60 protein-coding genes and 6 pseudogenes (1 of these 66 only partly in view) are annotated in these 54,313 nt (G+C 71.0%); 26 read left to right on the forward strand and 40 right to left on the reverse strand.

Going from position 1 to position 54,313, the window contains the following annotated elements; genetic code table 11:
- Positions 1 to 336: 336 nt before the first annotated feature.
- A pseudogene (locus IE257_RS14455) lies at positions 337 to 659 on the forward strand (NF041680 family putative transposase); the annotation flags it as partial.
- Between the two features lie 189 nt (positions 660 to 848).
- On the opposite strand, the gene IE257_RS14460 reads toward IE257_RS14455, so the two are convergent.
- Complete coding sequence (locus IE257_RS14460; RefSeq protein ID WP_189968568.1) at positions 849 to 1,265, reverse strand: hypothetical protein; 417 nt, start codon at positions 1,263 to 1,265, stop codon at positions 849 to 851.
- Positions 1,266 to 1,531: 266 nt separating this feature from the next.
- Here IE257_RS14460 and IE257_RS14465 point away from each other — a divergent pair, with 266 nt between their 5' ends.
- Entirely contained in the window at positions 1,532 to 1,807 is a 276-nt protein-coding gene (locus IE257_RS14465; protein ID WP_189968570.1) for an isoamylase early set domain-containing protein, read from the forward strand.
- Between the two features lie 150 nt (positions 1,808 to 1,957).
- On the opposite strand, the gene IE257_RS14470 is transcribed toward IE257_RS14465, so the two are convergent.
- The 6 genes and pseudogenes from IE257_RS14470 to IE257_RS38235 all read right to left on the reverse strand — a co-directional run.
- Positions 1,958 to 2,095: a hypothetical protein gene (locus tag IE257_RS14470; protein ID WP_189968571.1), complete on the reverse strand. Its 138-nt coding sequence runs from the start codon at positions 2,093 to 2,095 to the stop codon at positions 1,958 to 1,960.
- Between the two features lie 191 nt (positions 2,096 to 2,286).
- The gene (locus IE257_RS14475; RefSeq protein WP_189968574.1) at positions 2,287 to 2,466 is read right to left on the reverse strand and encodes a hypothetical protein; all 180 of its coding nucleotides are present in this window, start codon (positions 2,464 to 2,466) and stop codon (positions 2,287 to 2,289) included.
- A gap of 103 nt (positions 2,467 to 2,569) precedes the next feature.
- Positions 2,570 to 2,865, reverse strand: a pseudogene (locus tag IE257_RS14480) (DUF6098 family protein).
- A gap of 1,028 nt (positions 2,866 to 3,893) precedes the next feature.
- Positions 3,894 to 4,266 (reverse strand): annotated as a pseudogene (locus tag IE257_RS39400) (N-acetylglutaminylglutamine amidotransferase); the annotation flags it as partial.
- A gap of 203 nt (positions 4,267 to 4,469) precedes the next feature.
- Entirely contained in the window at positions 4,470 to 4,925 is a 456-nt protein-coding gene (locus IE257_RS39140; RefSeq protein ID WP_308433283.1) for a Rieske (2Fe-2S) protein, read from the reverse strand.
- An 18-nt stretch (positions 4,926 to 4,943) separates the two neighbouring features.
- Positions 4,944 to 5,105 (reverse strand): annotated as a pseudogene (locus IE257_RS38235) (FAD-dependent oxidoreductase); the annotation flags it as partial.
- Here IE257_RS38235 and IE257_RS38240 point away from each other — a divergent pair.
- Both IE257_RS38240 and IE257_RS14490 read left to right on the forward strand, forming a co-directional pair.
- The gene (locus IE257_RS38240) at positions 5,058 to 5,258 is read left to right on the forward strand and encodes a hypothetical protein (RefSeq protein WP_229920412.1); all 201 of its coding nucleotides are present in this window, start codon (positions 5,058 to 5,060) and stop codon (positions 5,256 to 5,258) included. The pseudogene IE257_RS38235 and the gene IE257_RS38240 overlap by 48 nt on opposite strands.
- A gap of 216 nt (positions 5,259 to 5,474) precedes the next feature.
- Entirely contained in the window at positions 5,475 to 6,866 is a 1,392-nt protein-coding gene (locus tag IE257_RS14490; RefSeq protein ID WP_209468342.1) for a M20/M25/M40 family metallo-hydrolase, read from the forward strand.
- 347 nt (positions 6,867 to 7,213) lie between these two features.
- Here IE257_RS14490 and IE257_RS14495 read toward each other — a convergent pair whose 3' ends face one another.
- From IE257_RS14495 to IE257_RS14525, 7 genes are all read right to left on the reverse strand, one after another.
- The gene (locus IE257_RS14495) at positions 7,214 to 7,705 is read right to left on the reverse strand and encodes a hypothetical protein (protein WP_189968578.1); all 492 of its coding nucleotides are present in this window, start codon (positions 7,703 to 7,705) and stop codon (positions 7,214 to 7,216) included.
- A complete protein-coding gene (locus IE257_RS14500) occupies positions 7,702 to 10,191 on the reverse strand; it encodes a molybdopterin oxidoreductase family protein (protein WP_189968580.1) in 2,490 nt (829 codons plus the stop codon). The genes IE257_RS14495 and IE257_RS14500 overlap by 4 nt, the downstream gene beginning before the upstream one ends.
- A 187-nt stretch (positions 10,192 to 10,378) precedes the next feature.
- Positions 10,379 to 11,083, reverse strand: coding sequence for a DUF6766 family protein (locus tag IE257_RS14505; protein WP_189968582.1), 705 nt, complete (start codon positions 11,081 to 11,083; stop codon positions 10,379 to 10,381).
- 82 nt (positions 11,084 to 11,165) lie between these two features.
- A complete protein-coding gene (locus tag IE257_RS14510) occupies positions 11,166 to 11,537 on the reverse strand; it encodes a thiamine pyrophosphate-dependent enzyme (protein WP_229920363.1) in 372 nt (123 codons plus the stop codon).
- 62 nt (positions 11,538 to 11,599) lie between these two features.
- Positions 11,600 to 12,076, reverse strand: a complete 477-nt coding sequence (locus tag IE257_RS14515; protein WP_189968584.1) for a hemerythrin domain-containing protein — start codon at positions 12,074 to 12,076, stop codon at positions 11,600 to 11,602.
- Positions 12,077 to 12,969: 893 nt separating this feature from the next.
- Positions 12,970 to 13,386, reverse strand: a complete 417-nt coding sequence (locus tag IE257_RS14520; RefSeq protein WP_189968586.1) for a CBS domain-containing protein — start codon at positions 13,384 to 13,386, stop codon at positions 12,970 to 12,972.
- Between the two features lie 99 nt (positions 13,387 to 13,485).
- The gene (locus IE257_RS14525; RefSeq protein ID WP_189968588.1) at positions 13,486 to 13,761 is read right to left on the reverse strand and encodes an isoamylase early set domain-containing protein; all 276 of its coding nucleotides are present in this window, start codon (positions 13,759 to 13,761) and stop codon (positions 13,486 to 13,488) included.
- 665 nt (positions 13,762 to 14,426) lie between these two features.
- Here IE257_RS14525 and IE257_RS14530 point away from each other — a divergent pair.
- Positions 14,427 to 15,581: an FUSC family protein gene (locus IE257_RS14530; protein WP_189968590.1), complete on the forward strand. Its 1,155-nt coding sequence runs from the start codon at positions 14,427 to 14,429 to the stop codon at positions 15,579 to 15,581.
- A 79-nt stretch (positions 15,582 to 15,660) separates the two neighbouring features.
- Here IE257_RS14530 and IE257_RS14535 read toward each other — a convergent pair whose 3' ends face one another.
- The 5 genes from IE257_RS14535 to IE257_RS14555 all read right to left on the reverse strand — a co-directional run bounded on the left by IE257_RS14535 (position 15,661) and on the right by IE257_RS14555 (position 18,303).
- Entirely contained in the window at positions 15,661 to 16,020 is a 360-nt protein-coding gene (locus IE257_RS14535; protein ID WP_189968592.1) for a hypothetical protein, read from the reverse strand.
- 589 nt (positions 16,021 to 16,609) lie between these two features.
- Complete coding sequence (locus tag IE257_RS14540; protein WP_189968593.1) at positions 16,610 to 17,023, reverse strand: hypothetical protein; 414 nt, start codon at positions 17,021 to 17,023, stop codon at positions 16,610 to 16,612.
- The gene (locus IE257_RS14545; RefSeq protein WP_189968595.1) at positions 17,023 to 17,571 is read right to left on the reverse strand and encodes a transposase; all 549 of its coding nucleotides are present in this window, start codon (positions 17,569 to 17,571) and stop codon (positions 17,023 to 17,025) included. Before IE257_RS14545 ends, IE257_RS14540 begins: the two co-directional genes overlap by 1 nt.
- Before the next feature lie 9 nt (positions 17,572 to 17,580).
- A complete protein-coding gene (locus tag IE257_RS14550; RefSeq protein WP_189968597.1) occupies positions 17,581 to 17,736 on the reverse strand; it encodes a hypothetical protein in 156 nt (51 codons plus the stop codon).
- A 216-nt stretch (positions 17,737 to 17,952) separates the two neighbouring features.
- Complete coding sequence (locus tag IE257_RS14555) at positions 17,953 to 18,303, reverse strand: hypothetical protein (protein WP_189968599.1); 351 nt, start codon at positions 18,301 to 18,303, stop codon at positions 17,953 to 17,955.
- A 415-nt stretch (positions 18,304 to 18,718) separates the two neighbouring features.
- Here IE257_RS14555 and IE257_RS14560 point away from each other — a divergent pair, with 415 nt between their 5' ends.
- From IE257_RS14560 to IE257_RS14590, 7 genes and pseudogenes are all read left to right on the forward strand, one after another.
- Positions 18,719 to 19,093 carry a hypothetical protein gene (locus tag IE257_RS14560; protein ID WP_189968601.1) on the forward strand — a complete coding sequence of 125 codons (375 nt, stop codon included), beginning with the start codon at positions 18,719 to 18,721 and terminating at the stop codon, positions 19,091 to 19,093.
- Positions 19,094 to 19,282: 189 nt separating this feature from the next.
- On the forward strand, positions 19,283 to 19,642 hold the full coding sequence (locus tag IE257_RS14565; RefSeq protein WP_189968603.1) for an ArsR/SmtB family transcription factor: 360 nt from the start codon (positions 19,283 to 19,285) through the stop codon (positions 19,640 to 19,642).
- Positions 19,643 to 20,938: 1,296 nt separating this feature from the next.
- Complete coding sequence (locus IE257_RS14570; protein ID WP_189968605.1) at positions 20,939 to 21,115, forward strand: hypothetical protein; 177 nt, start codon at positions 20,939 to 20,941, stop codon at positions 21,113 to 21,115.
- Between the two features lie 19 nt (positions 21,116 to 21,134).
- On the forward strand, positions 21,135 to 21,599 hold the full coding sequence (locus IE257_RS14575; RefSeq protein WP_189968607.1) for an ATP-binding protein: 465 nt from the start codon (positions 21,135 to 21,137) through the stop codon (positions 21,597 to 21,599).
- On the forward strand, positions 21,596 to 21,799 hold the full coding sequence (locus IE257_RS14580) for a hypothetical protein (RefSeq protein ID WP_189968610.1): 204 nt from the start codon (positions 21,596 to 21,598) through the stop codon (positions 21,797 to 21,799). The genes IE257_RS14575 and IE257_RS14580 overlap by 4 nt, the downstream gene beginning before the upstream one ends.
- Positions 21,789 to 21,944, forward strand: a complete 156-nt coding sequence (locus IE257_RS14585; RefSeq protein ID WP_189968612.1) for a DUF6126 family protein — start codon at positions 21,789 to 21,791, stop codon at positions 21,942 to 21,944. Before IE257_RS14580 ends, IE257_RS14585 begins: the two co-directional genes overlap by 11 nt.
- 46 nt (positions 21,945 to 21,990) lie before the next feature.
- Positions 21,991 to 22,230, forward strand: a pseudogene (locus IE257_RS14590) (SPFH domain-containing protein); the annotation flags it as partial.
- Positions 22,231 to 22,328: 98 nt separating this feature from the next.
- On the opposite strand, the gene IE257_RS14595 reads toward IE257_RS14590, so the two are convergent.
- From IE257_RS14595 to IE257_RS14650, 12 genes are all read right to left on the reverse strand, one after another.
- A complete protein-coding gene (locus IE257_RS14595; RefSeq protein ID WP_189968614.1) occupies positions 22,329 to 22,664 on the reverse strand; it encodes an ArsR/SmtB family transcription factor in 336 nt (111 codons plus the stop codon).
- A 178-nt stretch (positions 22,665 to 22,842) separates the two neighbouring features.
- On the reverse strand, positions 22,843 to 23,064 hold the full coding sequence (locus IE257_RS14600) for an alkylphosphonate utilization protein (protein ID WP_189968616.1): 222 nt from the start codon (positions 23,062 to 23,064) through the stop codon (positions 22,843 to 22,845).
- A gap of 44 nt (positions 23,065 to 23,108) precedes the next feature.
- The gene (locus IE257_RS14605) at positions 23,109 to 23,519 is read right to left on the reverse strand and encodes an STAS domain-containing protein (protein ID WP_229920365.1); all 411 of its coding nucleotides are present in this window, start codon (positions 23,517 to 23,519) and stop codon (positions 23,109 to 23,111) included.
- 16 nt (positions 23,520 to 23,535) lie between these two features.
- Entirely contained in the window at positions 23,536 to 23,940 is a 405-nt protein-coding gene (locus IE257_RS14610) for an ATP-binding protein (RefSeq protein ID WP_189968618.1), read from the reverse strand.
- 17 nt (positions 23,941 to 23,957) lie between these two features.
- Positions 23,958 to 24,380 carry a pyridoxamine 5'-phosphate oxidase family protein gene (locus IE257_RS14615; RefSeq protein ID WP_189968620.1) on the reverse strand — a complete coding sequence of 141 codons (423 nt, stop codon included), beginning with the start codon at positions 24,378 to 24,380 and terminating at the stop codon, positions 23,958 to 23,960.
- The gene (locus tag IE257_RS14620) at positions 24,377 to 26,029 is read right to left on the reverse strand and encodes a SulP family inorganic anion transporter (protein ID WP_189968622.1); all 1,653 of its coding nucleotides are present in this window, start codon (positions 26,027 to 26,029) and stop codon (positions 24,377 to 24,379) included. Before IE257_RS14620 ends, IE257_RS14615 begins: the two co-directional genes overlap by 4 nt.
- 74 nt (positions 26,030 to 26,103) lie before the next feature.
- A complete protein-coding gene (locus IE257_RS14625) occupies positions 26,104 to 26,445 on the reverse strand; it encodes an ArsR/SmtB family transcription factor (protein ID WP_189968623.1) in 342 nt (113 codons plus the stop codon).
- Between the two features lie 88 nt (positions 26,446 to 26,533).
- Entirely contained in the window at positions 26,534 to 26,908 is a 375-nt protein-coding gene (locus IE257_RS14630; protein WP_189968625.1) for a hypothetical protein, read from the reverse strand.
- Positions 26,909 to 27,251: 343 nt separating this feature from the next.
- Positions 27,252 to 28,127, reverse strand: coding sequence for a glycosyltransferase family 2 protein (locus tag IE257_RS14635; RefSeq protein ID WP_189968627.1), 876 nt, complete (start codon positions 28,125 to 28,127; stop codon positions 27,252 to 27,254).
- Between the two features lie 145 nt (positions 28,128 to 28,272).
- A complete protein-coding gene (locus IE257_RS14640) occupies positions 28,273 to 28,749 on the reverse strand; it encodes a DUF5709 domain-containing protein (RefSeq protein ID WP_189968629.1) in 477 nt (158 codons plus the stop codon).
- Between the two features lie 318 nt (positions 28,750 to 29,067).
- The gene (locus tag IE257_RS14645; RefSeq protein WP_189968631.1) at positions 29,068 to 29,319 is read right to left on the reverse strand and encodes a hypothetical protein; all 252 of its coding nucleotides are present in this window, start codon (positions 29,317 to 29,319) and stop codon (positions 29,068 to 29,070) included.
- Positions 29,320 to 29,457: 138 nt separating this feature from the next.
- The gene (locus IE257_RS14650; protein WP_189968634.1) at positions 29,458 to 30,024 is read right to left on the reverse strand and encodes a hemerythrin domain-containing protein; all 567 of its coding nucleotides are present in this window, start codon (positions 30,022 to 30,024) and stop codon (positions 29,458 to 29,460) included.
- Between the two features lie 1,233 nt (positions 30,025 to 31,257).
- On the opposite strand from IE257_RS14650, the gene panD reads away from it, so the two are divergent.
- Genes panD through IE257_RS14665 form a run of 3 tightly spaced genes read left to right on the forward strand, consistent with a single transcriptional unit; the run spans position 31,258 to position 32,666 of the window.
- Positions 31,258 to 31,677, forward strand: a complete 420-nt coding sequence (gene panD / locus IE257_RS14655) for an aspartate 1-decarboxylase (RefSeq protein WP_189968636.1) — start codon at positions 31,258 to 31,260, stop codon at positions 31,675 to 31,677.
- 15 nt (positions 31,678 to 31,692) lie between these two features.
- Positions 31,693 to 32,034 carry a GNAT family N-acetyltransferase gene (locus IE257_RS14660; RefSeq protein ID WP_189968638.1) on the forward strand — a complete coding sequence of 114 codons (342 nt, stop codon included), beginning with the start codon at positions 31,693 to 31,695 and terminating at the stop codon, positions 32,032 to 32,034.
- Entirely contained in the window at positions 32,031 to 32,666 is a 636-nt protein-coding gene (locus tag IE257_RS14665; protein WP_189968640.1) for an aspartate/glutamate racemase family protein, read from the forward strand. Before IE257_RS14660 ends, IE257_RS14665 begins: the two co-directional genes overlap by 4 nt.
- Before the next feature lie 244 nt (positions 32,667 to 32,910).
- Here the strand turns inward: IE257_RS14665 and gnd are convergent, their stop codons facing one another.
- Complete coding sequence (gene gnd, locus IE257_RS14670) at positions 32,911 to 34,353, reverse strand: NADP-dependent phosphogluconate dehydrogenase (RefSeq protein WP_189968642.1); 1,443 nt, start codon at positions 34,351 to 34,353, stop codon at positions 32,911 to 32,913.
- A 196-nt stretch (positions 34,354 to 34,549) separates the two neighbouring features.
- Here gnd and IE257_RS14675 point away from each other — a divergent pair, with 196 nt between their 5' ends.
- The gene (locus tag IE257_RS14675; RefSeq protein WP_189968644.1) at positions 34,550 to 35,845 is read left to right on the forward strand and encodes a transglycosylase family protein; all 1,296 of its coding nucleotides are present in this window, start codon (positions 34,550 to 34,552) and stop codon (positions 35,843 to 35,845) included.
- 24 nt (positions 35,846 to 35,869) lie between these two features.
- Here the strand turns inward: IE257_RS14675 and IE257_RS14680 are convergent.
- A pseudogene (locus tag IE257_RS14680) lies at positions 35,870 to 36,682 on the reverse strand (DMT family transporter); the annotation flags it as partial.
- Between the two features lie 290 nt (positions 36,683 to 36,972).
- Between IE257_RS14680 and IE257_RS14685 the strand changes: the two are divergent.
- The gene (locus tag IE257_RS14685) at positions 36,973 to 38,460 is read left to right on the forward strand and encodes an SDR family NAD(P)-dependent oxidoreductase (protein WP_189968645.1); all 1,488 of its coding nucleotides are present in this window, start codon (positions 36,973 to 36,975) and stop codon (positions 38,458 to 38,460) included.
- 19 nt (positions 38,461 to 38,479) lie between these two features.
- On the opposite strand, the gene IE257_RS14690 is transcribed toward IE257_RS14685, so the two are convergent.
- Entirely contained in the window at positions 38,480 to 39,034 is a 555-nt protein-coding gene (locus tag IE257_RS14690) for a metal-dependent phosphohydrolase (RefSeq protein ID WP_189968647.1), read from the reverse strand.
- 310 nt (positions 39,035 to 39,344) lie between these two features.
- Between IE257_RS14690 and IE257_RS14695 the strand changes: the two genes are divergently transcribed.
- A complete protein-coding gene (locus IE257_RS14695) occupies positions 39,345 to 39,518 on the forward strand; it encodes a hypothetical protein (protein ID WP_189969287.1) in 174 nt (57 codons plus the stop codon).
- Between the two features lie 180 nt (positions 39,519 to 39,698).
- Complete coding sequence (locus IE257_RS14700) at positions 39,699 to 40,682, forward strand: Rossmann-fold NAD(P)-binding domain-containing protein (protein WP_189969206.1); 984 nt, start codon at positions 39,699 to 39,701, stop codon at positions 40,680 to 40,682.
- On the opposite strand, the gene IE257_RS14705 is transcribed toward IE257_RS14700, so the two are convergent.
- From IE257_RS14705 to IE257_RS14715, 3 genes are read right to left on the reverse strand one after another with little or no spacing between them, the layout of a single operon-like run.
- A complete protein-coding gene (locus IE257_RS14705; protein ID WP_189968649.1) occupies positions 40,668 to 42,107 on the reverse strand; it encodes a lipase maturation factor family protein in 1,440 nt (479 codons plus the stop codon). The two genes, IE257_RS14700 and IE257_RS14705, sit on opposite strands and share 15 nt — an antisense overlap.
- Positions 42,108 to 42,127: 20 nt before the next feature.
- Positions 42,128 to 42,661 carry a DUF1990 domain-containing protein gene (locus IE257_RS14710; RefSeq protein ID WP_189968651.1) on the reverse strand — a complete coding sequence of 178 codons (534 nt, stop codon included), beginning with the start codon at positions 42,659 to 42,661 and terminating at the stop codon, positions 42,128 to 42,130.
- Entirely contained in the window at positions 42,658 to 43,587 is a 930-nt protein-coding gene (locus IE257_RS14715; protein WP_189968653.1) for a YndJ family protein, read from the reverse strand. The genes IE257_RS14710 and IE257_RS14715 overlap by 4 nt, the downstream gene beginning before the upstream one ends.
- 163 nt (positions 43,588 to 43,750) lie before the next feature.
- Here IE257_RS14715 and IE257_RS14720 point away from each other — a divergent pair, with 163 nt between their 5' ends.
- The 6 genes from IE257_RS14720 to IE257_RS14745 all read left to right on the forward strand — a co-directional run bounded on the left by IE257_RS14720 (position 43,751) and on the right by IE257_RS14745 (position 50,883).
- Complete coding sequence (locus IE257_RS14720; RefSeq protein ID WP_189968655.1) at positions 43,751 to 45,016, forward strand: DUF6777 domain-containing protein; 1,266 nt, start codon at positions 43,751 to 43,753, stop codon at positions 45,014 to 45,016.
- A 7-nt stretch (positions 45,017 to 45,023) separates the two neighbouring features.
- A complete protein-coding gene (locus IE257_RS14725; protein WP_229920366.1) occupies positions 45,024 to 47,087 on the forward strand; it encodes a SpoIIE family protein phosphatase in 2,064 nt (687 codons plus the stop codon).
- Between the two features lie 492 nt (positions 47,088 to 47,579).
- Positions 47,580 to 48,263, forward strand: a complete 684-nt coding sequence (locus IE257_RS14730) for a hypothetical protein (RefSeq protein WP_189968657.1) — start codon at positions 47,580 to 47,582, stop codon at positions 48,261 to 48,263.
- Between the two features lie 72 nt (positions 48,264 to 48,335).
- Positions 48,336 to 49,589 (forward strand): hypothetical protein, encoded by a 1,254-nt coding sequence (locus IE257_RS14735; RefSeq protein ID WP_189968659.1) that lies wholly within the window; start codon positions 48,336 to 48,338, stop codon positions 49,587 to 49,589.
- Between the two features lie 20 nt (positions 49,590 to 49,609).
- Positions 49,610 to 50,470, forward strand: coding sequence for an Fpg/Nei family DNA glycosylase (locus IE257_RS14740; protein WP_189968661.1), 861 nt, complete (start codon positions 49,610 to 49,612; stop codon positions 50,468 to 50,470).
- Positions 50,471 to 50,496: 26 nt separating this feature from the next.
- Positions 50,497 to 50,883 carry a hypothetical protein gene (locus tag IE257_RS14745; RefSeq protein WP_189968663.1) on the forward strand — a complete coding sequence of 129 codons (387 nt, stop codon included), beginning with the start codon at positions 50,497 to 50,499 and terminating at the stop codon, positions 50,881 to 50,883.
- Positions 50,884 to 50,922: 39 nt separating this feature from the next.
- On the opposite strand, the gene IE257_RS14750 is transcribed toward IE257_RS14745, so the two are convergent.
- The 3 genes from IE257_RS14750 to IE257_RS14760 form a co-directional block, all read right to left on the reverse strand.
- A complete protein-coding gene (locus IE257_RS14750; protein WP_189968664.1) occupies positions 50,923 to 51,576 on the reverse strand; it encodes a GNAT family N-acetyltransferase in 654 nt (217 codons plus the stop codon).
- A gap of 133 nt (positions 51,577 to 51,709) precedes the next feature.
- Complete coding sequence (locus IE257_RS14755) at positions 51,710 to 52,174, reverse strand: hypothetical protein (RefSeq protein ID WP_189969210.1); 465 nt, start codon at positions 52,172 to 52,174, stop codon at positions 51,710 to 51,712.
- Between the two features lie 229 nt (positions 52,175 to 52,403).
- A complete protein-coding gene (locus IE257_RS14760) occupies positions 52,404 to 52,943 on the reverse strand; it encodes a sigma-70 family RNA polymerase sigma factor (protein ID WP_030389009.1) in 540 nt (179 codons plus the stop codon).
- A 363-nt stretch (positions 52,944 to 53,306) separates the two neighbouring features.
- Between IE257_RS14760 and IE257_RS14765 the strand changes: the two genes are divergently transcribed.
- Positions 53,307 to 54,313, forward strand: partial view of a CapA family protein gene (locus tag IE257_RS14765; RefSeq protein ID WP_189968667.1) — the 5' portion only. The gene runs 193 nt beyond the window's last position; only the first 1,007 of its 1,200 coding nucleotides appear in the window; it begins with the start codon at positions 53,307 to 53,309; its stop codon lies beyond the right edge, outside the window.

A 54,313-nucleotide genomic window follows, 5' to 3' on the forward strand; every position in this document is an offset into this window, starting at 1 on the left:
CCGCCCGGAAGGCACCTTCCCGGGGGCCGCGCTGCGTCACGTTCGGCTCGGAGCGGTGAACGCTCTGGTCGCCCGCTCCGGTACCCGACCCGTCCCCGCAAGGGGCGTCAAGTGAACGTTGGCCCGCTCGGCAGCAGGGCGGTTTGAGTGGGCGATGCCATCCGCTGTCGTGCGGCGTAACCCGGCCCCTCGGCCGCGGGTGACCGGCCGAAAGGTGAACAAGCGCCAGGTGAACGGTTGATTCGATCGAATTCACCAGGAGGAGCCTTGAGCGACTTCCAGAATCCGGGCCGTCGCGACGAAAGCAGGACGGCGGCAGCGGTACACACCGTTCAGCCCGCGATCACCACGGTCACCGCAGCTACCAATTACGGCAAGGCCGAGACGCAGGCATGGGACCGGGTCCACCCAAGGTTCACCCACCGCTCCTCATGGCTCGACCGTGATGGTGAACTTCCCTTGGTGGAGGGTACGTTGTCGGGTTGAAGGTCGAGCGTCTGTCGAAGGACCGTGATGCCCCGCCGGTGTGGTTATGGTCTTCCAAGACCGGCGTCACTCCGGACGACGTGGACCGTTTCTGGCAGGCATTTCTCCGCCGCTTCGACCTGGAGCACACCTTCCGCTTCGCGCAACAGACCCTCGGCCGGACCACTCCGAAACATGGGCACGTGCCGAGTAGGCCCCTCCCCTCCCCTCTCCGGCTTCGGCGTGTACCGACGAGGCCCTGAGCGGGAAGCGGCAGGTGCCAACCCGGGACTGCGGGCGTGGCGCTCTCGCGCCTGCCCGGGGTCACCCAGCGCGCGTACCCGCCCGCGCAGCGAGCCGCCCCGGCGACCGGTAGCCGTATATCAGGGCCCGAGCAGAGCAGCCGTTCCCCACAGGCCGGCTCCCTGACGCAGTAGGAGGAGAACCTGCTGCTCATCAGGCCGGTGCGGCCCGGGAAGCCAGACCAGGACGACGCGGCCGGTCGCGTGCGCCATCGTGGTCCACGAGTCCGGCACGAGACCGGGAGGGGATCGGTAGAATTCGGCTCCGCGGTAGATGACGACCACAACGCTGTTCTCCACGTCCGCCGACCAGGACGGGACCGGCCGTAGAAGGTCCTCGACGACGCCGGTGAAGGGCGCGAGTCCCATTTTGGTGAGCTGCTCGTGGACCGACCGGTCGTCGCGGCCCTCACGTGTGAACACCAGGAGCGGTATGTCCCCCGCCGGTGTTCCGCGGAATCCGATCGCCTTGCACGCCCACGACGGTTCCTGGTTCATGCGTTGCCCTCATTCGACGGTAGGCCTCGCCGAAGCCCTGCTCAACTCACTGACGAGCCGTGCAACCGGGATCTGGGTCACGGCTTCGGCCGTCTCCGCGACGGAGCCTCCTCGCTCTTTTCATGGTGCGCCCGGGCCAGAGGCGGCGGCACGTGGGAGCGGGACGATGCACGGGTGGGTACGTGCGGGTGCGCGCTGGCGCCCGGGTGCGGAAGATGGGCACACACTGCCGTTTCCGTCCCCAGCACTGTCAGGAGCCGAGCGCCATGCTGGAGCACACACCTCACGAGGACCGTGCCGAGGTCACCTTCGTCCTTCCCGCGGACACGCCCCCGGGGCCGGTCAGCGTGGTGGGTGACTTCAACGACTGGCAGCCCGGCATCCACACCCTGCAGCCGCGTGAGGACGGAAAGCGGGCCGTGACGGTCACCCTGCCCAGGGAAGGGGCTCACACCTTCCGCTATCTGGCCGCCGGCGACTACTGGTTCAACGACGAAGCCGCCGACGATCAGGACGGCCCCAACAGCCGCCTGCGCACCTGAACGGAGCAGCGCCGCGTCACCTGTGGTCGCCGCGGAAGCGGCACGGTGCGAGCGTTACGGAGCCCGGGACGGTACTCATGCGACGGCCGGCCCTGCCGCCTCCGTGAGCGGCGGGGCCGACCGGCAGGCACCTGCGGCGCGGGCCGGTGCTCAGAGCCGGTTGCGTTCGTAGTACCGGCCGAGCCGCTCGCGGTAGGCGGCGTCCCCGCGATGTTCGCGCTTGTCGTATTCGGGGGCGTCCTTGACCCGGTCCCGGTCCAAACCGAGCAGGATCCTCTCCTGCTCCATGTCGACGCGCGCGACGGCCCGGCGGGCAGCAGGACCCCCCCTGTCGCTGGCCTCGACTTCGAATCCGACCAGGCGGAAGCCGGGCCTGTAATGCGACTCGTGGCTGTGCTCCCGCCTTGGCCTGCCCAGTGGTCTCCGGCTGCTCCGACGGCTGCCGCCGGAGCAGCCGGCCCCCTTGGGGCTGCCTGCCGTCACGGGTGGTCGGGCCGCTGCTCGCGGGGGGTGGGGCCACCCGTCTGGGACCGGCTTTCCTGATCCCCGCCCGCCTTCTTCGGGCTCTTCGGCTGAGCCGCCTTGAGGTGCCTGCTTTCCTGCGGGGTCGCGGCGCCCTTGCCGCTGCGCCGTGCCTCCGGCTGTTGTGCATCGCCCATGATCCCGGTCCTTTCGGAGTGCCCAGCGGGGCTCTCACCTACGGTTGAGTGGCCCCCATGCGCCCTGCTGCTGATGGATCTCCTCCTCCGCTTCCGTGATCGCCTACTGATCGACCCACCCGAGGGGTTCCACGTCCCGTACCAGAGGTTCGTTGTCGGGGCCCCGCCCGGCCTCGGTGCCGACCGGCAGCCAGGGCCTGACCCGGGCGTCCTTGACCCTCGGCAGGTGGGAGTAGTCGTAGAGGCGTCGTGCGGCCCACGTGCGCAGCGGCCGCTGTCCCCACCAGTCCTCGACGTCCATGGGGTTCGACGACGGCCCGGCATTTCGACGCCGGTGAGCTCGTCCCGGCTCGACGGCTCCCGCGAGAGATCGAGCTGCGGGCCCGTGGACCAGCGCACGTACTCGCCGGCGGGCGAGGTGCTCCGTCGGTTCGTCCAGCGACCCGATGACCGCAATCGACCAGTCCCGAACCCCGTTCATGTGAGGGCAGCTACCCAACTCCCGGCGAGTTAGCGGCATGGTTCAGGCAGAAACTGCCCATGCGCTTCAACGTGCTTGCGTTGGTGCATGTCATCCAAACGATGACAACCAGATGTCATCTGGAGGATGGCAAGCGATGGAGGGTGCATGAACGAGGCCGCCGAGCCGTCGGCGCCGGGCCCCTTCCTCGCCGCGGCCGCGGCGGGGAGTTGCCCGGACCATGATCGCTGCGGCCAGGCGGATGCCGGCGCCGGCCGCGACCTCGGAGGGACAGTGCGCGCCGCTGTGCATGCCGGACTCAGGTGTACTACGCAGTCCCGAATATCTATTAAGTACCCCGGTCGGGCGGGCCTGCCTGACGCCCCTCGCATGGGAAGCGACCCTCCGGCCCGGACAGTACGCCGTGAGCGGATTTGTCGGTGAGCGCGCCGTACGGTGTGCGATCGGGGTCCTGCGCGTAGGCGTGGACGGTCACGGTGAGCTGCGACCCCGGATCGCGGCGGATACGGTGCAGGCCCCTCACGTCCGGGGAGAAGCCCTGTCCCGCAACCACGCACTGCTCCATCGGTTCGTCGGCCAACCATGTGTGACGGATCCTGCCTCGGGCGACGTAAACGCCCTCGGGCTGGCGGTGAGCTCGAAATCCCGTGTCATAGCTGTCGTCGTTCCAGGCGATGGCCCAGGCGGTGAAACGGTCATCCGCGAACAGGGGCACGTACCTGGGCTGTGGCCCGTGCGCGCCCCCGTCCTCCAGGCGCGCTTCCCAGCACCCCAGGTCGCGTCCGAGTTCGGCGGCTACCGCGAGCAGGTACTCGGAGGAGCAGCAGTTCACAGGGCGCGCAATCGGTAGCATAAATCCGTCCATATGGGGCTGATTCCCCCCACGCATGCGCTCATGCCTCGCCCCCGAGAGTGCGAACCCGGACGCGTGGCACGAACGGCGGGGAACGGTGCCGTGCCAGCTGAGCTGTGGGTGCAGCGCCACGGGGTCGATGGACGTGTCCCACTCCGCCGCCCGCAAGAAGGGCGGCCAGGGACGAAGCGAAGCGCAGACGGGCGCTGTCCTGCGTCCGTACGGCGGTTGCACGCCGAGCCGGTGCCCGCCCAGAACGATGCGGCCCGTGAGGTGTGCCACCATCGACGAAGGCGCTGCCCCATAAGCCGTATGCCTTCAGGAGCACGGCCGTGGTGCCCACTGACGGGTCGGTCATGGGCCTGCGCGGTCCGCACTCGTTCCTCCATCGCGTCCGTCATCCGGGCGACGCGGCGAGGTGCGGTCTTCGTCCGTCGAACCGGATCTTCCCGCTCAGGCCGCACACGGAGGGCCGGGCCCACTGCTCGTCGCGCGCCGTAAGAGCGCGATCGTGGCCGGGGGCCCCAAGTCCGGGAAAGCGTGTCCATGACGCTTTCTCCTGCGCTGGTGGGTGGTGTCATTGCGAACCTGGCCACACAGGCGATCGGCATACCGAGCGGCCCGCAACCGAAGGCCGATCAAGCGTTCAACGGAGTGCCCCGGCGACCGTCACAGCTCTCCGGGATCCTGCCGTTCCAGAGGGCGCAGTGCCGGGCCTTGCACGACTTCACCGTCAACGCCGAAGCGAGAGCCGTGGCACGGGCACTCCCACGTGCGTTCGGCGTTGTTGAAGGCCAAGACGCATCCAAGGTGGGTGCAGACCGCGGACACGGCATGCAGTTCGCCCTGGTCGTCGCGGTGCACGGCGCACGGTTTGCCACCTGCCCGGACCACGGTTCCCTCACCCGGCCGCAAGTCCCGGACGGGGCCCATCGTCCCATCGGCGAAAGTGTCGAGGCGGTCCTTGACGAAGTGTTTCCCGGTGTCCCACTGAGCCTTGAGGAACGTAGGTGCGGACTGCACGGCGGAGCCGAAACGCCCGGGATCGTAGAGGCCGGCCCACCGTTGGGGCGTGCCGCGGACGAGGGAGGCGAGGAGCGCCCCGGCCATGACCCCGCCGGTCATCCCCCAGCCGGCGAAGCCGGTCGCGACGTACACGTTCTCGCCGCCCGTAGGAAGTCTGCCCACCAGCGGCACGGTGTCTGTGGAGCTGTTGTCCTGCGCCGCCCACCGATGGGAGATCCTCACCTCGGGGAAGTGCTGCTCGGTCCAGGCCTCCAGCCGGGCGTACTGCTCATCGTCACCGGCGAGGCGTTCACCCCCGGCACGGGTGAAGACGCCGCGGCCGGCGTACGCACCGCCGCGGGCGAAGGGGTGCCGGCCCGGCGTGCCGTCCTGGCCGACGTGTCGGCCCCCGCACTGTACGGCTCCCGGGTCGCCAGGGAGCACCCCGCATGAAGCATCGGTATCGGGGAAGGTGCCTGCTGAGCCGCCCGACTGCGGAAGCGGGTAGGGGACACGGCAGCGCTGGATGAGGAACGGTGGCCGCAATGGAGCGGAGACAGCCCGGGAGCCTCGCGGCGAGCAGCTCGCCGGCGGTCAGCGGGCCAACGGAGCCAACGGACGAGAGCCGGCTCCCGGATCACCGCGGCGGCCGCCGGCCATGAGCTCCCAGTGACCATCACTGCGCCGGGCGCCGTGCCCGGAGACGACGCTCTGGCCGAACTGGCGGAGTGGGTGCGTATCGCATCCGTCTCCTCCGACCCGGATAGGGCCCAAGACGTACGCCGGTCCGCCCGCTGGCTCGTCGAGGCACTGCGCCGCACCGGCTTCCCGCGCGCCGAAGTCTGGGAAACGGAAGGCCTGCCGGCCGTCTGTGCCTCCTGGCCGGCGGCCGATCCCGGTGCGCCGGTCCTGCTCGTCTACAGCCACCATGACGTGCACGCCGTCGATCCTTCCGAATGGCAGGTCACCGAGCCGTTTTCCCCGCTCCTGCGGGACGGTCGACTCCACGGGCGCGGGGCGTCCGACGCAAAGGGTCAGGTCATGAGCCACTTGTGGGCCCTGCGCACGCACCTTGCGCAGCGCACCGCCCCGGCCGTGACGGTGAAGTACCTCATCGAAGGCGAGGAGGAAGTCGGCTCGGTGCACCTGGCCGAACTGTTGTCGGAGCGCGCCGATGACCTGAACGCCGACGTCGTGATGGTGTCCGACTCGATGCTCTGGTCCTTGGACGATCCCACCGTGTGCGCCGCGGTGCGCGGGTCGGTCACCGCCACCCTCACCATCCGCGGCGCCGAGCGCGACCTCCACAGCGGCGCCGTATCCGGCGCCGCTGGTAACGCCGCGGTCGAAATGTGCCGCCTGGTGGACCTGCTCGGTGACGCCACGGGCCGCGTGGCCCTGCCCGATTTCTACGACGCGGTGGCCACCCCAGGCCCCAACCTGCGCGCCGGCGTCGGCTCCGTCCCTTTCGACCTGCCGAGCTGGCAGGCTGAGACCGGTACGTTCGGCGCCCCCGGAGAAGCGGGGTTCACGGTCCCCGAGCGCCTGTGGACCCGCCCTTCCGCCGAGGTCGCCCGCCTTGCGGCCGGCCGCACCGACGCGCCCGCACTCGGCCTCATACCGGCGGAAGCCAGTGCCGACCTGCTCTTCCGGCTCGTACCCGACCAGCGGGCCGACCAGGTCGCCGACCAGCTGCGCGCCTGGCTGGCCCGGCACCGGAGGCCGGGTTTCACCTACGAACTGGAAATCTCCTCCACCATCTCGGACCCCTACCGGACGCCCCCGGACGCCCCGGCGCTCGCGGCTCTCACCCGAGCCGTCAGTGATGCCTACGGAGCTCCGGCCCGGCACATCGGCAATGGAGGTGCGGCTCCCGGCGCGCAGCTCGCCAGTGCCTTTAACGCGCCCGTGCTGTTCTTCGGGACGGGACTTCCCGCAGACCGCTGGCACGGCCCGGACGAACGGGTCGAGATCCAGGCGCTTCGCCTCGGAGTCAGCACGCTGGCCCAGTTCCTCGACGAACTGTCAACCGGCGACACGCCAACCCGCCAGAAGGCGTGACGCCGGCGCGGACTCCGGCTCGCGCCGGTGGCCCGGAACGGTTCGCAGCGGTGGTACGTGCCCTGCGCCGAGCGGGCCAGGCGCGTGGTCGTCACGGCGGGCGCGGGCGAGGGGGCGCCGGCGCGGCGCGAGACGAGCGACGCCGGACTGCCACCGGGGGCAGTGGTCGGCGGCTCCCGTGACGTGCCCTTCCACGAGCTCTGCGCAGTGGTGGCCGGTGCGCGCTGTGTCCCGGCCGGCGACACGGGTCTGGCACACCACGCGATGGCCCGCCCCCTCCCCGACGGCTGCGCCCCTGGACCGACCCCTCCGGCGTTCAGACCCGGCCCCCCCGGGTGGTGCTGTGGTCACACGCTCGTCAGGATTTGCGGTGACAGGGTTTTGATCAAGGTGTTGGTCCACCGCATCTGCCGTAGCGTGCGCGGGTGGCAGAAGGAGGCCAGCTCGACCAGCCGGTCGTCCTTCGCAGCCTGCCCGGCCTGGGCCAGCATCTCCCAGTACAGCGAGTTTCCGGCGGCGGCCAGGTGCAACTCCCGTAGGTCGTGCAGCAGGAGCAGGCCGGGTTCCGGCCGACGGCCGACGGCCTCGGCCGACTTTTCACGGAGCGTCGACACGAGACCGGGAGCGGACTTCTCCGGCGGACCGTCGAGGTCCAGTTCGTAGTGGCGGCCCGTCTCGGCCACCCGCCGGCAGTGGTCGTTCGACCACAGGACGAGGTCTTGGGCCACGTGGTGGACCTCGTGCTCGGTGTGGTGGCGTTCTGCCGCGGTGGACAGTTGCTTCGCCAGGCTGCGCTCGCCGTGGTGCAGGGCGCGGAGCGTGAGGGTGATGCCGTTCATCGTGCGCTTCCCGGGCTGTTGTCGGCGTCCGGTTCGCGGACTTCGAGGACATGGGCGGCGGGGCCGCCCTCGGTGGCGGGCACCGCGAGCGCTGGCACGGGCGCGGATGCGGTGGTGGTGGGTGCGGCAGAAGGCCTGCCGTCCGCCCGTTCCACGAGGGCGATGGCTGCGGCAGCGGTCTTGAACAGGGGTTGCTTCGATACCGGGTCCCAGTCGGTGATCGTGGTCTCGTTGGCCGCCCGGCCCGGTGTGGAGGCGTCCGGGCCGCAGCCGGAGGGGGCGTCCCAGTAGCCGTAGTGGAAGGGGACGAACAGCAGCCCGGGCCGGATGCCCGTGACGCGCAGTCGTCCTCTCAGGGAGCCGCGCGGGGTGGTGACGTCGACCAAGTCACCTTCGCCCAGTCCTTCGGCGGCCGCATCGGCGGCGGAGATCTCCACCCATACATCGGGTGCCGCGGCGTTGAGCTGCGGTGTGCGCCCTGTCTTGGTGCGGGTGTGGAAGTGGTACAGGGTGCGGCCGGTCGTCAGCTGGAACGGGTGGTCGCCGCCGGGCTCCTCGTGCGGCGGCAGGTACTCGGCGGCCTTGAGCACGGCCTTGCCGTCCGGGTTGAGGGACCGGTATTCGGCCACCGAGACGGAGGCACCGGTGACGAGGTCCTTGCCGTACGTCTCGCAGGCATCGGGGTGGGCCCAGGCGATGCCGTCGCCGTACAACCGGTCGGTGCCCTCCGGGGCCTGCGCGTTGCACGGCCACTGGATGCCGCTGGCACCGCGCAGCTTTCCGTAGGCCAGGCCGGTGTAGTCGCAGGGCCGGCCGGCGCTGCAACGTTTCCACGCCTCGAAAGCCGACTCCGGGTCTCGCCAGGTGACCAGCGGTCCACCGTCCTTGTCGCGAAAGTCCATGCGGCGGGCGTAGTCGAGGAAGATGTCGAGGTCCGGTTTCGCCTCGCCCGGCGGCTCCACGGCCCGGTCCGACAGATGGACGGTGCGGTCGGCGTTGGTGAAGGTGCCGGTCTTCTCGCCCCAGGTCGCCCCGGGCAGGACGACGTCGGCGAGCTGCGCGGTCTCGGTGAGGAACAGGTCCTGCACGACGGTGAAGAGCCGTTCCTGGCCCAGGATGGAGCGGATGCGGGACAGCTCCGGGAGGGATACGGCGGGATTGGTGCCGCTGATCCAGAGCATCCGCAAGGAACCCTGCTCGGCGTAGCGGAACATCTGCATGGCGTGGGTGGGCGGGGCGTAGTGCGGGATCGACTTCGGATCGACGTTCCACACCTTCGCCAAGTCGGCCACGTGGGCCTCGTTCTCCCAGTTGCGAAAGCCGGGCAGATCGCCGTTGGCGCCGCATTCACGGGTGTTCTGGGCGGTCGGCTGACCGTTCATCTGAAGCACGCCGGCGCCCGGCCGGCCCAGCATGCCCCGGACGAGGTGCAGGTTGTTGATCTGCACGGCGGCGGCGGTGGCCTGGTGGGACTGGTAGACGCCTTGGAGGGCCGTGGACAGGAACTTGTCGGCCGTGCCGAGCAGCTCGGCCGCCTCCCTGATCTTCGCCGCGGGCACGTCGCAGATGTCGGCCGCCCACTCGGGTGTGCAGGGTGCGACCGTCTTCGCGAGCTCCTCGAACCCCACGGTCCGGGCCTCGACGTATTCGTGGTCCACGCGGCCGGTGCGGATGATCTCGTGCAGGAGCGCATTGAGCAGGGCTACGTTCGTTCCGCCGCGCGGTGCCAGGTGCACGGCGGCCCGGCGGGCAACCTGGGTCGGGCGGGGGTCCACACAGATCAGGCATGGCGGATCGGAGCCGTCGAGCCGGTCGAGGATGCGCATCCACTGCACGGGCTGCGTTTCGGCGATGTTGTGGCCGAACAGGGCAATGACGTCGGCGTGGTCGATGTCGTCGTAACTGCCGGGCTGTCCGTCACAGCCGAAGGACTCCTTGAGGGCCTCCGCCGCCGTTGAGGTGCACAGGCGCGTGTTGCCGTCCAGGTGATTGGTACCGATGCCGGCCCGGGCCAGAACGGCGAGCGTGTAGTACTCCTCCAGGAAGAGCTGGCCGCTGGTGTAGAAGCCGATCGAGCCGGGACCGCGTTCCTGCAGCAGTGCGCGGGAGCGGGAGACGACCAAGTCCATCGCGGTGTCCCAGTCCGTCTCGACCAGCCGCCCGCCCTGACGCACCAGTGGTCTGGTGAGCCGGTCGGGGGAGGCGTTGGCTTGCCAGCCGAACGCGTCCTTCGGGCCGAGCCGGCCGCGGTTGACCCGGTCCACCACCCGGCCGCGTACGCCGACCATGGCGCCGTCCCGCACGGCGATGTCCATGGCGTCACCGTCCGAGTGCAGGATCGACGCGGTCTGCACCCATCGTTCGACGTCGTCCGGACCCACACCCTCGGCCAGGTACGTGTCCAGGCGCGCGGGCCACGGCTGGTGCCGTCCGTATGGCGTACGGCCGCCCCAAGGCTCCGCGATCCGGTCCACCCAGTTGCCCATGCTGCCTCCCGCGGCCATCGGGGCGGGTGTCCGCCGCGCCGGCCGCTCATCCGTGCCCGGAGACCTTCTCGCGGGCTCCGCTTCCATGCGGGTACTGGCCCGCAGTCACCTGTGGGACGTCCTCGGACCGGCCGAGCGCTCGCGGGTCGGGCCGGCCGAGGCCGGCCCCCGTGACCCATTCACCGCCTCAGCCTTCGACGCCGGTGGAGGTGTGGGCGGTGCCTACCGGCTTGGACTCCGGCGATCCTCGCTGGCGCAGGTAGACGGACAGGATGACCATGGCGGCCACGGCCAGGAGTTCCGATTGCCAGTTCTGCAGTGTCCTGTTCCAGAAGTCCGGTGAGGCCAGGTAGGCGCCCCAGCCGATGGGGTCCTGGAGTTGTCGTAGTTGCTGCTCGTCATAGGCGGCCACGCCCGTGATGGACTGGGCCAGCCAGGAGAGGACGAACAGGCCGCCCATGACGAGGCCCAGCGAGCGGGAGTACACCAGTTGCCGCCAGTCCTTCGTGCCGGCCCAGCGCGGTGAGTCCTTCCCGGCGTGATCGCCCATGCGCTGCTCGTGATCGGACTCGGAACCGATCTTGTGGAGCTCCTTCGATTCCGGTGAGCCCCGCTGGACGAGCCAGACGGTGCCGAAGATGAACAGGAAGAACTGCAGGAACTCCGACTGCCAGTTCTCCGTGACGTCCACGGCGAAGTCCGAGGACGTCATGTACTCGCCCAGGCTGATCCGCTGGAGGCCGTCGTCGGTGAGCTGAGCGTTGAAGTCGGCGTGCCCGGCCAGCGCCTGCCCGAGCAGAACCAGCAGGAACGCCGTACCAAAGGCGAGAGTCAGGCTGTTGTCCCGCCAGAAGCTCCCGTGCTCCTGGCCCCCCTGTCGACTTCCGCTCATCGGTGCATCGCTCCGATCGCGATGAAGTAGCCCAGCCCGCCCACGATCACGACCAGGCAGGCAACGAAGAGTCCTCGCATGCTCATCCGCCCTTCACGACGCACCGGTAGGGCTTGTCCTCCAGCGGGGTGCAGCCTGCCGCCACGACCCGCCATCCACCGGTGAACTGCGACAGGAACAGCGTCTCGCCGTCGGCGCGGACCAGAGCCTGCCGCCCGTAGACCTCGGCGCCGTTCACCGCTCCCGACACCGGCAGCTCCTGCCCCTCCAGCGCCTTCGCGCACGCTTGCTTCTCGTCCTCCTCCAACTGCGCGCGGGTCTCAGGCGCCAGCAGGTCGCACGCCGTCCCGTAGTTCCGGGAGGCGAGCGCCTGCTCGAAGGCGCGGCCGGCATCCCGGGCACCGTCCACGCGCGCCCCGGACGCCCCGCAGCCCGTCAGGAACACTGCGAGCATCCCTGCCAGGGCCACGGCACCGGCCGCTTTCAAAGCCGCATCGCGGGAGCCGGCTGTTGGTGTCATCGGCTGCCGGCGCTGGGAGTGGCCAGCGGATCCCGTGGTGCCTTCGGCTTCTCGGCTTCCAGTCGCTCACCGAGTTCGGTGAGCCGGTTTCGTCCCATGGCCTTGCGGACGTCGGGGAACCATTCCTTCTCTTCTTCCTCGACGTGGTGGCGGACGTTCTCCATCAGGACGCTCATCTTCGCCTTGAACCGTTCGTCGGCCGCGTCCATGCCCTTGAGCTCGGACAGCATCCACACGACCGCGTGGTGCTCCTCGATGCTCTCCAGAATGTGGTCGGTGGTGTCCGGCGCGGCCTCGCGGGCGGCGGGGTAGAAGATCTGCTCCTCGATCCAGGCGTGGACGGTCAGCTCCTCTACGACCTGGTCGGCGATCCTCCGGCGTTCGTCCGTGTCCTCGTCCCCGGTCTTCTCGAACTGCTTGAACAGCTTCTCGACGGTCTTGTGGTCGTCACGCAGAAGCACGATCGCGTCCATGGATATCCTCCCGGTATGTGGATTACGGGACAAACGCCCAGGTTTCCCTACCCTGAGCGACCGATCTTTGCCGCGTAGTCGGGCCGATGTCGCCCAAATGGGCCAACGCAGCCGTCTCACCACTGAGCCGGGCAGCGGTATCGAAGCCCGTTCCCCGGGCGATGAGACCGGCCATTTCGTCGAGCGACCGGATCGTCGGCATACGCACGGTGTGATGCACGACGCGCGCATACCCCGCTTATGGATGCACACTCCGAAGCCGGCGCCGGGGCGGCTACCGCATGACACCGCGAGTCAAGCGGCACGGCTGATCGTGGTGCGCGCGGGGCGGCACCGCAGGTGCTGCGCGAACCTGGTCTCGCCACGGTATGGCGCCCGCGGGCACCTCGCCCACGGGAGGCGGCCGCGCTCGTGGCTGGCACGCCGGGGCCTGGCCGCGAATCGAGCGAACATGTTCCGGGCATGGACATGGACCAAGCATGTGGCTGGTGCTTCCCGAGCCGGCCCGCTCTCGCCGAGTGTCCCGCGAGCCTCGTACCGAATCGCGGCGTTGTTGGTGAGAATGCCTCGGCCTGCGGGTGCTGGGTCGGCTGGCAGCGCCAACCGCAGCAGCTCATGGCACAGATCGCCGGCATCCCGGGGACAGGGCCTTCCCACGGGAAACCGCTACGTGCTGGCCGGCTTCCGACACCTCATGGGTGAACGCGCCTCCACCCCGGCGCCTCGACACGCCCGCGACCCGCTGACGGAACGGGGCGGCGGGGCGGCCCGGGTGGTGTGCGCGGCTCCAGCGACCCGTACGCATGGCGCCGGGTCACGACTGTGGCGTTCGCGACGCCAGGCCTCCGTGACGACGCGCCTCCCTGGCCACCCCGGTGAGTCCTCGATGAGGGTCAGTCGACGGAAAGGGCCTGAAGGAGGTCGCCGACCTGGGGGTCGGGCAGGGCACGGGCGACGTCGGCCTGGGCGACGATGCCCACGAGTCGGTGGCCGTCGATGACGGGCAGGCGCCGTACCTGGTGGTCGGCCATGGTGCGCATGATCTCGGAAGCGTCGTCGTCGGCTCCGATGGTGACCGCTTCGCCTTGGGCGAGTTCTCCGGCCTTGCACACGGCGGGGTCCTTGCCGGCTCCGAGGACCTTCACGACGATGTCGCGGTCGGTCAGCATGCCCTTGAGCTTGTCGTCGGTGCCGCAGATCGGCAGTGCTCCGACGCCCATCTGCGTCATCTTCTTCGCGGCCTCAAGGACCGTCTCCTCGGCGCCGATGCACTCCGCGCCCTCTGTCATGATCTCGCGAGCCGTGGTCATCCGGCCGCTCCTCTCGGTAGGTGTCGTCCTGCGTGCTCTTGCCCTTGCAAAGGCAGGTGGGCGGGCACTGCTCGGCCGCCCGCCCACCAGGGGTTCGACTCAGGTGCGCAGACGGCTGTTGGCGCCGTCGTGGCCGTCGGCCTGGTCCTCGTCGAACCAGTAGTCGCCGGCGGCCAGGTAGCGGAAGGAGTGCACGCTCTTGCCGGGCAGGGCTACGGTGACCGCGCGGGTACCGTCTTCGCGGGGCACCAGGGTGTGGGTGCCGGGCTGCCAGTCGTTGAAGTCACCGACCACGCTGACCGGGCCGGGAGGCGTATCGGCGGGCAGGATGAAGGTGACCTGGGTGCGGTCCTTGAGCTGTCTGCGTTCCAGCACGGAGTCTCCTCGCGGCAGGGGCGGATCGTCGCGGGCCATCCTCCATCCGGCGGCGCTCGGCGAGGGACGGACACGCCAAGGGAGGTCACCTTCATGGCCCTGCACCCGGCCGAAGTGCGTACATACCGGCCCTGCTGGTGCCGCGTGGAGCCCGGTGAGGCGGCTGCTCCGGGCGGCTACGACGAACTCCAAAGCTTGCGGCACACGTCCGGCCTGCTCGGCGGCCACCGAGTGGCGCTCATGTCGAGGGCGCCGGCCGGTCATGTACTTCGTTGGGCGTTCAGCGCGTCAGTAATCACCGGCTGGCTCGGGGTTCTCCCTCTACGGGTGTGGCCGAGGCGGTCAGCCAGCGAGCCCCACCTGGGACAACAAGCCACCGCCACCCAGTATGGAAGTGCGTGATCACGGCTAATGCGAAGACCAGCTGGGCCGCACAGAGCGCCAGGTTGCCAGCAGACGCAGCACCGGATGCGGTCTCCTGCGGAAAACCTCCGCGAACCAGGTCTTCTCCACTGTCCCCACCCCTCATTCAGCCCGGGGTCACCCCGGACGACAGGGAAACAGCAGCGGCGACGTACTCGAGCAGGCTCTGACCATCCGGTCACGCGTGCCCCCGGTGTTTGTTGCCGGTCGACGGGGAACACGGGCTTGCGAGGTGATCGACTATGCCGAGACGGGGCAAAGCATGCGATCGGGTGTGGGCGGCCGTTACCGGGAGAATCGAGTACGTACGGCGTGCGGCTCGTGGCTCTGGAAGTGAGCGGGACGATCTGACCCTGGTCGCCAAATCGGTGGTCGCGGCGATGGCCGCGTGGGTGATCGCCCGCTATCTGCTGCCGCCGACCGTTTCCACGTTCGCACCGTTCACCGCGCTGGTCGCCCTGCAGGCCACGGTGTATCGCTCGGTGCGCGACTGCGTCCAGTACCTGGTGGCGATGGCCGCGGGAGCCGCACTCGCAGCCTCCCTGGCCGCGGCGGTGGGGATCCACGGGTGGACATTCGGGCTCCTCACTCTGATCGCGCTCTGCCTGGGAAGGATCGAACGGTTCGGCCGGCAGGGCACCCAGATCGCCATTATCGGCTTCTTCGCGTTCTCCTCCGGGCAGGGACGCATCGACTACATCGGCTACCTGGCCGCCTCAGTGACCGTCGGCGCGCTGTGCGGCCTCAGCGCCCACCTTGTCCTCGCACCGGCCCGTCACGTCCACCACCGGCAGCAGGCCGTCGCGGACCTGTACGCGGCGATGAGCCGACGCCTCGACGACCTGGCCGAGATCCTCGAGGGAAACGACTCCGACACTGAATGCGTCCGGCACTGGCGCCGCGACTGGCGCAAGCTCGCCGCCGAATGCGAACGCATCCAAGACGCCATCGATACGGAGATCGAAAACAGCCGCCTCCACCCCCGCCACGGCATCACCAGCGCCGACACGGCGCTGTCCCGCGCCCGCGGCGCCGCCACCGTCGCCGAACGCACCATGGACCACCTCCGGTCCCTGACCCGCACCCTGGACTATGCCCTGGACAGCGGAGAGATCCAGAACCTTCCCCCATGCTTCCGGACTGCCTCCAGCTCGCTGCTGCGAAGAGCGGCCACCACGATGCAGGAGATCGGCCAGACTTCCCGCACCGATTCCGGACACCTGGACGTCCTGATCGACGACGCCACGGCAGAGCTCGACCGCGTCGAGCAGCAGGAGCGAGCGGCTGCCGAAGCCACACCGACAGTGCACACCCTCCAGGGAACCCTCCTCACGGACATCGGCCGCCTTTTGGCCGAACTCCGTTCGGGCCACAAAGCCCTTACCCAGACACCCTGACCGAAGGCGTAAGCCTGAGGGCGCCCTTCTCGCGCCATGACACGAACTCGACCGCCTCGCGCAGGTGCAGCACCCGTGCTCAGCGACCGGCGGCCGGTGCGTGGCGGACCGGCCACGCCGGCTTCGGGAGCCCGGGCGCGCGGCGCCTGTGGGCTTCGAAGGCGAGCCAGGCGGCTCCTGAGGCGACCGTAGTGAGGAACGGGAGCGCCCAAGCGGCCAGTTGCCAGACGGCCGCGACGTCCAGGGTGCTCACCAGCGCCGCCGCCGGAGCGGCGGCAAGGGTCAGCAGCAGCGTGATCCTGGCCCAGAGCGGCAGCCTGCGGCTCACCGCGGCGGTCGCGAGGCCCAGGCCCACGCTCGCCGTGAGGATCACGGCCAGAGCCACAAGGGCGACGGCGACGGCGACCATCAGGGCGAGGAGTAGCAGGATCAGGCCCATGTCGCGCCCACCTCCGGTCTCGTAGCGACCCGTCGCGAGGGCAGGCGGATCCGACTCCGCTGCTCCGGCAGGTTTACCGGAAGCCATACTGTCAGAGGCATTGAACACGTTCAACACTGCCCTCCGTGTCACCCGTAAACCTGGTGGCGGCGGCGGGGTCCGGCGGCGGGGGCGTGGCGCGATCCCAGGATGCAGTACCGGTAGGCCACCGAGGCCGACGGCGTGGTCGGCTGCGTCTGCATCTCGGCCCCGGACTCCTACCTCGGACACCAGGGGGCGAGTAGCTGGCGGGTAGCTGCCCGGCTCCTCCGTGCGTCGACGTTCACCCCTGGCACGGGTTGCCCTCGCTGCCGACCTGCGAAAGCGCTCTGGCGAGCGAGTGCCGGATCCGCGGATGGCTCAACAGCCAGAAGGACAATGATCAACCTGGTTCCCTGCCGCAGCAGGGGAGGTGGGTTGTGTCGAGGTCTTCACGCTCTGCGCGCGCGGTCTCTCGCCATCACCTCGACTGTGCCGAACGCGGCCGTAACCGCCTCGACAGTTTCGACAGCACCTCGGCCTTAGTGGAGCGGAGTCGCGCGGTGCTGGGCTACGAGTACACCTGCCACCAGCGGTCCGCCTCAGCACGAGCCACTTCGGCGTCGTACTGGCTCGCGTCGAAGTGGAGCTCAGGCGGCGGGTAGGGCATGGCGCTGTGGCCCACTTCCCACGGAACTTTCCAGTCCGACCACTGCACGATCTCCCCGAAGCGCTGCACGGCCACGGTCAGGAAGCCGCAGCATCCACCGGTGCACTCCGGTTCCCCCAGCTCCAGGCGGCGCGCCTCACCGGTCGCCTGGAGAGGGCTGGGCCGGCCGGACGGCAGCGCAACGGCCGCGTAAGGTCCTCGGCCGCCTTCGCCGACGGCGTCTTCGACCACATCCTCACCATTGACCCAGAACCGCAATTGGGCAGGAAACCGTGGCCCCGGCGGCAACACCCTGATCTCTAGACGATCGAACATCAGACCACCCTACGGGGACGTGCTGACGCCGGCGCGCCGCCCGACCGACGTCGACCTCCACTTGCCGACGGAAGGGTCCACAAGGTGCCTCCCGTTCTCGGGTTCTGTGCCCGGCCGAACATGTGACGTTTGAGCATCTTGATTCGGTTGACGTGCCCTTCGACGACGCCTGAGCTCCAGGGCAGGGTGAGGCCGGCGATGACCGCATCGCGGTCACGATCGATACCCGCGGCGAGTGTGTGGAGGCTGGGGAGGTCGTCTCGCCGGACCGCATCGAGCCACTGTGGCAGCCGTTCGCCCTGGCGCTCGCTGAGCATCTGGCCGAAGGAGCGGACGTGGCCGGTGAGGGCGTCCAGTTCAGGGCAGTGGACCAGAACCGCTTTGAGCCGAAGGTGCTCCGTCTCATTGAGGGTCTCCGGCCGGCGAAGGATCCATCCGGCGACGACGCGGGGTGACGGTGGCCGAGCTGTGACGGGGCCCGGCGAGAGCCGCTTCTCCCGGAATTGGGAGCGAACCCGCTGGTAGCTGCCCTGATGGCCGAGCGGCACGATCTCCTCTCACACCGTCCAGGCGTTCGTGCAGCCCTGGTTCCAGCGGTCATCCAGGTAGGGCCTGAAGGCGTCGAGCTTGGACGGCCGGCCCTGCCACTGCCCGTGGAATAGGTCCTCCGGGGTGGCTGCATCGGCCAAGAGTTTGACGGTCCGGGAGGTCATCCGAAGTCCTCGTGGCGGCCGACCGGTCGGTGCTCTTCTTCGGCTCCGCGCTCGACCTCGGCGCCGCCCTGATCGACTTCCGGGCCGGCAGGCGCACACCCGTGGAGTGGTTCCGGTAGCGGGAGACGTGCGGGGGCGGCTGCTGAGAGCCGCGCTCAGGTCGGGTAGCCGATCGACGCGATGGTGTCACCGAGCTGCGCAGTGTCACGGCGGGGTTCAGGGCAGCCACCGCATCCGGCGTGAGAGGCCACAGCTGGTACACATCGACTGTTCCAGGTCCACCGGCCTGCCGTAGTAACTCCGGGCCCATGCCGGGTAGTTCTCCAGCGTTCCCTCGACCAGGCGGCGAAAAAGCCAGTCGGATCCGTCCGGAACGGAACGGCCGCCGTCGAGATCGACCTCTCCTGTCCGCCACTGCTCGTCAGCGGTCTCCCGCCACAGGCACACGGTGATGTGCGGGACCTTCTCCAGCCGAAAGGCCGGATCCTCGACGCATGACCGGAACACCTCCGGGACTGTGTCGACCACACCGGGCCACGGCGCCCCGTCGCCCGCGTACGGGCTCATCGTCGACTCGTGGTCGAACCGCGGATGTACGCTCCGCCGAGGGTCGACCGCGACCGCCTACCGAAGGTCCAGGAGTTCGATCTGCAGGAGCGCCAGGCGTCTGCCCACCGCGTGTGCTCGGACTCCCCGAGGACGGGGGGTGCGTGTGCGCCGACATCCTGCGGTCCACGGTCCGAGCGGCCGTCCACTCGTGTGCCTGCCGCCGGGCGCGGGCGTCCCTGCGCCTCAGTCACCGTGCTCTGTGCCTTGCAGCCCTCACTTCGAAGGGCTGAATCTTAGAGGGCGGCGGATCGATTCCGGAGGGGATTCCCGATGCTCCCGCACTCCTGGCGGCGGGTGGGTAGCGTCTGCGGTCATCACTCGGCCGGAGCATGAAGGCGGCCGGGGTCGTCGAGAACAGAGGGAGCGAGCACTAATGCTGACTGTTGAGACGTCTCTGAAGGAGGCGATGACCTCGATCGAGGGGAGCGTGGCGGCCGCACTGGTCGACTACACGAGTGGCATGGCGCTGGGAACGCTGGGTGGGGGCAAGGACCTCGATCTGACGGTGGCGGCGGCGGGGAACACCGACGTGATCCGGGCGAAGGTCCGCACGATGGAGATGCTGGGCCTCAAGGACGACATCGAGGATGTGCTGATCACCCTCGGCAGCCAGTACCACCTCCTCCGGCTGATCAGGGGCCGCGGGGGCAACGGCCTGTTCCTGTACATCGTGCTGGACAAGGGCCGGGCTAACCTCGCGATGGCCCGGCACCAGCTCAGGCGTATCGAGGCGGAACTGGAGCTGTAAGGGCATCCTGTTTCCCGGCTCTCGTATGCCCAGAAGTTGAAAGAATCTTCAACTCGGCACATTTGAATGTGACCAGCCAAGGGCAGGCCGGAGCCGGGAGGCGGGAGGATGGCGGGAGCAGCGGATCGAAGATCCGGCAGTTTGGGCCGACGGGCCTCGGAACGGTCGAACCCGGGTGGGAGTGTTGTCGTGCAGGTACCGCTGTACCAGGCCAAGGCGGAGTTCTTCCGCATGCTCGGACACCCCGTCCGGATTCGAGTACTGGAACTGCTCCAGAACGGCCCTGTACCTGTACGCGCACTCCTGAACGAGATCGAGATCGAACCGTCCAACCTCTCCCAGCAGCTCGCAGTACTGCGCCGCTCCGGCATTGTGGTCTCCATTCGTGAAGGCTCCACCGTCAGCTACGCTCTCGCCGGCGGCGACGTGGCAGAACTCCTGCGCGCCGCACGGCGCATCCTCACCTCACTGATAGCCGGACAGAGCGAGCTGCTCGCCGAACTCCGGCACACCGACGCCTCCGTGCAAACGGGTCCGCCCGCACTGTGACGGTCCGGCCCGCAAGGATCCGCCTCTGGGTTTGCCTGGGTGCTCTTGTGTCCGGAGCCCCGGCGGCCCCGCGTTCGGCATCACCGAGGCGCGGCTCGGGCTCGGCGGCGTCCTGCACACCTGACCAGGCCCCAAGTAGCCGCGCCGGAGCCGGCCACCCCGCAGGAGGCGAAGCTGGCTCAAGGCTCGTACGCGTACTGCCCGGCGGGTCGGCTCTCCAAGTCACCGCGTCACCAGGGGGATGGTCAGGGCCGGGCGTGAACTGCACCCCAGGCCCGGCATCCAAGTAGGGCAAGGGGGCACGCCATCAGCGAAGGGGGACCGGGCTCACCGACGCAATGTGGAGAGCTGGGGTGACGGAATTCTTGCTTGCGGAGCCCGGCCACTGGCTTGGTGATGCGGGCCACCGGGTGCGTCTACCGCTTGGCCGCGGAGGGCGAGGGCGGCGAGGTCTTCCTTCGTCCGGTCGACGTAGCCCTTCTCCTCGACCATGTCGATCATGTTGATCCTCCCGCATGCCCCGTCAGCAGCCCCCGCTGGTCGGGGCATCTTTCATGCGGAGGGGTGCTTGGGGAGTGCCTGGCAGAGCACCGGGACTGCGAAGCCTCGTACCCGACCGCACTGGTTGTTGGACCCTTCCGGGTGTGCGCGCGTGCGCGGGCGGGGCAGGGTCGCGGACGGTGTCCAGCCGGTCTGTCGGCGAGGACGTGCGGTCCGGCGGAGATCCGGGGCGGGGCAGAGTCGGATCGAGGCGACGGTGAGGCTGCCGAGACGTAGCCGCGCTCGTCGAACCTCGTGGCCACGGCCCGGGAGTGATAAGCAAGGCCAGGGGACGGCGTCCGCCCTCACCGCGAGGTGGATCTTGCAGGTCAGGTTGCCCCGGGAGCGTTCGAGTCCCTTGTCGGACGGTGCTGCCGGGAGCATGCGTCTTTTCCGGCACTCGTGGCAGTTTCCTACCAGCGCCGGCGGGGCGGAACACACCGCGGCCGTCAGCAGCGCCGACAAGGCCGACTTCGTGAGAGGGCTGGGCGCCGACGAGGTTGTCCCGTACAAGCTGCCGACTGGGCGCCCCCTGCGACGTCATTTTCGACGGCGTGGGCGGTGAACCAGCTGTGCGGGTTCGGCCGCGCCCCTGGTGCGGGGACCAGTGGGAGAGGGGTGCCCTGCGCCTGCGGGGCTGCTGCCGGAGGAGCGGGTCCACCGGCTTCGCCGTGAGGCTCTCGGCAAGCCGCACCGGCTAGACTTGCAGAGATATGCAATTTACTAGTTCTGGATTCGGTGGACGGGGGTCGCAGCGTGGCCGGGTTCGAGGAAGCGGCGCTGGAACGGGTCCGCATGGCGCGGTCTCGGCTCCAGGCTGCACAGGCGGCTGACGATGCCTTCGAGGAGGCGCAGGCCGCGGAGGAGCTGGAGGACGCGCTGCGCGTGGCCAACGATCACGGCGTGGCCGCCGGCGACGAAGGCAGCCGGTGAACCGGACGGTGCCAGCGGCGTGTCCGAGGCGTCCGTGATGGCCCGGCACCCCAGCGGGCAGCCGGCCGTCCAGGTGCGCGAGCACACCTGGACGGTACCGCTGGTTCCGGGCTCGGTTCGAGCTGCACGCGAGCGCACCGAGCGCTCCCTGGTCCGCTTCGGCCCGGAGAGTACCTCCGCTCTGTTCGGGGCAGTGCTGCTCGTGGTCAGCGAGCTCGTGACCAACGCTGTCCGCCACGCCCAGCGCTCCCCGGACGCCGAGGTCACTCTCCACATGAGCGACCACATGCTCGCGGTCGCCGTCGCGGACCTGGACCCGCGCCCTGTCACGCCGGCCGACGCTGCCCGGACTCCGGGGCAGGGGTTGCGCACGGTTGCCGACCTGGCTCGTACCTTCGGCGGAGACGTCCGGATCGAGCCCGCCTTCGGTGGCCTCGGCAAGACGGTCGTCGTCCGCTTCGTCCTGCCGGAAGGGACACCGTGACCAGCAGCGACCAAGGGGCCGGGCGCCTGTATGAGATCACCTATCTCGGCACCGGCCCTGACCCGGCTGTCCGTACGGTCGAGGCCGGGGAGGTCGCGGCCGTCGTCGAGCACGCCGACGAGCACGGCATGCAGGTCCTGGTCCGCCCCTACACCCGCCCGCACGATCAATCCGAGACAGAGGCACGCCATGACGGATGACACCTCCGCCGAGTCGGCGGCGGCTCACGAGAAGTGGAAGGAGAAGGGCGTCGCAATGCGTGCCTTCTTCTACATCTTCGGCACGCATGTATTCGCCGGATTCATCTGGCTGCTGTTCTACCTGGGCCAACACGCCCAGAAGTGAGCCCCCCGCGCCACGAGAGCGCCGCGGGCCCCCACACGCATGCAACAGCGATCTCGACGAGCTGCTCTCCAACCGGGAGAAGCTGAATCAGGGCCTGGAACTGATGATGGACAGCCCGGCCGTCGAGTGGGGCCTGACCATCGACCGGGTGGAGATCAAGGACGTCTCCCTCCCGGAGGCAATGAAGCGGTCGGTGGCGCGGCAGGCCGAGGCCGACCGTGAACGCGGTGCCAGGATCATCAACGCCGATGCCGAACTCCAGGCGTCCGAGAAGCAGGGCGCGGCCGTCTCCCGGGGTCAGAAGCGCGTTGAACCCGCACTGAGGGAGGACGGCCGCCGTATGTGGGGCGCGGGCCGGGTGCGGTCGCGCCGTGATGTGCCGGCTTAGGTGTGGCGGCCGGCTCGGAGGTCCGCCAGGATTTCGGCCTGGCCCTCCAGGACGTCGGAGAGGATGCCGCGGGCGACCCGCATGAGCTCGGCGATCTCGGGGTGGGTGAGTGTGTAGTACACGTTCGAGCCCTCCCGGCGGGTGACCACCAGGTTGGCCTTGCGTAGGACGGCCAGCTGCTGGGAGAGACTCGCGGCCTCCACCCCGACCTCCGGCAGCATCTCGGCTACCGCGTGCTCGCGTACGGACAGGAGCTCCAGGACGCGGATGCGCACGGGGTGTCCCAGAGTCTTGAAGAACTCCGCCTTCAGCTGGTACAGCGGTGTGCGCACTTGGGTACCCCTGCTGTGACTGCCCATGTCATCCACCCGGAACCGTTTCGTTCGTAGGGGCTCCGCTCGCCCCTCTTCGCACCTTGTGACCTCCACAATTGCAGATCCCTGCAACTCGCGGGACCCGGCGGGGCACCTTTGTGACGTTCGGACCCCAAGAGCGTGGGTCCTTCGCCGGTCAGGCCTTCTTGAGGAACTCGGTCTTCAGGACCAGACCCTTGACCTTCTTGGTGTTGCACTCGACCTCGCCCGGCCGGGAGGTGAGGCGGATGTTCTTGACCAGGGTGCCGCGCTTGAGGGTCTCGGAGGTGCCCTTGACCTTCAGGTCCTTGATCAAGCTGACCGAGTCCCCGTCCTCCAGGGCGGTGCCGTTGGAGTCCTTGAAGACGATGTCGCTCATGGTGCAGGTGTCCTTCGTCGTTCTCGTGGACGGTGGTGCCGGTCTCAGGTGTGGGCGGGTTCCTCAGGGGACTGCGGCGTGAGCCAGCCACCGGTGGTCCACTGCTTGACCGCGCCGTGGGCGCCGTGGGCAGCCAGGGCGGCGGCGAGGTCGCAGTGGACCGGGACGGGCGGACAAGTCGCGTCGGGGACGAGCGAGCCGTCCGCGGGTATCGCGGCGAGCTCGAGTTGGCGCCCGCTCTCGCCGAGGCGACGGGCGGCCTGCGCCACCGCGATCTGCCCGCCGGCCGACCAGCCCAACAGCCCGGTCAGGTCGAGGATGACTGGTCCGGCACCCCGCGCGAGCGCCCAGCCGATCGCGCCGGCGAACCGGTCGGTCGCGTCCGCACCGAGATACCCGGCCAGGGACAGCACCCCCAGGTCCAGACGGGTCGTGTAGCGCCATTCGATCGTCATTGTCAGCTCCTCGGTTTCACAGGGGAAAGGTGATCCAGATGGCCTTGCCACGACCGTCCGCATCCGCCCGTACGACAGCGGTGCCGCCGAGCTCCATCGCCATTTCCACCACCATGGCCAGGCCGCTGCCCGGGGCGGTGGCGAGCGCCCCGAACAGGGCGGGCTGGTAGGGGTGGCGGTCGTGGACGGCGAAGGCGAACGCCTCCGGCCCGTGGGCGTAGGTCACGGTGATCATCGGGGAGGACGCGGCGGCGTGGCGGACGGCGTTGGTGACCAGCTCGGCCACGATCAGCAGGGCCGGCCCGACGCTCGGATGGCGAAGGCCCACCCCGCACTCGACGAGGACGAGCTCGGTGGTCTCCCGGGCGATGCGGACGGCCGAGCCCATGGCCGGCACGTCCAGCACGTGCCGGTAGGGCATCGCCGGGGCTTGGACCCTCACTGGCCCGCCCCCGTTACTGTGCGGGCCAGACGGAACCCGGACACCGAATGCGGGTGCAGGCGCAGCAAGGTGTCGTGGGGGCCGTGGGTCCAGCCGGGCAGGGTGCGCCGGTAGTGGGCGGCCTCGTCCGGGTTGGCGATGACGTCGGCCGGGCCGTGGGCGCTGACGGTCCAGCCAGTACCGGCTGGGCTGTGGATCTCATCCACCTGATAGGTCAGCAGCGCCCTGCCGGGGATGGCGGCGGCCTGCACGGGGGCCCGGACGACGAGGCGTCCGTACTCCATCACGTGTGCGGCGGGGCGGACGATGGCCACCTCCCGCTGGATGTAGACGAGTCGGCCCTGGGCGGGGCCTTCGAGGAGCCACAGGGACTCAGTGCCGGAGACCTCGATCATGCGGAGGTCGGCGGGGACGTTCATCGTGCAGCCTTCCGAATACGGTGCGGTCGGTGCTTGAGCGGTAGCAGACCCGCCTGCTCCAGGTGCTTGCGGGCTCCGGCGATCGCCTCCGGGGTGGTTGTGTACTCGCGGCCCTCCAGACGCAGCAGCTCCAGGGCTCCCACGGCGTCCAGGGCCTGGCGCTGGCCGGGCCGGATACCGGAGGTCATCACTGCGATGCCACGCCGGTTCAGCTTCTCGACGGCGTCCTTCAGGACGAGGGCGCCGGTGGCGTCCAGGGTGGTCACTCTCGCCATGCGCAGGATGACCACCTTCACGTCGGCGACCTCGGAGAGTTCCAGGAGGAAGCGGTGGGCGCCGGCGAAGAAGAGGGGGCCGTCGATGCGGTAGGCCACGATGTGCTCCGCCAGCAGGGCGTGTTCTTCGTCGCTGTGCTCGCCGGGTACATCCGGGCGAAAGTCGACCTGCTCCATCCGGGCCTGACTCGCCACCGCCTTCAACGCGAGTGCGCCAGCGACGACGAGGCCGATGATCACCGCGTACACGAGGTCGAGAACCAGGGTGGCAGCGGCGGTCAGGACGAGGACGACCGCATCCGAGCGGGTCGCCTTCGCCATCGCACGCAGCGAGCCGACCTCCACCATGCGGATCGCCGTCGCCAGCAGCACCCCTGCGAGCGCCGCGAGGGGGATCTTCGAGACCAGCGGGGCGGCGGCGAACACGATCACCGCCAGCACTGCGGCGTGGGTGAGCGCGGCCAGCCGGGAGGAGGCTCCCGTACGGACGTTGACTGCAGTGCGGGCAATCGCGGCGGTGGCCGGGACGCCGCCGAACATCGGGGCCACCAGGTTGGCGATGCCCTGTCCGAACAGCTCCTTGTCCGGGTCGTGTTGCTGCCCCACCGTCATCCCGTCCGCCACGGTCGCCGACAGCAGGGACTCCAGCGCGGCGAGCGCCGCGACCGCGACCGCCGGAGCCAGCAGCGAGCCGAACGCGGAGACGTCGAGGAAGGCGAGGGAGGGCGCGGGCAGCCCGGGAGGCAGGTCGCCGATCGGGGCTGCAGCGTTGAGGTGGAAGAGCTGGGCCATCACGGTTGTGGCGATGACCGCGGCGATCGAGAACGGGACCGTCGGCTTCCACCGGGCACCGGCCAGCATCACCGCCGCCACACCCACGGACAGGCCGATCGCCGTCCAGTTCGGGAAGGCAACGAACTCCACAACGGCCCGCCCTGCCACGAGCAGGACCTTCTCGCCCTCCGGCTTGTCGACCCCGAGCGCATTGGGTATCTGCTGGAGGCCAATCACGCACGCGATCCCCAGGGTGAAGCCCTCCACGACCGGCGCCGGCACGTACCGCATGTACTGCCCGGCCCGCAGCAGGGCGAGGCCGACCAGGAGGACACCGGCCATCAAGGCCACGGTGAGGACGCCGCCGGGTCCGTACTGCGCGACGATCGGCACCAGGACCACGGTCATCGCCCCGGTCGGACCGGACACCTGGAGATTCGAACCGCCGAACAAGGCGGCGAGCGCACCTGCGACCACGGCGGTGGCCAGCCCCGCCTCCGCGCCCAGGCCCGAGGAGACCCCGAATCCGAGGGCGAGGGGAAGGGCGACGATGGCCACGGTGAGGCCGGCCAGCAGGTTCCGGCGGGGGCTTCTGGCCATGACCGCGTAGTCGGCCCTTGCGGGCAGGACTGAGCGGACCCGGCCCAGCACTGCCGTCAGCGCAGTATCCACGGTCACGGGGCCGGGGCCTCGGACTCGCGCAGTTCCTCCAGCAGCACGCTCTGCCCCGTCAGGACCTGGGACAGGATCCGCCGCGCCGCCAGCATCAGCTGGGCGACGTCCCCGCCCGCCAGCTCGTAGACGACCGTCGCGCCGTTACGGGTCGAGGTGACGATCCCGGAGCGGCGCAGGACCGCGAGCTGCTGGGACAGGGCGGACGGCTCGACCTCGATCGCGCACAGCAGGTCCCGTACCGGCATCGGACCGTCCTGCAGCAGCTCCAGGACCCTTATGCGCACCGGGTGTCCGAGCATCCTGAAGAACTCGGCCTTGGCCTGGTACAGCGGAACCGGCACGGTCTCGCACCCTTCTTCACCACCCCGAGCGGGGCAACACGCCTGGTCCTGTGCCCGCGGCTACCTACGGACACAGCCATCACAGCATCTATGAAATTGCATATTTCTGCAATTCAAAGATGCTGCTACCCGGCTTCGGTCGCGACTGCATGGTTGCCCCCCGGAGATCGGGCCGGGCTGCACAGCCCTCACCCTGGTCCTGGTCCCCGCCGGCGATGACCTGTCCGCACGGGAACGCACGCCCCGCCATGGTGCCCTCGACCTTCAGCTCGGTTTCCTCACCGAGGGCCACGGGATCCGGGTCGGTGTCCTCTGCGGACAGCAGGCGCATGACGTCGCCCTGTAGATCCGCCGCGTTCTTGGCCGTCTCGGCCGGCAAACGCTCCAGCGGCATCAGGTGGCTCGCCGAGAGCAGACCGGCCAGCATGCGCTGCCCCCGAGTGTCGCGGTCCTGGTCGTTCACAGCAGCACTCCCGCTTTCGGCCCGAGCCGACACGTGGCAGATTCTGTGGCGGTACGTCGTAGCGCAGACGGGCGAGGCGGACGCTGAGTGCAGGTGGACCGCGTCCACGACGTGCTCACGGGCCGGCGCAAGGAAGGCTGATCGGCGACTGCCGAGGGCTTGGGCGACGGCGACCGTGTCGGATCCCGCCACGTTGTGCCGTATCGCCGGGGCGGCCGGTCCGGACCGACGTATTCCGCCGAGCTCGCTCGCGGACCGCAGTCATCACTATCGGCCGGTTACGAATCTTCCGGCGGAAGAAGAGGCGCACCCCTACCGGCCCGTGGGTCACGCCGATCACCGCTCAAGCCCGCACTTCGTCCGCGTCCAGGAGGCGGGCCGCCGCCTCGACGGTCGGGGGCAGTGGACGCCGGGAGCGCAGCGCCGCCGGAAGCCGCTTGAGCATTCCCAGCAGCGCCTGGCGGGCTTCCGGGTCGCGCGGGGCCTCGGCCGCGAGTCGGCGGGTGTGCTCCACCGCGACGCCCACCGGGCGGCGCAGCCAGGCGGTGAGGGCGGCGTTGCGGCGCTGGACCGCGGCCCGGCCGGGTCTCACCCCACCGATCGGCCGGTGCACGGCCACCACGTCCGGAACGTGGCACACGCCCCATCCGTACGCGGTCAGGTCGTATGCGAGCAGGGTCTCCTCGCCTCCGAGGAACAGGATGGGGTGGTAGCCGCCGGCTTGGCGGTAGGCGTCCCGTCGCGCGACGGCAGCGCAGGCGAGGAATCCGAGCACCTGTGGCCCGGGCAGATCGACGGCGTGGACGAGCGGGGAGGCGGCGAGCAGGCCGTTCAGTGGATCGGGGTCGCCATCGGGACCAACGCGGATGGAGGCGGCGAGCAGTCCGAGGCGCGCATGCCGGTCCAGCAGGTCCGCCGCGCGCGCCAGGGATCCCGCCTCCCACCAGGAATCGTCGTCGCTGAACGCCACGTACGGCGTACGGGCGTGGCGTACACCCAGATTCCGGCCCGGAGCGCCGAGGTTGCGGCCGGGCGCCAGAACGGTGACCTCCGGCCGTAGCCGCGCGACGGCTTCCGGGGTCCCGTCGGTCGACGCGTTGTCGACGACGATCACAGGGGGCCGCTCGGGAAGCGTTGCCAGCCGGTCGAGGGTGTGCAGCAGCTGGTCGCGGCGGTTGTGGGTGATGACGACAACGGTGGTGCGGGGATCGGGGTTCACGGCCGGGCCACCTCGAGTGGGGTCGACGGGATGATGCGCGAGGCCCACGGGAGGCCCGGTCGGGTCGGTCACGGGGCTCCGTGGGGTCCGTACGGAGAAATGCCGGTCAGGGCGGTCAGGCGCCGGGGATCGGAGCGGCCGCCGGTCAGATGGCCGAGTCCGGTTCCTCGCCCTCGACGATGTGCATGGCGGCCTCCTCTGCGCTCTCCGCGCCCCCGTCGGTGCCCTCGTCCCAGGCGATCAGCTCCTTGGTGGTGTCGGTACGGGCGCCCTCGTCCGGTGCCCTCAGTCGCCCGGCGCGGTCCGTCCCCACCTCGGTGTCGATCAGTTCTCCCTGCCCGCCGGGCAGGTCTCCCAGACCGTCCCCTTCGGGCTCCGCCACGTCCGGGACCTCCTGGGACAGCCTTTCGTCCAGGGTTTCGCCGGCATTCTGCTCCTCCGCCGTCGTGCCGTATTTGGTGACGCCCAACGGCTTCTCGGGAGGGGAGTAGCCCTCGTCCAACATGTCGTCGTAGGTGCGCTCGTCCACGGCGTTCTGGAGGTCCAAGGGCGCCGCGTCCTCCTGCTCCTCATTGGTGCCTGTCGGTTGGTAGGCGTCGTCCGCCATCTGGTTCTCACTCATCAGGCGTTCCTTTCGCCATGACTGTCGGACGCCCGGGGGAGGGGCTGCGGGGATCGCGCGCCGAGGTGCGTGATCGCGGTGTCCAGCGGCGACGCCAAGGCGTGGAGGTCCGCTCGGTCGGTGGGCCGGACGGCAGCGTCGCGGCCAGATCAGGGCCGGAGACGTTTCGTCGGCCCCGGAGTACGCCTCGCCTCCGATGCCAGCCGGTCCGACGGGACGTCCTCCGTACAGCCCTGCAACACCACGAGCGAGTGGTTCTCGCCCGCTTGATCGAGGAGGGCGCGGACCTGTGCGCGTGTGACTGCCGCGGCCTCCCTCTCACCGGCTCCCGGAGCCGGAGTCGGTTTCCGAGTCGTTCTCGGCCTCTTCCTCGGATGCGGCTTCCACACCGGCCAGGGGCTCCCCGCTGCCGGTGCCGGCCTGGTGGTGACCCTCCCGGGCGCTTGCCGTACCGGGCACGGTGCGCTCCCGCGCCTGGCTCTCCGAGCCGGAGTGGGCTCCCGGTTCCTCGCTGTTCCGGGCGCGCTCGTACGCGTTCTGCCGCTCGGCGTCCGGTGTGTGCTCGGTCATCTCGCTGCCCTCCTGTCTCGATGACTTCCGGGGGCGGCTGCCCGCGAAAGGGCAGGCGAAACAGCCGTGGGCGCCGGGGTAGGCGGCGGCTCTCCCGCAGGTGCCGACGGTCCGGCGAAGGGGGAGGCGCCGGCCCGCTCAGGAAGGTTCTTTGCCCCGTCCGCTCATCGCGTCGCGGAGTCGGTCGACGAGCCCGACCCCCGGGGCCAGGAGCTTGTTGGCCGGCGGCGTGTCCGGGGCGGACGGGTGCGGACGCGTGGGCGCCGTCTTCTTGGCCTGGCGCACCTTGTCACCGAGGTTCTCCAAAATTTCCTTGGAACACGCCTCCTTGAGACGAGGGAACAGATTGTTCTCTTCGTCGTTCACGTGGCTGCGGATCTGCGTCATCAGCTTCGTGATGAGTTCGTCGAACCGGGGGTGATCGGCGTCGCATCCCTCGAGTTCCTTCATGATGCGTTCCGCCGCGGCGTGATCTTCCAGTTCCTTGTCGGCGATGCCGTCGCCGTTCGGAACGTGCTTTCGCACGGCGGGATACAGGTACGCCTCTTCGGCTACCGAATGCCGGACGAGTTCCATGGTGGCCTGGTCGGCGTACATCTTCCTGCGAGCGTCACCGGAGGGGGTCTCCTCGATGTTCGCGAAAAGTTCCTCGACCTCCTCGTGGTCGGTCATCAATTCCGCGATCACGTCACCGCCGTGTCCCATGGGGAGCGCCTTTCTCTGCGAGGGTGTGCTGGCCACCCCAGTGAATCGCGCGACGAGCACAGAGCGCGGTTCCGCTCCACTCAGCGTGTCGGGCGCTTGCTCTTTGTGGCCTCCCCCGGGATCGGGCGGTCGGCCACGTCCGCGACCTGTTCACGGCAGGACGCACAGGGCCGATCTGCGAGTGCCGAGCGCATTGGAGACGGTGAGCCGGGCAGACGCAGCTCATACCGCCCCGCCAGGGGGCGGCTGCTCGGGCCACGAATGGACCTCATCGGAGTTGTCATGGACCACTCTCATGCACCAGTACTGGAGGCTCGGGAGGACTTCCGGCGCCGAGGCGACATCGCGTATGGCCCGCCGGTCACGAGCAGGGGCGCGGCGTGGACCCCAGAGTTGCCGACGTTGTGGGACCCCGACGTTTTCCGGGCGGACGTGCTGACACTCAACGGGCTGGACGACCGGCGGCAGTCGGAGGGCGTACTGAGCCAGGCCCAGGATCCGACGGCAGACGCCGTGGGTGCGGAGAAGGCGTTCTTCTCGACGCGGAAGCCCGCAAAAAGCTGCTGCTGTCGCGCATCGCGCACAAGCCCGTGATCGCGGCGGTGGTGGTGAGCGACGTGGAGCCGATCCGGGTGCACGTTGCTGATCACGCCCACCGATCGAGGCACGTGCGCCGAGCGCCCCTTCCGAAGACCGCCTTCTGCACGTCGTCGGGATGTTCGCCAGAGAGGCGGGGTCTTCGGCGCTTGGCGGGATATCCGGCGCCCTTGAGGGCCTTCTGCAGGCCTATGGGGCTGGGCTTCGCCATGATGGTCTCCTTGCTCCGATCGTTATTTCTTGCGCCCCGGTTCCCGCTTTTTGCCGCTGCCCCTGAATCCGCTTCCGATTCACGGCCAGGGGTCACATTCCCGGGGGCTGCCCAACACGACTACACGGACGCTCCGGCCCAGGGGGGAGCGGGTCGTCCTGTGCCCCCCATGCCTCTGACGGGCCATCAGGTAGGTCGGCATATGATCAGCATCAGTCCCCAAGCGTCCAAAGTGGCTGACCGATTGGACGCCTGGTTGGCGGCGTCACGAGAGCCTGGTTCGCATGCAAGTGCAGGCAAGGAGCCTTCTCGTCAGTGGGGTTCGATGTTCCTAATACTCTTCGATCTGACGCGTGCCGATGTACAGTGCAGAACGCCCTTGACCTGCAGAAAGCTGGCAGGGAGCCGTCTTCTAGGAGTTCACAATGCTGCGCACCATGTTCAAGTCCAAGATCCACCGGGCCACCGTCACCCAGGCCGACCTGCACTACGTCGGCTCCGTGACCGTCGACGCCGATCTGCTGGACGCGGCCGACCTGCTGCCCGGGGAGCTCGTCCACATCGTGGACATCACCAACGGGGCGCGGCTGGAGACCTACGTCATCGAGGGGGAGCGCGGGTCCGGGGTCATCGGGATCAACGGCGCCGCCGCGCACCTGGTGCACCCCGGGGACCTGGTCATCCTCATCAGCTATGCGCAGGTCGAGGACGCCGAGGCGCGGGTGCTCAAGCCCCGCGTCGTGCACGTGGACGGTGACAACCGGATCGTCGAGCTGGGTGCGGACGCCTCCGCCCCGGTACCGGGTACGGATCAGCAGCGCAGCCCGCACGCCGTGGCCGTCTGAGGGGAGCAGGGGATCATGTCGATCGAGTACGGGGACGACCGTGAAGCGGGACGGCTGCTCGCCGTCGAGGACGGGGCGGTGGTCGGCCACATCGCGTACTTCGTGCTCGCCGAAGCGCCGCACGCCCTGGTCGCGGTGCACACCGTCGTCGAGCAGGGCCACGAGGGCCGCGGCATCGCGGGCGGGCTGGTGAAGACCTTCTACGGGATCGCCGCCGCCGAAGGGGTGCCCGTGGTGCCGCTCTGCCCGTACGCGGCGAGCTGGGCCGCCAAGCATCCCGACGAGGCGCCCGAGCCGGCCGCCGAGGTCGTGCTGGCGGCCAAGGTGCAGTTGGCCTCGGACACCCGCCTCGGGTGACCGACCTGCTGCTGCTGCACACCTCACCCGTGCACGTCCCGGTCTTCGACGCCCTGCGCGACCGGAACCATCCGGGGGCCGTGCTGCGGCACCTGGTCGCGCCGGAGCTGCTGGAGCGGGCCCGCACGGAAGGGCCGGAGTCGGTGGCTCCGGCCCTGCGGGGGCTGCTCGCCGAAGCAGGCGCCGGGGCAGGCGCTGTGCTGGTGACGTGTTCCACCATCGGGGCGACCGCGGAGTCCCTGGCTCCAGCGCTCGGCGTCCCGGTGCTGCGGGTGGACCGGCCGATGGCGGCCGCCGCAGTGCGCGCGGGCGCGCGGATCGCCGTACTGGCCGCCGTGGAATCGACGCTCTCCCCCACCGGGGAGCTGCTGGTCGAGGAGGCCGGTGAGCGGCCCGTGTCCATCCGTACGCACCTGGTCGCCGGGGCCTGGGAGCGCTTCGAGGCGGGTGACACGGCCGGGTACCTCGCCCGCGTGGCCGAGGTCGCCGGCTCCGTCACCGAAGCGGACGTCATCGTGCTGGCCCAGGCCTCTATGGCCGGAGCCGCGGACCTGGTCACGGGCACGGTCCCGGTCCTCTCCAGCCCGGCTCCGGGCCTGGCCGCGGGCCTGGCGATGCGTTCGGCCCCGTAGGGCAGGCATACCCGCCGCAATCGCGGGAAAGTGGGCCCTATGGTGCGAAAGCAAGACGCAGAAGAGACGCAGCCGCCCGTCCCGGGCCCCGACCCCGTCCCGGATCCCAGCCCGTTCCCCGACCCCGAGCCCATGCCGCGGCCCGTGCCGCCCGTGCCCGGCCCGGTGCCCGAGCCGGACCCGATCCCGCCGCCGCCGGGGCCCGCGCCGATCCCCCAGCCCGGGCCCCTGAGCCGACCCGACCCTACGAGCTGACTTCGGAGCGGTCGCCGCTCCAGAGGGTGTGGAACGAGCCCTCGCGGTCGGTCCGCCGGTAGGTGTGCGCCCCGAAGAAGTCCCGCTGCCCCTGGGTGAGGGCCGCGGGGAGCCGTTCCGCGCGCAGCGCGTCGTAGTAGGCCAGTGAGGCCGAGAACGCCGGGACCGGGACGCCCTGGCGCACCGCCTCCACCAGGACGGACCGCCAGCCCTCCTGATCCGCCGCGATCTCCTCGGCGAACCGCTCGTCCGCCAGCAGGCTCGGCAGCTCGGGCCGGGCGTCGTAGGCCGCCCGGATCCGGTCAAGGAACGCGGCCCGGATGATGCAGCCGCCCCGCCACAACGAGGCCACCGCGCCCAGGTCCACGTTCCAGCCGTACTCCTCGCTGCCGGCCCGGATCTGGTGGAAGCCCTGGGTGTACGAGACGATCTTCGACGCGTACAGCGCCTGCTCCACCTGCGCGGCGAAGGCCTCCGCCGCCTCCGGCGCGAGCGCGGCGGCCGTCGGCCCCGCGAGCCCGCGCGCGGCCTTGCGCAGGTCCGCGTGGCCGGAGACGGCGCGGGCGAAGACCGCCTCGGCGATCCCCGACACCGGTACACCGAGGTCGAGGGCGATCTGCACGGTCCAGCGGCCGGTGCCCTTCTGCTCGGCGGCGTCGGCCACGATGTCGACGAACGCCTGCCCGGTCTCGGCGTCCGTGTGCGCCAGCACCTCCGCCGTGATCTCGATCAGGTACGAGTCCAGGCGCCCGCGGTTCCACTCCCGGAAGGTCTCCGCGATCTTCGCGGGGGAGTAGCCCGCGACCTCGCGCAGCAGGTGGTAGGCCTCGGCGATGAGCTGCATGTCGGCGTACTCGATGCCGTTGTGCACCATCTTGACGAAGTGTCCGGCGCCGTCGGGACCGATGTGCGAGGTGCACGGCGTCCCGTCGGCGGCCTTCGCCGCGATCTTCTCCAACAGCGGGCCGAGGGAGGCGTACGACTCCGTCGAGCCGCCCGGCATGATGCTGGGGCCGAGCAGCGCGCCCTCCTCGCCCCCGGAGATGCCCACCCCCACGAAGTGAATGCCCTGCTCGCGCAGTTCCCGCTCCCGGCGCCGGGTGTCCTCGAAGTGCGCGTTGCCGCCGTCGATGATGACGTCGCCCTCCTCCAGGAGCGGGGCGAACTCGCGGATCACGGCATCGGTCGGCTCGCCGGCCTTCACCATGATGACGATGCGGCGGGGGCGCTCCAGCGCGTCGACGAACTCCTTCGCCGACTCGGCCGTCACGAAGGTGCCCTCGTGCCCGAATTCCTCCACCAACGCCGTGGTCTTGGTGGCGGTGCGGTTGTGGACGGCCACGGTGAATCCGTTGCGGGCGAAGTTGCGTGCGAGGTTGCTGCCCATCACCGCGAGTCCGGTGACGCCGATCTGGGCTGTGCTGGTGCTCATCGTTGCGCTCCTGCGTGCTTCGGTGTGCCTTCGGTGGGCGGGGAGCACCGACGCTACCCCGACCCGGACCGGAACGGATCTCCTGGCCGTCGAGACACGGTCAAGTTCCCTTGGCATGCGCCCCGTTGCGCCTCTTGTCATGCCCTGATCGCGACGTTAAGTTGTGCGGTTCCTGATGTCTTCGATGGGGGCTCCCATGGGTGTACGGGGCCGGCACCGCCGGTATCAGCCGAGCAGCATCAACCGGGCCTCGCTGGCCGTCACCGCCGGCGGCGCAGGAATCGCGCTCCCGCTCATGGGCGCCGGCGTCGCCCACGCGGCCTCCGTCGACACCTGGAACAAGGTCGCGGCCTGCGAGTCGACGAACAACTGGCGCATCAACACCGGCAACGGCTACTACGGCGGCCTCCAGTTCAGCCAGAGCACCTGGCGGGCCTTCGGCGGCACCGCCTACGCCCCGCGCGCCGACCTGGCCACCAAGGACCAGCAGATAGCGGTGGCGGAGAAGGTGCTCGGGGGGCAGGGGCCCGGCGCCTGGCCCCAGTGCGGGAAGCAGGCCGGGCTCACGCGCAGCGGACCGGCGCCGGCCGTCACCCCGCAGGCCCCGGCCCCGTCCCGGCCCACGGCGCAGGCCCGGCCCGAGGCCCAGGCCCAGCCCCAGACCCAGCGTCAGGTGCAGGTACCGGCGCAGGGGACCGGGCCCCGGCCGACGGGCACCTCCGTCCTGCCGAACCCGTACGTCGTGGCGCCGGGCGACTCGCTCTCCGCGATCGCCACCGACCAGCGCGTCGAGGGCGGCTGGCAGGCGCTGTACGAGACCAACCGATCCACCGTCGGGGACAACCCGAACCTGATCTTCCCGGGCCAGCGGCTCACCCTGCGCGTCACCACGGCGCCGGCCACACCGCCGCCGCCCCGCCAGGACCCGGAGAAGCCGCCGCGCACCGCCGACCCGGTGAAGCCCGTGGAGCCGGCCGCAGAGAAGCCCGCCGAGAAGCCCGCACCGAAACCGGTCGAGAAGCCTGCACCGAAGCCGGCCGAGAAGCCCGCGTCGCAGCCCGCCTCAGCGCAGCAGAAGCCGGATGCGGGCGGCTTCTCCGCCCCCGTCGACGCCGCTCTCGGCACCGCCTACCGCGTCTCGGGATCCTCCTGGTCCAGCGGCTACCACACGGGCGTCGACTTCCCGGTGGCGACCGGTACCACCGTCAAGTCGGTCGGACCCGGCCAGATCGTCTCCGCCGGCTGGGCCGGGGCGTACGGCTACCAGGTCGTCATCCGGCACACCGACGGCCGGTACTCCCAGTACGCGCACCTCTCCGCCCTCGGGGTCAAGGCCGGCCAGCAGGTCTCCGGCGGCCAGCGCATCGGCCGCTCCGGCTCGACCGGCAACACCACCGGCCCGCACCTGCACTTCGAGATGCGCACGGGACCCGGCTACGGCTCCGACATCGACCCGCTGAAGTACCTCCGCAGCAACGGGGTCCGCATCTGACCCGCGCACGTGCGAGGGCACGACGGTGAGCAGGACAAGGCCGGCCGCCGCGAGGGCGGCGCTGGCCACGGCCGCCGTCGCGCCCGCGGTCCCGTACCGGAAGCCCTCGTCGAACAGCGTGATGCCGACCGTCGCCGCCACCACCGGGTTGACCACCGTCACGGTGGCCAGCGGCGCGGTCAGCCCCGCGCCGCGGTAGGCCGCCTGCGACAGCAGCAGCCCGCCGGCCGCCAGGACCGCGATCGCCGCGAGATCGGGCCGCAGGCCGGGCAGTGCGCCCGGCCCGAAAGCCTCGGCCACCGACTTGGTGAACACCGAGGCCATGCCGAAGGCCGTACCGGCGGCCGCGGCCAGCAGCACGCTGTGCACCACCGCGCGGCGCATCCGGTGCGCCGCAAGGAACAGCACCAGCACCACCCCTGCGGTCACCACGAGCAGCACGCCGCGCTCGGCGCCCGCCAGCGCCTGCTGCGCCCGTCCGCTCCCCCCGGTCAGCGCGAGCAGCCCGGCCAGGCCGACCGTGGCCAGCACCGCCCCGCGCCAGGCGGCCGCGCCCGCCCGGCGCCGTACGAACACGGCGGCCATCGGCAGGGCGAAGACGATGGTGAGCGCGCCGAGCGGCTGCACCAGGCTCAGCGGTCCGTACGCGAGGGCCACCACGTGCAGCAGCGCGCCGAGGCCGTTCAGCCCCACCGCCACCCACCAGACACCCCGGCGCAGCGGCGCGTACCGGCGGTCCGGCGTGCTCGCCGCGACCCGTTCCTGGACGATCGCGCCGCCCGCGTACGCCAAGGCGGACACGAGGCACAGCAGGACCGACAGCGCCAGTGCACTCATAAGGTCCACAATGCCCGACCCATCTGCGCTATTCCTCCGTCCACAGGTGGTGATCAGTCATACTCCCGGCGTAGTACGGGAGTACGCAGCGTGGCTCTGGCGGCAGCGGAAAGCGACCTCTACGGTGCCCCGGAGTCACCGCGGCACCGCGTACGGTGACGCTCCGCGTGCGGTGGGTGAGGGTGCCGGGATCGGGTTTGGCTCCGGGCGCGCGCGATCCGTACAGTTGCCCTTTTGAGGACTTCCGCAGCAGGCGGATGCGGACGAGTGATCAAGGAACGGCAGCGGCAATGACGGTGACCGAAGACAGCCAGGACTACGGGCACGCCTACGGGCCCGGTATCGACCCCGACCGGCTGGCACTCTGCCTCAGCGTGCTCGACGAGCTGGACAAGCTCGATGTCGACCACCCCGACGCGATCACCGTACGCCGTGCCACCGCCGGCCTCTACCGCACGGTCAAGCAGCGCCGCCGCCAGGAGCGCCGCGCCGCCAAGACCGCCAACGACAAGGCCGTCACCGAGGCCACCGCCACCGGCTCCGCCGAGCGCATCGACGACGAGACCGAGGGCATCCTGCCCTCCTCGGTCACGGAGGCCGGCCGGATCGCCGGGATACTCCAGCGCCCGCGCTCCTGCTACGTCTGCAAGACGCGGTACGTCGAGGTCGACTACTTCTACCACCAGCTCTGCCAGCCGTGCGCCGTCGAGAACCGGACCAGGCGGGAGGCCCGGGCCGACCTGACCGGCAAGCGCGCGCTGCTCACCGGCGGCCGGGCCAAGATCGGCATGTACATCGCACTGCGGCTGCTCCGCGACGGCGCCCACACCACGATCACCACGCGCTTCCCCAAGGACGCCATCCGCCGCTTCAAGGCGATGGAGGACTCCGCGGACTGGATGCACCGCCTGGAGGTCGTCGGCATCGACCTGCGCGACCCGGCCCAGGCCGTGGCCCTCGCGGACCAGGTTGCCGGGTCCGGTCCCCTCGACATCCTGATCAACAACGCGACGCAGACCGTGCGCCGCCTGCCCAGCGCCTACGCGGCGCTCGTCGAGGGCGAGGGCGCCCCGCTCCCCGCCGGCGAGCTTCCCGCGCACCACGTCATCGGCGCCTTCAACTCCGGCGCGGTCGACGGCCTGGCGGCGCTGCCGGTCGGAGTGAGCGGGCTTGAGGCGCAGAAGGTCGCCGACCTCGCCCTGGTCGCGGGCAACGCCAGCCTGGAGCGGCACCTCGCCGGCACCGCCATCGACGCGGGCGGCCTGCTGCCCGATGTCGTCGAGAGCAACACCTGGGTGCAGACCATCGACCAGATCTCCCCGGTGGAGCTGCTCGAGACCCAGCTGTGCAACTACACGTCGCCGTTCATCCTGATCAGCGCACTGCGGCCGGCCATGGCGGAGGCCGCCCGGAAGGCGGCCAACGGGCGGGCGTACATCGTCAACGTATCGGCGATGGAGGGCGTCTTCGGCCGCGGCTACAAGGGCGCGGGGCATCCGAACACCAATGCCGCCAAGGCCGCGATGAACATGGTGACGCGGACCAGCGGCCAGGAGATGTTCCAGACCGACCGCATCCTGATGACCTCGGTCGACACCGGCTGGATCACCGACGAGCGCCCGCACTTCGACAAGCTGCGCCTCGCCGAGGAGGGCTTCCACGCCCCGCTCGACCTCGTCGACGGCGCCGCCCGGGTCTACGACCCGATCGTCCGCGGCGAGGCCGGCGAGGACCTGTTCGGCGTCTTCCTCAAGGACTACGCCCCGGCGAACTGGTAGCCCCGGAGCCGCCTGCCCTTCAGGGGCGGCCCCTGACCGGCCTCCTCGACCCCCTCGGCGCACCGAGGGGGTCGAGTGCGTTCCGGGCGGGCCCGCCCCGGCGGGCCCCCGCGGCGACCAGGTCCAGCAGCGGCCGCCAGTCCTCCAGCACGCCCGCGTCCAGGTCCGCCGCGGCGGCCGAGTCCCGGGCGTGGCGCAGGGTGGCCACCGCCTCGGAGTCGGCCTCGGCCGCGGCGTCCGCGTCTGTGTCTGCGTCGGGTTCGGCGTCGTGGCGCGCGCCGGGCGCGCCCTCCTCGCCGTGGGCGCCCTCTTCGCCCGGGGCGCCCGACAGCCGTACCAGCCGGGCCACCCGCCGGCCCAGCAGGGGGCGGATCGCCTCCGCCGCCACTCCGACGGTAACCGTCCCGTCACTCAGACGGAGCAGCCGCCCGATGTCGTGGAGCAAGCCCGCGAGCTGCAGTTCCTTGTCGAAGGGGTGCGAGCGCCGCAGCAGGGCCGCGGTCCGCAGACCCTGGTCGTCGGGACCGCCGTGCAGGAGCTCCATCAGCTCCAGCACGCTTGCGACGTACGGCACTTGAGCTTCGGGCACCCCGGACTTCGCCACCGCCGACCCCCTCCGTCACGCCCTGCGCGTCCGGGGTCGAGCAGATCACCCGTCACGTACCCGCAGCCCCACGACTTGCTGAACTAGGGGCGAAAGTAAGAGGGCGCAGCGGATTTTGCCTTCCGATAGAGCGGAGGTCCGCTCATATGTGTACTCTGGGGCATCAAGACGGCCCCCATCCGGGCCGCGCTCCACTAAGGCGCCACCGCGTCCGGAAACCCTTTATCCCTTGCCCGGCTCGCGGTCGCTTGCCGGGTTGCGCGACGCAAAGGAGTGCGCGGTGACTGAGAAGACCAAGCCCGAACCGACGGTCATGGAGCGGACGGCAACCCGGGCGAAGCCCCGGACCGACGAACTCGGAAGTCTTGAGGTCTGGGCCCGATCCGCCCCGATCCGGCTGGCCGGCTACGAGGACGACCTGGCGGAAGCGCACATCCTGCCCGGCATCGACTAGCCCGCAGAGCGGTACCCGGCGCCCCCTCGTGCCCACGTGCACCGGGGGCGCTGCTCTGCCCGTCGGAGCGTGTCCGAAGCCCCGGTCCGGCCGGGTTCCCGGACCGGCTACGCCCTGAGCGTCATCGCCGAGGGCGATCACCGCTTCCCCCGCCCCACCCGCCCCGGCAGGCTGACGTGCATGAAACTGCTGATGCTGGGTGGTACCGAATTCGTCGGACGCGCGATCACCGAGGACGCCCTGGCCCGGGGCTGGGAGGTGACCGTCTTCCACCGTGGTAACCACGCGCCCCCGCCGGGCACCTCCGCCCTGCACGGGGACCGCACCGCCCCCGGCGGCCTGGCCGCCCTCGCCGCGGGGGAGTGGGACCTCGTCGTCGACACCTGGGGCGGTGCCCCCACTGCGGTACGCGACAGCGGCCGCCTGCTGCGCGACCGGGTCGGACACTACGCGTACATCTCCAGCCGCTCCGTGTACGCGTACCCCGCCCCCGCCGGCCTCGCCGAGGACGGCCTCCTCGTCGGGGGCTCGCCGGACGCCGGGTCGACCGCCTACGCCGAGGACAAGCGGGGCGCCGAACTCGCCGCCGTGGACGCCTTCGCCGACCGCGCCCTGCTGGTGCGGGCCGGGTTGATCCTGGGCCCGTACGAGAACGTCGGCCGGCTGCCGTGGTGGCTGAACCGCACCGCCCGCGGCGGTCCCGTGGTCGCCCCCGGACCGCGCGGACTCCCGCTCCAGTACATCGACGTACGCGACCTCGCGGGCTGGACCCTGGACGCTGCCGCGGCCGGGCTCGGGGGCGCGTACAACCTGGTCTCCCCGGCCGGGCACGCCACGACGGGCACTCTCCTCGACGCCTGCGCCGCCACCACCGGGAGCGGCGCCGACCTGCGCTGGACCGACCCGGCCCGGATCCTGGAGGCGGGCGTGGAGCCCTGGACCGAGCTCCCGATCTGGGTGCCCGAGGGGGAGGCCTACGACCACATGCACCGCGGGGACGTCTCCAGGGCGCTGGCCGCCGGCCTGAAGTGCCGGCCGGTCGAGGAGACCGTGGCCGATACCTGGGCCTGGCTGCGCACGCTCGGCGGCATCGCCCCGCAGCGGCCCGACCGGCCGGCCCCGGGCCTGTCCCCGGAGCGCGAGGCGGCCCTACTCGGGCTCTGACGCTCGTGCGTCCGCGAGGCGGGTCGGCGGGAGGTACTCGCGCACCAGCGTGCGGTGCCACCAGGCCCCCGTCTCGCGCAGCTCCCGCCACGTCGTGAACCGGTAGCGGTACAGCAGGGCCCGGACGTGGACGGGCGGTGCGTCCGGGAACGGGTTGTCGCGCAGCAGCCGCAGCGTGTCCCGGTCGCCCGCCAGCAGCCGCTCCACGAAAGGCCCGAACCAGTCCCGCGCGTAGTCGGGGGAGATCGCCGCGAACCACATCAGCCAGTCCAGCCGCAGGTGGTACGGGGCGAACTGGCGCGGGATCCGATAAATGTCACCCGGTTTGCCCTTGAAGCCGTACGCGCGCCAGTCCCCGTCCGCGCGCGGCACCCGGTCCGCGGTGCCCTCCACCACCACCTCCATCCGGACCCGGCCGACCGAGCCGAAGGCCCCGTAGGTGTTCACCAGGTGGAGCGCGTCGAAGGAGCGGTTCATCACCTGGCGGCGCGAGACCATGTTGAGCACGGGGTGGCGGCTGAGGAACAGTACGAGGGCCGTCACCGCGCACACCAGGACCACGAACCACACCGGAGACGTGCGCGAGGCGGCTGCCGGGGGAGGGCCGGCGATCCCGGTGAAGTCGACGGCCGAGACGGCCAGGGTGATCGTCAGCCAGTTCAGCCAGGCGAAGTTGCCCGACAGCACCAGCCACAGCTGGGTCGCGATGATGATCCCGGCAGCGTACGAGGCCACCGGCTGCGGGGTGAACAGCAGCACCGGGACGACCAGTTGGGTCACGTGGTTGGCCGCGCACTCCACCCGGTGCAGCGGCTTCGGCAGGTGGTGGAAGAACCAGCTCAGCGGCCCCGCCATCGGCTGGGTCTCGTGATGGAAGTACAGGCAGGTCAGCTTGCGCCAGCAGGAGTCCCCGCGCAGCTTGATCAGTCCGGCCCCGAATTCCACGCGGAAGAGCACCCAGCGCAGCAGCCACAGCACCAGTACGGGAGGTCCGGCCCGTGCGTTGCCGAGGAACACGGCGAGGAAACCCACCTCCAGCAGCAGCGACTCCCAGCCGAAGGAGTACCAGGTCTGCCCCACGTTCACGATCGAGAGGTAGAGCACCCATAGCGCGGCCCACATGGCCATGGCCGCAGCCAGCGGCACCTCGTCCCCTGCCCCGGCGGCCAGCGCCGCCGCCAGCGCGGCCCCGCCCCAGGCGCAGCCGGCGAAGAGCCGGTCGGAATAGCGCAGTTGGAACAGGCTCGGGGCGTGCCGGAAGGGCACGTACCGTACGTAGCGCGGCACGGGCAGCATGCCGTGCGCCCCGATCAGGGCCCGGAACTGCAGGGCGGCCCCGACGAAGGCGACGAGGTAGACACCGGCCAGGGCCCGCTGGAAGATCAGCCGGGCGAGCCAGTATCCGGGCGCCGTGAACCAGTCCATCGCCTCCAGTATCGGACCGGTCAGCCGGTGGTGGCCAGCCTGCGCAGGTGGTGGCCCAGCCGGCGGGCGTAGCGGAGCTGGAGGAAGGGGACGACCGGGCCGGCGAGGCGGGTGTACCAGGTGTTCGGGCGGCTGAAGGCGGTGACCGTGAACCACACCGTGCCGTCCGGGTCCATGTCCACGATGAAGGACTCCTCCCCGCACTCGGGGTGCCCGGCCAGCGTTCCGTAGGCGAAACCGATGCGGGCGGGCTCGTACGCGGTCCAGATCACCTGGCACGGGGCGTCGATCCGCAGCGGCCCGAGGCCGATCCCGACGACCACCCGGCTGCCGGGCCGGACCGCGCCGACGTCGGCCTGTACGCGCATTCCCGAGGTCCGGTGGGCGTGGAAGGTGGTGACGGCGGTCCCGGCCCCCTCGAACACGGCCCGGCCGTGCCCGAGGCGGGTGCGGTGGCGCAGGTGGTTGTATCCGGCGGGCAGCGGCCGGTGGGCCGTCGCGCCCCGGTCGGGGTAGTTGACGGTGTCCCGGCCGGCGCTGATGAGGCGGGTCATGGCGAGGTCTCCAGTCGGTCGGCGGTGGTGCGCGCGGTGGTGTGTGCAGGGATGCTGGTGCTGGTGCGGTCGGGGGCGGTGCGGGGCCCGGTGGTACGGGCGTCGGAGGCCAGCCGGCGCCAGGCGAGCAGCGCGCACAGGGCGAACCCGAGTGCGTTCCCGAGGCCGTGGGTGGCGGCCATCCAGGTCAGGGTGGGGTGCGGGATCCCGGTGGCCTCGCCGACCGCCCACCACAGGGCGAGCAGCATGGTGGCCACGAGCACGACGGCCGAGGTGGCGAGCAGGATCCGCGTGGTGCGGTCCCCGGTCGCGGGCCGGATCTCCTGCCAGGTCAGCAGGGCCACGGCCCACATCCCGCCGGTCAGGACCACTGCACCCAGCAGTTCGGCCCAGTCGTCGACGAAGTAGCCGAGGAGGACGAGCAGGGTGCCCGCCGGAACGCTGTACGCCGCCCCGCGGGCGAGCCGGTCGGTCCCGGCGCGGCCGCCGAGGGTGCGGCACACCAGCCCGGCGACCAGGGCGGCGGTGAATCCGGCGAAGTGGAAGTGGGGCACGGTCAGCGCCAGGATGTCGAGGTCGAAGCCGAAGAGCCGGTACCCCGCGCGCTCGGCGACCAGGGCGGTGGCGGCGACCGCGGGCGAGACCAGGGCGGTGGTGACGGCGATCGTGGGCGGGGCGAGGGGCCGGACCCGCAGCCGCCGGACCGGCGCGCGGGCCGCGAGCACCAGGCAGGCCGCCGCGTACAGCGAGGCGAGCGCGGTGGCGGGCGTTCCGCGCGGCAGCCACAGGCACAGGGCTCCGGGGGCGGCCGCGAGCGGCCAGAGCCGGGCCGTACGCAGGAGCCGGTCCGGGTCGATGAGCCGCAGGCCGGCCGGGACGACGTAGAGCATGCCCAGGGTGACGATCACGTTCACCAGTACCGTCACCCTGAACTCCCCCGATGCCCTGCGGTCAAAGCCTTGAACGCGTTCAACTCCCGGTGGTGAGCCTACGGGGTTCCTTGAACATGTTCAAGATGCTCTCCGGTTGCGCCTCCCGCGTGGATGGGGCAGACAGGAGGGAGCAATCGGGGCGAAAAGGGAGAATCAAGTGAACGGACCGTCACTTCCGACACCGCGTCAGGCGTCGCGTCGTCATGCACCCGCAGGCGCCGCCCTCTTCGCCCTCCTCGGCCTGCTCGCCGCGGCCTGCGGCAGCCCGGAGGAGCCGAAGGGTGCCGCCGGAGCCGAGAGCCAGGAGGTCTACCTCCAGCCGGTCGCCTCCGCCGGACCGGACCCCTTCACCCCCTCCTCGGCCACCGCCGAGTCGGCCCCTGTGCAACCCCCGCTCCCCAACGCGACCGGTCAGGGCATCCGCACCGTCAACGCGGCCACCCCCGGCCTGTACGGCGGCACCCAGCGGCTCGGCAGCTGCGACGTGGAACAGCAGGTGCGCTTCCTGACTGCCGACGACGCCAAGGCCCGGGCCTTCGCCGAGGCCTCGAACATCGAAGCGGCCAAGATCCCCGACTTCCTGCGCGGTCTCACCCCCGTCGTCCTGCGCGCCGACACCCGGGTCACCAACCACGCCTTCCGCGACGGAGGCGCCGACGACTTCCAGTCCGTCCTCCAGGCCGGCACCGCAGTCCTCGTGGACGAGCACGGCATGCCCAGGGTGCGCTGCGGCTGCGGAAACCCGCTGGCCTCCCCGCGCGCCGCCAAGGGGTCCCCGGTGCACAAGGGCGACCCGTGGAGCGGCTACCAGGCCAACCAGGTCGTCGTCATCGAACCCACCACGCACGTGATCAACAACCTGGTCATCGTCAACATCGCCGACAACACCTGGATCGAGCGCAAACGGGGGGACGACGGCGCCCAGGACCGGCCGCCGAAGGCCCTGCCCGCCTTCGACCCGGCCGCCGGCATCCCCGACGGGCCCCTCACCCCGCCCGGAACCACGACCGGCGACCCGTGCCGGAGCCAGGCCGCACCCGCCTCGCCGAACGCGGCAGCGGGGCCGGTCCCGGGAGAGACGGACTGCCCGGCGGATCCGCAGGCCCCGCCGAACCCACCCGGCCAGACCCGGCCGCAGAACCCGGAAGCGCCCTCGAACCCTGGCACCGGGCCGCAGCAGCAGCCGCCGTCCGACACCTCGCCGTCGGACATCCTCCCCGCGGACCCCCAGTCGGGCATGCCGCCGCTGGACCCGGGCGAGCCCGGGTACCCGATGGAGTCCGACGGATCGGCCCCGCTGCCGAACGATTCCGTAGATCCCTACAATCCGGACCTGCCGTCCGACCCGTCCGTGGACCCGTCCGTGGACCCGGACCTGCAGCCGCGGCCCTCGGACGAGGGGACCGCGCTGGAGAGCGCCTGACCGGCCCGTGTGTCATGGTGGATCGGTGCCGACCACCGTATCGCTGCCGGACGACTGGCCCGCACACCCGGACCGGTCGCTGTCGCTGAACCGCATGGGCAGTTTCGACTGGGACCTGGTCACCGGTCTCATGCACATGGACGAAGCCGCCCTCGACGTCTTCGACACGACCCCCGGCGAGTACGACGGCCGGCCGGCATCCCTCAGCCCGCGCGTCCCTTCCACGGAGGGGCACCGCCTCGACGCCCTCGTCGCCTCCGCCCTCAAGAGCGGCGAGGACAGCTACGGCGCCTACTTCCGCATCCGCTGCCACGACGGGCGGCTGCGCTGGACGCACACCCAGGGCCGCGTCATGCGCGGCCGGGACGGACGCCCGTACCGGATCATCGGCATCGTCCGGGACGCCACCGACGAGCTCAGCCACTCGGCGGAGCGGCTCGGCCTGGACGAGGAACGGCGCCGCCAGACATCGGTGGTCGAGTCCACCACCGCCGCCCTCGCGCACGCCCGCACCGTGCGGGACGTCATCGACGTCATCGGCGACGCCCACGGCCTGGAACGGCTCGGCTCGATGGGCATGGTGATGGGCCTCGTCGAGGCCGGCCGGATCCACCTGGTCGCCGAGGGGCCGGAGGACAGCTTCGTCCCCGGCACCCGCTACACCCGCATCGACGAGCAGTACCCGATGAGCGAGGTCGTCCGCTCGCTGGAGCCGCGCTTCCTGAATTCGGCGCAGGAGTTCGCCCGGGACTACCCCGGGCTCTGGGAGAAGATCTCGTACATGCGGATCTCGGCGGCCGCCTATCTCCCGCTCATCGCGCAGGCCCGCCCGATCGGCGCGATCGGACTGCTCTACCAGGACAAGGACGGCTTCACCCAGGAGGAACGCAACCTGCTCGTCGCCCTGGGCAGCAGCATCGCGCAGAGTCTCCAGCGGGCGATGCTGCTGGAGCAGGAGCACGACCTGGCCGAGAGCCTGCAGCAGGCCATGCTGCCGCGGCGGATCCCGTCGGTGTCCGGTGGGGAGATCGCCGTACGCTACCGCTCCGCCCGGATGGGCCGGGACATCGGCGGCGACTGGTACGACGTCATCCCGCTGCCCGGCGGCCGGGTCGGCGCGGTCATCGGCGACGTCCAGGGCCACGACACGCACGCGGCGGCGGTCATGGGCCAGCTGCGGATCGTGCTGCGCGCGTACGCCGCCGAGGGGCACTCGCCCGGCACGGTCATGGCCCGGGCCTCCGTCTTCCTGCACGAGCTGGACACCGACCGGTTCGCGACGTGCACGTACGTGGAGGCCGACCTCTCGACGGGCGTGCTCCAGCTGGTGCGGGCGGGCCACATCGACCCGCTGCTGCGCACCCGCGACGGGGACTGCCACCGGCTGCCGGTGAGCGGCGGGATGCCGCTCGGCCTCTCGGCGGAGTTCGGCCGCCTGGAGTACCCGGTGACCACGGTGGAACTGGACCCGGGCGAAACGCTCCTGCTGTGCACGGACGGCCTGGTGGAACAGCCCGGCGCCGACCTCGACGACGGGATCCAGCTCCTCGGCTCCCACGTCCGTGGCGGACCGGCGGACCCGCAACTCCTGGCGGACCGGCTGGTCGAGCTCGCCGACGAACGCGGCGGGGACGACGACATGGCGCTGCTCCTGCTGCGCCGCCATGTGGTGGCCGCCCCGGAGGGCGGCGGCCGCCTCCAGCAGCACGTGGCACCGGGCGACCCGGAGGCTCTGGTGGCCGCCCGGCACATGATCGGTGCGGCGGTGCGCGCGTGGGGCGCGCGGGAACGGGCCGACGAGATCGAACTGGTCGCGGACGAACTGATCGTGAACGCCCTGATGCACACCGACGGCCCGGCGATCGTGACCCTACGGGTCCTGGCGGGCCCCCAGCGCAGACTCCGGGTGGAGGTCGAGGACCGCTCCAGCGCCCTGCCGCGCCGCCGCGAGGCGGGCGAGTCGGGCGTCTCGGGCCGCGGCCTGATGCTGGTGGACCGCCTGGCGGACGTCTGGGGCGTTGAGCCGCGGGGCGGCGGCAAATGCGTCTGGTGCGAATTCATCATGGGCTGACCCCACCCCGTGCCTGCGGCCCGGCCGGGCCCGGCCTGCGGCACCGGTCCGTGACGGGGCGGACCCGGGTTGGAGAATCGCGGCTTCCCGGCGGGGGCGACGTCCGCTGCGGGGTGCCGGGCCCGCTCCACCATCCGGCTGCCCGGATGGTGGAGCGGGCCCGGGCGAAACTCGCGGCGTCGTGCTCCGTCGGCGCCTGACGCGCCCGCCCTGTGCAAGGGGGCGCACGGATCGCCCCCGGAGGTCCCCTCCGCACAGCGGACCGCTCGGCTTGGACGCCGAGGCGGGACCCGCCACCGGCGAGCGGTACGCGCTGATTGCCCGTACCTGACCCCCGTGGCGGCTTTTCGTCCCCGATCGGCCGAAGAACCGCTGGCCGCTACACGCAACCGCCGGGTGGAATGGCGGTGCGCCGCCCGACAGGGCGCTACGCACCGTCGCTCACCCCGCGGGCGCCCACCGGCGCCGCGGCCGACGACCAGGAGTCAGGACTTGCACCGCACCTCTCGCCTCCGCACCTCCCTCCTCTCCCTCGCCGCCGCGCTGGCCGCCGCCATGACGGTCGCCGCGCCGGCATCCGCCGCCAACGTCGGACCCGTCGTGGTCTACCTGACCGGCATGGGGGGCGGCCCCCAGAACATCGCCGCGGCCGCGGCCCAGGACCACCTCGCCCGGCAGGCCGCCGAGCTCGGCTTCGCCGGCTCCCAGTGCCGGGTGACGGAGGGGCCGATCTTCCAGCACGTGACCGGCGACTACTACAACGCCATGATCAAGGCCACCTGCAGCGGCGATCCCGCGGTGAGCACCCCGACCCGCACCCTCAACCGCCTGATCGGGCCGAACGGCGAGCACATCAGCACCGTCTGGAACGTCCCCCCGGGCTACCGCGTCGAGGGCAGCCTCGGCCAGCTCTACACGAGCCCCCGCGAGGGGACGGTGCCGCTCTACCACTGCGTCGTCCGCAAGGACAACTTCCTCTCCGGCGACGTGAACTGCGAGGGCCAGACCTACGTCTCCCGGCTCGGCTGGTTCTACCCGGGCCAGCCGGCAGGCGTGGGCAGCGCGCCGCTGATGCGCTGCATGGTCGGCAAGCAGCGGGAGTTCTTCGAGTCCAACGCGACGAATTGCGAGGGCCAGACCTCCGGCGGCCAGCTCGGCTGGGTCTTCACCGGCTGACCCCACCACGAAGCCCCGCCGCGCCGGAAAGTCCGTTGCGGGCGCGGCGGGGGTCCGTGAGGATCGGGGGCGATGACCAACGCCATAGATGAAGTACGCCGGTTCCTGAAGAAGGACGACCTTCCCGGAGCGGTACGGTCCCTGCGGCCGCACGCCGGGTCGGCGCCGATCCCCGAACTCGCCAAGGCGGCCCGGGCCCTGGCCGACGCCGCCGGGTTCAAGGACCTGGCCGGCGCCGCCGGAGTCGCAGCCGAGCGGCCCGGCGAGCCCCAGGCCCTCTACGACTTCGGCTACGCCTGCGTCGAGCGCGGCGTCGCCTTCCTCGCCGTCGCACCGCTGCGCGAGGCGCTCCGGCTGCTCCCCGACTCGCGGCCGCTCCTCGCCGAGCTGGTGTCCGCTCTGGAGGACGAGAACCGGCACACGGAGGCCGCCGCGCTGCTCTCCGGCCGGGGCGGGGCACTGCCCGCCTGGCCCGAGACGTACCTCCTCGTGCACCACACCCTGCTGGCCGGGGACCTGGACACCGCCGAGCGCGTCGGCCACGGTCTGCCCGCCCCCGAGGACCCGCAGTGGTCGGGTGCCCACGACCGCCAGATCCGCCGACTCGCCCGCACCGGCCGGGCCCGCCGGGCCCGGAGTGCGGCCGGCCATGCCGTTCCGCTCGGCCGCACCGACCTGCGCGGCTGGCACTACGGCCTGACCGGCGGCCTCCTGGGCACCCTCTCCCCGTACGGCTGGGACGCCGGGATGACAGGCCGGTACGCCTACCTCGGGGACACCCACGAGCAGTGCCGCCACGGCCTGGCCCGGCTGGCGCTCGCCCTGGAGGCCGCCGGACGCCGACCCGGCACGGTCTCGCTGCTGCCGGGCCGGTCCGACCGGATCCTCGGCCTTGCCGCGGCCCGGGTGCTGGAGCTGCCCGCCGTACCGTACGAGCCCGCCCGTACGGACACGCTCGTCGTCGCGTACGACCTGAACGCGGCCGATCCGGACCTCGTACGCACCCTGCACGCGCGCGTCGACGGCCAGATCCTGTCCGAGCACGCCACCTGCTGGACCGATCCGCCCGCGGTGAGCGCGGACTTCAGCGCACTGCTGTGCCAGTTCGTCTCCCCGCCCTGGAAGGACGACCGGCGGCCCGAGGAGGAGATCGCCCTGGACATCGCCGCGGCCGCCGCCGGCGCGGACGAGGGCGACGGCGCCACCCCGCCCGACCCGGACGAGGACTTCCGGGCCTTCGTGGCCGCCGTCGCCACCGACTGGCTCACGGCACCGCGCGACCGCGTCGCCTCACCCGGCCCGGTGCCCAGCTCGCGCTTCGCCTGAGGCGGCGGCAGTCTGGGACCATGCCGGAGCTGCCCGAGGTCGAGGCCCTGCGGGAGTACCTCGACGAGCACCTCACCGGGCGGGTGGTCGAGCGCGTCCTCCCGCTCGCCGTGAGCGTGCTCAAGACCTACGACCCGCCGCTCACCGCCCTCGAGGGGCAGCCGGCCGGCACCACCGCCCGGTACGGCAAGTTCCTGGCCGTGCCGGTCGGCGAGCTCCACCTCGTCACGCACCTGGCCCGGGCCGGCTGGCTGCGGTGGCAGGACGCCCTGCCCGCGCAGCCGCCGCGCCCCGGCAAGGGCCCGCTCGCCCTGCGTGTCTCCCTCGTCGACGGCGGGGGCTTCGACCTCACCGAGGCCGGTACGCAAAAACGCCTCGCCGTGTACGTGGTCCACGACCCGCAGGAGGTGCCCGGCATCGCCGGCCTCGGCCCGGATCCGCTCGCCGAGGGCTTCGACCGGGACGCCTTCGCCGCGCTGCTCGCGGGCGAGCGGCGCCAGATCAAGGGCGTGCTGCGGGACCAGAGCGTGATCGCGGGCATCGGCAACGCCTACAGCGACGAGATCCTGCACGCGGCAAGGGTCTCGCCGTTCAAGCTCGCCGCGTCCTTCACCGAGGAGCAGCTCACCCAGCTCTACGACGCCGTACAGGGCACCTTGCGCGATGCGGTCGGCCGGGCCCACGGGGTGGCCGCGGGAAAGCTGAAGGCGGAGAAGAAGAGCGGACTGCGGGTGCACGGCCGGGCCGGGGAGGCGTGTCCGGTGTGCGGGGACACCGTCCGCTCGGTCTCCTTCGCCGACTCCTCGCTCCAGTACTGCCCCACCTGCCAGACCGGCGGCAAGCCGCTCGCCGACCGGAGGCTCTCGCGCCTCCTCAAATAGGCGGGTGCCGCGTAGACTTCCGCACCATGGCCCAGGAGCAGCAACAATCGCCGCTCCGGCGCGAGATCGTCACCGGCGTCCCCCGGGGAACCCGCCGCCGGGCGCCGGCGCACACCCCCGCCCGCTCGGAAATCTCCGAGCAGACCACCCTCGGGGCCACCTACGTACGGGCCCTCATGCGCAGCCAACTGCGCGCGGCGCTCTGGGCACTGGCCGCACTCGTGTCGTTGGTGGGGACCCTGCCGCTGGTGTTCGCCCTGTCGCACGACGCGTCGGGGCCGCTGATCTGGCTGGCGCTCGGCCTACTGGTCTACCCGGTGATGTGGATCGTCGCGCGGTGGTACGTCACCCGTGCGGAACGCAACGAGGCCGCCTTCACCGGCCTGGTGATGGACCCGGCCGACCGGGCCTGAGCCCGGATCACGGGGTGGGGCCGGAGGTGTCCTTCCAGCTCACCGTGCGGCGTCCGACGGCTCGTACCAGAGGCTGGCCATCGGAGCGTGCACGGTCCAGCCCAGGGAGGAGTAGAGCGCCCGCCCCTCGGGCGTGCCGACCAGGAGGCCCGTCCTCGCACCGGCCTCGTACGCGGTGTTCTGCAACGTGCGCATCACCAGGCCGCCGAGGCCCTTGCGCCGCTGCTCGGCGGCGGTCTCGACCTGGTCGACCACGACATGGGCGCCCGCCCGGGCGATCTGTCCGCGGGCGGCGAAGTGACCGGCGTGCGTGCGGACCAGCACCCGGCTGACGCCGCCCCGGGTCCAACGGGTGAGCGTGTAACCGTCCGGCACCTCGGGTCGCTCCGGTACCAGGGGGCAGGTCATCAGAAACCCGGGCCTGTCGAGCTGCCAGCCCGGCCCGACCCAGGGCAGGACCGTCTCGTCCTCGGCGAACAGCTTCAGCCATGTCCCGGGCGCGCTCGTCGCTGCGACGATCTTGCGCACATCGCCCTCGGAGGGTTCAGGCAGCACGTGCCGGGCGACGTGCCTGGACTGCCCGACGTCGATCGTCCACCCCCACGGCTCGTCGATCGGGTCCGAGCTGCCGCGGGAGACGGTCCAGCCGTCGATCCACATCCGCACGAGCCCACTGATCCTGCTGTCCGACATCGCCGCCCGCCCCTTGGGTGGTAATAGGTCCTCATCCAATGTGAACCTTACGCGACAGGGGCGGGATTCGACCATGGGGCAGGTGTGAGTTCAGCCTCCTCGGTCCGGGCGGCGGCGCCCGGGTGCGCCCCGGTCAGAACAGGTGCATCGCCAAGTGGCCCAGCGGAAGACCGAGTTGCCAGGCAGGGGTCCATACGCGCGCGTTCTCGTCCAGGCCGGGCGGGAGGTCGGCGTGGTCGGGCCTGCCGGGGTCGAGGTTGGTGGCGAACAGCTCGGTGCCGTCCAGCCACCGCCACGCCGCCCGGGCCAGTTCCAGGTCGGGGTCCCCGCCGTCGCCGCGTTCCCGGGCCTCCTCGCCGAGCGCGAGGAACCGGGTGTGCACCCAGTCGCGCCAGGGGTGTCCGTACGCCGTGAGCGACAGCCACTCGTCGAGCTGCGAGACCACCCGGATCCCGGAGAGCTCGCCGGCCGCGTCCGAGAGGTAGATCGTCAGGGCGAGCGTGTCCCGTCCGGCCCGGAACTCCAGGGTGCTGACCGGGATCAGCCGGCCCGTGCGCAGCAGTTCGTCCGCGATGTACTCGGCGTACAGCCAGGCCATGGGCACCGCGAGCCCGCCGTCACTGGTGCCGTTACTACCCTCGGGCTGCACCGTTCCACCTTCTCCCGCGCGTCGAGCGTCCCGTCGTCAACCCTGAGCCTTCACCGAGCGGCTCGCGGAGCGGGGGATGTTTACTCAACTTGCACGCTCTCATGCCGAAAACGACGCGTTTTATGTCCGATCCGCATCCATTCACGGCGTTGTCCGACCTTCCGTGCGGGCGGCGAGGTCAGGCGCCGAGGTCGTAGCCGTACCCGTGGAGGCCCTTCCGCAGGGCGCGGAGGGCGTAGTACGTACGGGACTTGACGGTGCCTGCCGGGATGCCGAGCTCCGCGGCGGCCTCGGCCACCGACCGGTCGCGGAAGTAGACCTGCATCAGCACCTCGCGGTGCTCCGGTCCCAGGGACCCCACGGCCCGCCGGACGTCGATCGCCGTGACCGAGCCGGCCACCGCGTCCTGGGGCTCGGGCGCCTGCTCCAGCCCCTCCGGGTCCACCTCCAGCGGGCGTGACAGCCGCGCGCGCCGGGCGTCGATCGCGAGCCGCCGGGCCACTGTGAACAGCCAGGGCCGCATGGAGTCGTGCCCGCTGGCCAGGGCCTCCGGGTGTTGCCAGACCCGTACGAGGGTCTCCTGCACGAGGTCCTCCGCGCGCTGGGCGTCCCCGGCCGTGAGGCCGACCAGAAATCCGAACAGGGCCCGCCCGTGGTCGCGCTGGAGTTCGGCCAGTGCCTCGGGATCCGTACGCGGGAGGGTGGGGGAGAGCGGCACGAGGGGCTCCTTCCGGGGTGCGTGGGGGGCCGCGGGGCGGCATGGAGGCGGTGTCCCGTCCACCCTGACCTGCACGGAGCCGACCCGGAACCGTCCGGTCCCGGCGTTGCGCCCAAGCACCCGGGTCGGCCGCCGGGCGGCCGTGCGGGTCGGTGAACGGTCGAACGGCGCGGCGAACGGCAGGGATCGTCACCGCAGCTGCCTGCTGCCCCCGCCGCCTGCCCTCTGCCCCCACCCGGTCGTGTCCGCCGTTCGGGTGGGTCCGCTCCTGTGCTGCGGATCCGGTCCTTGACTTACGGCGTGTAGTTATATGGATTACTTGTGATCACACGTCAGGTAATCGTATTAATGGGAGTGGGGCACATGACCACGCGAATCCGGCCGCAGGTGCTCGCCCTCCTGACGACCGTGCTGCTGTCCGCCGCCGCCGGATGCTCGGCCGGCGGCAGCTCCGCACCGGCCCGCCTCGGGGAATCCGGCGCACCGGCCACCCCCTCCAGCGCCGCCGGATCGCCCTCCGCCAAGGGCTTCACCCTGGTCGCGAGCGGGGACGTACTGCCGCACACCTCCGTCATCCAGCGCGCGGCGAACGACGCGGAGGGCGACGGATACGACTTCAGGCCGATGTTCTCCGGCGTCAAGGCCGTGGTCTCCGGTGCCGACCTCGCGCTCTGCCACATGGAGACCATCTACGGCGAGGAGGGCGGGCCCTTCTCCGGCTACCCGGCCTTCAAATCCCCGCCGGAGGTCGCCGACGGGCTGAAGGACGCCGGGTACGACGGCTGCTCCACGGCCTCGAACCACACGCTCGACGACGGCGCCGCGGGCCTGCGCCGCACGCTCGACCGCTTCGACAAGGTCGGCCTGAAGCACGCCGGTTCGGCCCGCACGGCCGCCGAGGCGGCCGCGGTCACCCTGTACGGCGCGGGCTCCGCCAAGGTCGCGCACCTCGCCTATACCTACGACACCAACGGCTATCCGCTGCCCGAGGGCCAGCCGTGGGCGGTCAACCCGATGAAGCAGGACAAGATCGTCGCGGATGCGCGGGCCGCCCGGAAGGCGGGCGCGGACGTGGTCCTGGTGAGCGTGCACTGGGGCACGGAGTGGGAGACCGCACCGGACGAGACCCAGCTCTCGCTCGGCAGGGCGCTGACCGCCTCGCAGAGCGGCGGCCGCCCCGACATCGACATGATCCTCGGCACCCACGCGCACATCCCGCAGCCCTACGAGAAGGTCAACGGGACCTGGATCGTCTACGGCATGGGCGACCAGGTCGCGGGCGAGATGTTCAACTACACCGGCGCGCGCGACATGCGGGGCAACTACGGGTCGATCGGCCGCTTCACCTTCGCCCCGCCGGCCACCGCCGG

This window comes from Streptomyces avidinii, assembly GCF_014650695.1.
Lineage (GTDB): Bacteria > Actinomycetota > Actinomycetes > Streptomycetales > Streptomycetaceae > Streptomyces > Streptomyces avidinii.

Coding starts and splice junctions, on each gene's coding strand:
- IE257_RS14460 (WP_189968568.1), bottom strand. CDS start 1,265: ATGAACCAGGAACCGTCGTGGGCGTGCAAGGCGATCGGATTCCGCGGA.
- IE257_RS14465 (WP_189968570.1), top strand. CDS start 1,532: ATGCTGGAGCACACACCTCACGAGGACCGTGCCGAGGTCACCTTCGTC.
- IE257_RS14470 (WP_189968571.1), bottom strand. CDS start 2,095: ATGGAGCAGGAGAGGATCCTGCTCGGTTTGGACCGGGACCGGGTCAAG.
- IE257_RS14475 (WP_189968574.1), bottom strand. CDS start 2,466: ATGGGCGATGCACAACAGCCGGAGGCACGGCGCAGCGGCAAGGGCGCC.
- IE257_RS39140 (WP_308433283.1), bottom strand. CDS start 4,925: ATGACCGGCGGGGTCATGGCCGGGGCGCTCCTCGCCTCCCTCGTCCGC.
- IE257_RS14495 (WP_189968578.1), bottom strand. CDS start 7,705: ATGAACGGCATCACCCTCACGCTCCGCGCCCTGCACCACGGCGAGCGC.
- IE257_RS14500 (WP_189968580.1), bottom strand. CDS start 10,191: ATGGGCAACTGGGTGGACCGGATCGCGGAGCCTTGGGGCGGCCGTACG.
- IE257_RS14505 (WP_189968582.1), bottom strand. CDS start 11,083: ATGAGCGGAAGTCGACAGGGGGGCCAGGAGCACGGGAGCTTCTGGCGG.
- IE257_RS14510 (WP_229920363.1), bottom strand. CDS start 11,537: ATGCTCGCAGTGTTCCTGACGGGCTGCGGGGCGTCCGGGGCGCGCGTG.
- IE257_RS14515 (WP_189968584.1), bottom strand. CDS start 12,076: ATGGACGCGATCGTGCTTCTGCGTGACGACCACAAGACCGTCGAGAAG.
- IE257_RS14520 (WP_189968586.1), bottom strand. CDS start 13,386: ATGACCACGGCTCGCGAGATCATGACAGAGGGCGCGGAGTGCATCGGC.
- IE257_RS14530 (WP_189968590.1), top strand. CDS start 14,427: ATGCCGAGACGGGGCAAAGCATGCGATCGGGTGTGGGCGGCCGTTACC.
- IE257_RS14535 (WP_189968592.1), bottom strand. CDS start 16,020: ATGGGCCTGATCCTGCTACTCCTCGCCCTGATGGTCGCCGTCGCCGTC.
- IE257_RS14540 (WP_189968593.1), bottom strand. CDS start 17,023: ATGTTCGATCGTCTAGAGATCAGGGTGTTGCCGCCGGGGCCACGGTTT.
- IE257_RS14550 (WP_189968597.1), bottom strand. CDS start 17,736: ATGACCTCCCGGACCGTCAAACTCTTGGCCGATGCAGCCACCCCGGAG.
- IE257_RS14555 (WP_189968599.1), bottom strand. CDS start 18,303: ATGAGCCCGTACGCGGGCGACGGGGCGCCGTGGCCCGGTGTGGTCGAC.
- IE257_RS14560 (WP_189968601.1), top strand. CDS start 18,719: ATGCTGACTGTTGAGACGTCTCTGAAGGAGGCGATGACCTCGATCGAG.
- IE257_RS14585 (WP_189968612.1), top strand. CDS start 21,789: ATGACGGATGACACCTCCGCCGAGTCGGCGGCGGCTCACGAGAAGTGG.
- IE257_RS14600 (WP_189968616.1), bottom strand. CDS start 23,064: ATGAGCGACATCGTCTTCAAGGACTCCAACGGCACCGCCCTGGAGGAC.
- IE257_RS14605 (WP_229920365.1), bottom strand. CDS start 23,519: ATGACGATCGAATGGCGCTACACGACCCGTCTGGACCTGGGGGTGCTG.
- IE257_RS14610 (WP_189968618.1), bottom strand. CDS start 23,940: ATGCCCTACCGGCACGTGCTGGACGTGCCGGCCATGGGCTCGGCCGTC.
- IE257_RS14615 (WP_189968620.1), bottom strand. CDS start 24,380: ATGAACGTCCCCGCCGACCTCCGCATGATCGAGGTCTCCGGCACTGAG.
- IE257_RS14620 (WP_189968622.1), bottom strand. CDS start 26,029: ATGGCCAGAAGCCCCCGCCGGAACCTGCTGGCCGGCCTCACCGTGGCC.
- IE257_RS14640 (WP_189968629.1), bottom strand. CDS start 28,749: ATGAGTGAGAACCAGATGGCGGACGACGCCTACCAACCGACAGGCACC.
- IE257_RS14645 (WP_189968631.1), bottom strand. CDS start 29,319: ATGACCGAGCACACACCGGACGCCGAGCGGCAGAACGCGTACGAGCGC.
- IE257_RS14650 (WP_189968634.1), bottom strand. CDS start 30,024: ATGGGACACGGCGGTGACGTGATCGCGGAATTGATGACCGACCACGAG.
- panD (WP_189968636.1), top strand. CDS start 31,258: ATGCTGCGCACCATGTTCAAGTCCAAGATCCACCGGGCCACCGTCACC.
- IE257_RS14660 (WP_189968638.1), top strand. CDS start 31,693: ATGTCGATCGAGTACGGGGACGACCGTGAAGCGGGACGGCTGCTCGCC.
- gnd (WP_189968642.1), bottom strand. CDS start 34,353: ATGAGCACCAGCACAGCCCAGATCGGCGTCACCGGACTCGCGGTGATG.
- IE257_RS14675 (WP_189968644.1), top strand. CDS start 34,550: ATGGGTGTACGGGGCCGGCACCGCCGGTATCAGCCGAGCAGCATCAAC.
- IE257_RS14685 (WP_189968645.1), top strand. CDS start 36,973: ATGACGGTGACCGAAGACAGCCAGGACTACGGGCACGCCTACGGGCCC.
- IE257_RS14700 (WP_189969206.1), top strand. CDS start 39,699: ATGAAACTGCTGATGCTGGGTGGTACCGAATTCGTCGGACGCGCGATC.
- IE257_RS14705 (WP_189968649.1), bottom strand. CDS start 42,107: ATGGACTGGTTCACGGCGCCCGGATACTGGCTCGCCCGGCTGATCTTC.
- IE257_RS14710 (WP_189968651.1), bottom strand. CDS start 42,661: ATGACCCGCCTCATCAGCGCCGGCCGGGACACCGTCAACTACCCCGAC.
- IE257_RS14735 (WP_189968659.1), top strand. CDS start 48,336: ATGACCAACGCCATAGATGAAGTACGCCGGTTCCTGAAGAAGGACGAC.
- IE257_RS14740 (WP_189968661.1), top strand. CDS start 49,610: ATGCCGGAGCTGCCCGAGGTCGAGGCCCTGCGGGAGTACCTCGACGAG.
- IE257_RS14745 (WP_189968663.1), top strand. CDS start 50,497: ATGGCCCAGGAGCAGCAACAATCGCCGCTCCGGCGCGAGATCGTCACC.
- IE257_RS14750 (WP_189968664.1), bottom strand. CDS start 51,576: ATGTCGGACAGCAGGATCAGTGGGCTCGTGCGGATGTGGATCGACGGC.
- IE257_RS14755 (WP_189969210.1), bottom strand. CDS start 52,174: ATGGCCTGGCTGTACGCCGAGTACATCGCGGACGAACTGCTGCGCACG.